The following is a 57,671-nucleotide window of genomic DNA, read 5'->3' as shown; positions in this document are numbered from 1 at the left end:
TGCACGAACGCGTCGGCGAGCTGTTCGCGGAGATCGAACAGCGGGTCCGGCCCCTGCTGTAGCAGACTGAACGCGTGCGCGTGGCGGTCCGGGTCGTCGGGGTGGTGCAGGGCGTGGGGTTCCGGCCCTTCGTCCACCAGCTGGCGGTGCGGCTCGGGCTCAGCGGGTTCGTCGGGAACGACGTGCGCGGTGTCTTCGCCGAGGTCGAAGGGACGCCATCGGGGATCGAACGCTTTGTCGGCGCGCTCGAGGCCGAAGCGCCGCCCTTGGCCGTGGTCGATGCCGTGCGGGTGCGGGAGATTCCCGTAGCGGGCGGGGCCGGGTTCAGGATCGTCGGGAGTCCGGAGGGCGGCGGTCCCGACACGTTGATCTCCGCCGACTCCGCCACCTGTGACGACTGCCTCCGCGAACTCGCCGATCCCGCGGACCGGCGGTTCCGGTACCCCTTCGTGAACTGCACGAACTGCGGCCCGCGGTTCACCATCGTCCGGGGCGTGCCCTACGACCGGCCGCTCACCACCATGGCCGCCTTCGCGATGTGCGCCGAGTGCGAGCAGGAGTACGAGGACCCGGCCGACCGGCGGTTCCACGCCCAGCCCGTCTGCTGTCCCGCCTGCGGGCCCACGCTGCGGTTCGAGCCCGGTGACGGGGAGCCGATCCCGGCGGCCGCCGATGCCCTGCGCGAGGGCGCGATCGTGGCCGTGAAAGGACTGGGTGGCTACCACCTCGCCGCCGGGGCGAGGCACGAGGAAGCCGCGCGACGGCTCCGGCGGCGCAAGCACCGCGAGGACAAGCCGTTCGCCGTCATGGTCGCCGACCTGGCGCAGGCCCGGGAACTGGCCGAAGTGGACACGGCGGCCGAAGAAGCGCTCACGAGCCGGCGACGGCCCATCGTGCTGCTGCCGAAGAAAGCCGGCCTCGCGGACGCCGTCGCACCCGGGAACCGGCGGATCGGGCTCATGCTGCCCTACACCCCGCTGCACCACCTGCTGCTGGAGCGCACCGGGCCGATCGTGTTGACCAGCGCGAACATCTCCGATGAGCCCATCGTGTACCGCGACGAAGACCTCGGCCGCCTCGCCGGCATCGCCGACGCCTTCCTCGTGCACGACCGGCCGATCCACGTCCGGACCGACGACTCGGTGGTGCGCATCGTCGGGAAGAAACCCCAGCTCCAACGGCGTTCGCGGGGCTACGCGCCCGAGCCCGTCACCCTGAAACACCCGGCGCGAAAACACCTTCTGGGCTGCGGCGCCGAACTGAAGAACACCTTCTGCCTCGCCAAGGGCCGCCACGCGTTCGTCTCGCACCACATCGGCGACCTCGAGAACTACGAGACACTGAAGGCCTTCACCGAAGGCATCGAGCACTTCAAGCACCTCTTCGCCGTCGACCCCGTGCTGATCGCGCACGACCTGCACCCCGAGTACCTGTCGACGAAGTACGCGCTCGATCAGGAAGTGGAACTGCTGGGCGTCCAGCACCACCACGCCCACATCGCCGCGTGCCTGGCCGACAACGGCGAGGACGGCCCGGTCCTCGGCGTCGCCTTCGACGGCACCGGCTTCGGCCCCGACGGCACCGTCTGGGGCGGCGAGTTCCTCCTCGCCGACCTCACGAGCTATGAACGTCTCACCCACCTCCGGCCGGTCGCCATGCCCGGAGGTGTCATGGCCATCCGGCAGCCGTGGCGGATGGCGGCGTCCTATGTGGACGAACTCGGGCGGCCGGCGCGCGAAGACATCGTCAAGCTCAAGCGCAGCGGCCTCAACTCACCGTTGACGTCCAGTGCCGGACGGCTCTTCGACGCCGCCGCCGCGCTGCTCGGCGTCCGGGACACCATCACCTACGAAGGCCAGGCCGCCATCGAGCTGGAGCAGCTGGCCGACCCGGCCGAGCGATCCGCCTACCGGGCCCGCATCGACGACGTCGTCCACGGCGAGGACCTCATCGCCGCTCTCCTGGACGACGCCGGCCCGAGGGAGAAGAGAGCCGCGCGGTTCCACAACGGCGTCGCCGACGCGATCGCGGCGACCTGCGACCGCTTCCGGGACCACAGCACCACGGTCGCGCTGTCGGGCGGGGTGTTCCAGAACGTCCTGCTGCTCGACCGGACCGTCGAAGTCCTCGAAGAGGCCGGTTTCACCGTCCTCACCCACCGGAGGGTGCCCACCAACGACGGGGGGATCAGCTTCGGTCAGGTCGCCGTAGCCAGTCGTACCACTCGGTGAGGCCGTCCCCGCGCGTCGCGCTGACCTGGAGCAGCGCGGCCGACGGGTTCACGCGGCGGACGTCCCGCGCGAACTCCTCGACGTCGAAGTCGACGTAGGGCAGCAGGTCGACCTTGTTCAGCAGCACCAGGTCCGTGGCGGCGAACATGTGCGGGTACTTCAGCGGTTTCCCGGGCCCCTCGGTCACCGACAGGACCACGACCCGCGCCGCCTCGCCGAGGTCGAACAACGCCGGGCAGACCAGGTTGCCGACGTTCTCGATGAACAACGTCGAGCCGGGCGCGGGCGACAGCGCATGCAGCGCCCGGTGCAGCATCGACGCGTCGAGGTGACAGCCCGCGCCGGTGTTGATCTGCACGACCGGTGCGCCCGTGGCCTTGATCCGCTCGGCGTCCAGCAGCGTCTCCTGGTCGCCCTCGATCACCGCGCAGGGCGCGCCGAGGTCCCGGATGGTCCGCTCCAGCAGCGTCGTCTTGCCGGCGCCGGGCGAACTCATCAGGTTGACGGCGAAGACACCCCCCTCACGCAGGTGCGCGCGGTTGTGCGACGCGAGTTCGTCGTTCTTCGCCAGGATGTCCTGCTCCAGGACCACCGTGTGGGCGTGGTCGGTGATCCGGACGTCCGAATCCGAGCAGCCGCAGGTGTCACACATGGCCGACCTCCACCGAGGTGATGCGTAATTCCCGCCCCGCGAGCACCGACACGTCGGCACTGCCGCAGGGACACAGCAGGATGAAGTCGTCGAGGGCGAACTCCTCGCCGCAGTCGCGGCAACGGGCCCGGCCCGCCGGCTCGGCGATGTCCAGCCGGGCGCCTTCGAGGGACGTCCCCGTGCACAGCACGTCGAAGCAGAAGCGGACGCTGTCCGGCACCACCCCGGACAGCCGCCCGATCTCCAGCTGCACGCTCGTCACGATCGCCTCGCCGAAACGCGAGACGATCGCGTCGACGACCGACTGCGTGACCGCCATTTCGTGCACTAGCAGATCCTCGGCAGCGGATCCCCGACCAGCAGGTCCACGATCCGGGTGCCGCCGAACGCGGTGTTCAGCAGCACGATCCCCGGCGGGTCGTCCGCGATCCGCCCGATCACGGCGGCGTCCGCGCCGAGCGGGTGGGCGCGCAACGCGGCCAGCGCGTCCGAAGCCTGCGAGCCGTCGACGACGACCACGATCCGGCCTTCGCAGGCGACGTACAGCGGGTCGATGCCCAGCAGCTCCGACGCGCCGCGGACCTCCTCCCGGACCGGGACGGCGTTCTCGTCGACGACCACGGCGACCTCCGCGGCCTTCGCGATCTCGTTGAGGATCGTCGCGACGCCGCCGCGGGTCGCGTCGCGCATCGCGCGCACGCCGGGCACCGCGGCCAGCAGCCCGGCCACCAGGTCGTGCACCGGCGCGGTGTCGGACTCGAGGTCGGCGTCGATGTCCAGCTCGCCGCGGGCCAGCATGATCGTGACGCCGTGGTCGCCGATCGGCCCGGAGACGAGGACGGCGTCTCCGGGCTTCACAGTGGCCACGCCGAGCCCGGTGCGGGTGAGCACCCCGACCCCGGCGGTGTTGACGTAGACGCCGTCGGCCTTGCCGCGCTGCACGACCTTCGTGTCCCCGGTGACGATCTGCACGCCCGCCTCGACAGCGGCGTCCTTCATCGATTCGACGATCTTGAGCAGGTCTTCGACGGGAAAGCCCTCCTCGAGGATGAACCCGGCGGTCAGGTACAGCGGCCGCGCGCCGGAGACGGCGAGGTCGTTCACCGTGCCGTTGACCGCCAGGTCGCCGATGTTCCCGCCGGGGAAGAACAGCGGCGAGACGACGTACGAGTCCGTCGTCAGGGCCAGCCGCGCGTCACCGATGGTCAGCGACGCCGAATCCTCCAGCGGTTCCAGCAGCGGGTTGCGGAACGCGTCGAGGAACACGGCCTCGATGAGCGTGTGCGTGGCCTTGCCGCCGGCGCCGTGGGACAGCGTGATGCGCTCTTCGCGCACCTTCGCACGCCGGCGCCGGGCTCGTTCGATGCGGTCGAGGACCTGCTGTTCGCGCTCGGAGGTGGTGGTCATGCGCGGCTCGCCTCCCGGACGCGCTGCCGGGTGAACCGGCCGAAGTTGTAGTACGCCGCGCAGGCGCCTTCGGGCGAGACCATGCACGTCCCGATCGGCGTCTCCGGGGTGCACGCGGTGCCGAACACCTTGCACTCCCACGGTTTCAGCACGCCCTTGAGCACCTCGCCGCACTGGCACGCCTTCGGGTCGGCGACGCGCAGGCCGGGGAGCTCGAAGAGCCGTTCGGCGTCGAAGGCGGCGTACTTCTCGCGGATCGCCATCGCCGAGTGCGTGATGAACCCGAGGCCGCGCCACTCGAAGTACGGCCGCAGCCGCATCACCTCGTTGATCACCTTCAACGCGACGAGGTTGCCGTTCCACGGCACCACCCGCGAGTACTGGTTCTCGACCTCCGACCTTCCCGTCGACAGTTGCAGCATCAGCATGTAGATCGACTGCAGGATGTCCAGGGGCTCGAACCCGGCGACGACGACGGGCTTGCCGTAGTCGCGGGCGATGAACTCGTACGGACGGCAGCCGATCACCGTGGAGACGTGGCCCGGCCCGATGAAGCCGTCGAGCCGCAGGTCGGGGGAGTCGAGGATGGCCTTGATCGCCGGGATGATCGTGACGTGGTTGCCGAACACCGAGAAGTTCTCGATGCCTTCGGCGGCCGCGCGCAGCAGGGTCATCGCGGTGGACGGCGTGGTCGTCTCGAACCCGATGGCCATGAACACCACGCGCAGGTCCGGGTTCTGCCGCGCGATCTTCAGCGAGTCCAGCGGCGAGTACACCATGCGGATGTTGGTGCCCTCGGCGTTGGAGTCGAAGAAGTTCCCGCCGGAGCCGGGCACGCGCATCATGTCGCCGAAGGACGTCATGAGCACCCCGGGCTGCCGGGCGATGTGGATGGCGTCGTCGATGCGGCCCATCGGGATCACGCAGACCGGGCAGCCCGGCCCGTGCACCAGCGTGATGCTCTCGGGCAGGTAGTCCTCGAGGCCGTGCTTGTAGATGGTGTGCGTGTGCCCGCCGCAGACCTCCATGAACTTGTAGTGGCGGCCCGGCTCGCACAGCGACGCGATCTTCGCGGACAGCGCCCGCGCCTTCTCGGCGTCGCGGAACTCGTCGACGAAACGCATGACGACTCCTCTTATTCGATCCGGGATTCGAGCAGGGCGGCCATCTCGTCCTCGTAGGCCTTGCCGATGCTTTCGAGGAACTCCAGCGCGGCCGCCGCCTCCGCTTCGTCTATTTTGGACAGGGCGAAGCCGACGTGGATGAGGACCCAGTCGCCCGGCACCGGCGGGTCGTCTTCGAGCAGCGCGATGTTGATCTGCCGCTTGACCCCGCTGACCGAGACCTTCGCGAGGTCCGGGCGCTCCTCGCTGATTTCGATGATCTCGCCCGGTATGCCGAGGCACATGGCTCAGACCTCCGTCTTTTCCTGGGCCGGCAGCCGGGGGCAGGTGCCCCAGGCGAGTTCGGTGACGGCGCGGACCGCGGCCGGAACGGTCGCGGTCACCTCGGGCGACAGCCCGATCCCTTCGTCGAGGCAGGCCGGTTCGCAGCCGACGACCAGCACCCGGCCGGCGTCCCCGCCGAGCAGCCGGAGCAGCCGGAACACCGCGTCCGGCTGCATGCCGTGCGCGTCGATCGAGGCCGGGGCGGCCAGGGCTTCGGTGTCGGCGGTGTCCGCTTCGATGAGCGAGAGCGTACCGGGCGGGCGGCCGTGCGGGGTCGCGTCGAGCAGGATCGTCGTGTCGTAGCCGCCCATCAGGTCGTAGGCGAGGTGCAGGCCGGCGATGCCGTAGTCGGCGATCCGCACCCACGGCGGCAGGCCGGTGCCTTCCAGTTCCTTGATGACCTCGACGCCGAAACCGTCATCGCCCAGGAAGATGTTGCCGATCCCGGCGACCAGGACCCGTGGCCTCATTCCGCGACCTCCAGGGGCTCGACCTCGTCGGGGGAGAAGTAGCGGTACCGGCCGTGGGTGTGCTGCAGGTCGGCGCCGGGGTCGTCGTCGAGGGTCACCGCGAGGTACGCGACACCGTCCACATCGGACAGCACGACCCGCACGGTGGCGGTCTTGCCGGCCAGGAACATGTCCTGGGCATCGGTCCCGCGCAGGTTCGGCCGCAGCCGGACCCGTGAACCTTCGGCGACGCGGACCCCGGCGACGGTCACCGAAGGCTTGACCGGCCGGACGGACCGGACCGCGCCGTGCAGCCGCTCGAGCAGCTCGGGCGGCATCGAGTCGACGCGGTCGACGAGCGCCGCCGCGCGCGGGTCGGTGGCCCGGGCCTCGCGCTTCTCCTCGTCGGTCAGCGTCATCGTGCGCAGGGTCAGGATCTCGTCGATCTCGGTGCCGTCGAAGAGGTCACCCGGGCTTTCCGGCGCGATCGACGGGTCGTCGTAGAGGATGATCGGCGACGCGAGTACCACCGTGCTGCGCGAGGTGTCGCCGATCAGCACCGGCCACAGCCGTTCCTGCCGGCAGGCTTCGACGGCCGGTTTCGCCCACTCCGGCGGGTCCAGCATCGACAGGAAGTGCCCGGAGTCGACGCTGAGTACCAGGTGCGCGGCGAGCAGCGAGTGCCGCAGAGCGTGTTCGCGGATGCCGTCGGAGTGCCACGACGTCGTGTTGTGCACTTCGACGCGCAGCCGGGCGCCGCCGAACGGCCCGTCGAGCGGGTCGACCCGGGCGGTGAGGACGCCGGACAGTCCGTGCCCCACCTGGAACGGTCTCTCGACCGGGAGTTCCGCAAGCGGCAGCTCGAAGTCGATCTCCTGCTCGTCGGCTTCGTCCCACGTCGTGCCGGGCTGCGTCCGGGCCTGCAGGAACCGCAGCTTGACGTGCAGGATCGTGCGGTCCGCCGGTTCGACGAGACACTCGACTCCCGCCGAAGCGTGCTCGCCGATCTCGGCCGACGCGTACGACGGCGGTACCAGCACCCCCCACTGCCAGCGCACCCGGTTCTTCGGCGCGGACGCCCGGTACGGGTAGAGGAGATAGCCCTCGTAGAGCACGGCGTCACCGACCGCGCGGGCCTGGTCCATGACGTTCACGACTCACCGGCCAGTAGTTGCTCGATCGCGGCCTCCCAAGTCGGGATCGCGTGCTCCGCCTTGTACTTGAGCAGCGCGTCGAGCGTCTCGTGCGGCAGCTTGATCCACCCGGCGTTCGGGAAGTACCGGGCCATCAGCTCGTCCCAGACCGCCACCGGCATCCGGCACTCGGCCTGCGTGTGCCACGGCACCTGCTCGACCCAGAACCCCGGTCCGCCCTTGCCGAACACCGTCCCGCTGAACAGCAGCACCATCGGCACGACGCCGTCGGACAGCGCGTGGAAGTACTTGCCGGCCGCGACTTCCAGGTCGTAGGTGCACGGCACCTCGGCGTCCACCTCGGTGGCGCCGGTGAACGCCGGCACGGTCACCGAGACCGTCGTGAACTGGAACGGCTTCAGCGTCTCGCCCCACCGGGACCGGTCGCCGAAGAGGTGGGTGAGCAGCTCCGACTCGTCGTCGGCGTACCGGCGGCGCTGCGGCTCGATGCGGATCTGGACGCGCAGCACCATCGCGTGCACGGGCTGCCCGGTCAGCTCGGAGATCCGCAGCTTGAACGCCAGCGTCGGCGACGCGGCGTACTTCAGCGGCCGGACGTCGATGCAGTCGAAGGTCAGCTCAGCCATCCGTCACGACCTCGCTGCGTTCCCTCAGGCGCGCGAAGAACCCGTCGATCGCCTCGTGCGCCTCGGTGCCGCCGTCGAAGCCCCGCCACGTCGTCCGGACGAGCCCGACCAGCTCGTAGCAGACGTCGATCGGCACCAGGAAGCACTCGAAACCCAGGTCGAGCCGGTTCAGCAGCAGGGCTTCGACGTCGTCGGCGACACCGGCCGAGGCCAGCAGGTCGTCGCCCGTGCCCAGCGGGAGCAGGGACTCCGTCGCGCCCGCCGGGCTCGGGTAGAACGCGACCGTGCGGTCCTGCACGGAGTTCCGGAACAGGAACGCCGTCTTGACCGGGATCCCGGCGGACTCCCACAAGGCCGGGCCCGGGCCGAAGCGGGGCATGTGCCGGAACCGCTGCGGCACCGCCCGGTGGCGCTTGCCGCCCGCTCCGCGGTGGGTGAAGAGCAGGTAGCAGCCCCGGCAGGTGCACAGGATCGTCCGGGACTCGAGGTCGATGACGTGCCCGTGCTCGCTGCCGATCGGTTCCGCGCACATCTCGCACCGCTCGCCGGGGGTGGCGCGCGGCGGGGGAGTGCGGAACCTGCGCAGGCCGCCGGTCACGGGAGCTCCACGGGACACGGCACCAGCGGAAGCAGCGGACGGCCGCCGGGGCCGGCGTCCACCACACCCTCGACGACGATGTCCGAAATCTCCGGCGCCACCTCCCGGACCACGCGCTCGATCGCGTGCTTCGCGGTGACCGTCGAGGACGGGCAGCCGTCGCAGGAGCCTTGCAGCCGCAGCCGCAGGACGCCGTCGTCGATCCCGACGAACTCTACGTCGCCGGCGTGCGAACCCAGGTACGGCCGGATCTTGTCGAGCGCCTCGGTGACGCGCTCGTGCGTCGACCGGGGGTGCAGGTCGTGCAGCACCAGCAGGCCGCGGATGAGCTCGTCTTCGGCGAGGCGGTCCAGCACGGGCTCGCCGACGATCTCGACGATCCGCGCGAGACCGGCGCCGTAGAACTCGATCAGCGTGTGGACGAGGTCCTCGGCGAGCTCGGCGTCGGCACCGTCGAACTCGCCCAGCAGCTGCTCGATGCGCTCGCCGACGCGGTCGACCTCCGTCATCCGAGCTCCCCGCCGAACGCGTGCGGGGTGTGCAGCCGCTCGATCACCTTGCCCTTGCCGGTGTACATGTGGACGCCGCACGGCAGGCAGGGGTCGAAGCTGCGGACCGCGCGCATGATGTCGATGCCCTTGAAGTTCTCCTGGGTGTTCTCCTCGAAGATCGGCGTGTTCTGCACGGCGTCTTCGTACGGCCCCGGCGTGCCGAAGCTGTCGCGGACGCTGCCGTTCCACGGCGTCGGCGGGTACGGGTGGTAGTTCGCGATCTTGCCGCCCTTGATGACCATGTGGTGCGACAGCACCCCCCGGACGGCTTCGGTGAAGCCGCAGCTGACGCCTTCCTCCGGGACCTTGAACGGCTCCCACGTCTTCGTGTTGCCCTTGCGGACCTCACCGAGGGCCTGCTCGCCGAAGTGCAGGGCCATCGCGGCCGAGTACGCCTGGAAGTACGTCCGGGCGCGGTTGCGCTCGAGCGCGTTGCTCCACTGCGGGATCTTCCACTCGAAGGCGACCTCGGGCTTGGTCGCCGTGCGCGGCAGGGTGATCGTGACGCTGTGCCCGGTCGACTTGACGTACGGCGTGTCGACGAGCCCGGCGAGCGCCGTGACCCACAGGCGCGCGAGCGGGCCGCCCCCGGTGTCGAGGGCAAGGTGGTCGGTGCCGTCGAACCAGCGCGGCGACATCGTCCACGAGTACTTGCCGTCGAAGTCGCGCTTGGCCGGGCGCGGGATGGTGTGCTGGTTCCACGGGTGGCGCTGGTCGACCGGGTTGCCGAGCGGGTCCTGGGTGACGAACATCGGCTGGTCGGCCCAGTCTTCGTAGAACGAGCTGCCGAGCAGGATCCGGATGCCGAGGTTGATGTCGACGAGGCTGGTGGTGACGAGCTTGCCGTCGACGACCACCCCGGGCGTCACGAACATCTTGCGGCCCCAGGCCTCCATGTTCTCGTAGGTGAAGTCGCAGTGCTCGGGGTCGTTGAGGCTGCCCCAGCAGCCGAGCAGGATCCGCCGCCGGCCGACCTCTTCGTAGCCGGGCAGGGCTTCGTAGAAGAAGTCGAACAGGTCGTCGTGCATCGGCAGGCAGCGCTTCATGAACTCGACGTAGCGCATCAGCCGGGTCAGGTAGTCGGTGAACAGCTGCACGGTGGCGACCGTGCCGACCCCGCCGGGGTACAAAGTGGACGGATGGACGTGCCTGCCCTCCATGAGGCAGAACATCTCGCGGGTGCTGCGGCTGACCTGCAGGGCCTCGCGGTAGAACTCGCCTTCCAGGGGGTTGAGCGAGCGCATGATGTCGCCGATGGTCCGGTACCCGTGGTCACGCGCGTGCGGTGCCTCGGTGCGGTTGGCCAGCTCGAGGACGCCCGGGTTGGTCTCGGCGACCATCTTCTCGCAGTAGTCGACCCCGACCAGGTTCTCCTGGAAGATGTTGTGGTCGAACATGTACTCGGCGGCCTCGCCGAGGTTGAGGATCCACTCGCCGAGGTGCGGCGGGCGGACGCCGTAGGCCATGTTCTGGGCGTACACCGAGCACGTCGCGTGGTTGTCGCCGCAGATCCCGCAGATCCGGCTGGTGATGAAGTGCGCGTCGCGCGGGTCCTTGCCCTTCATGAAGATGCTGTAGCCGCGGAACACCGACGACGTGCTGTGGCACTCGACGACCCGCTTGGCCGCCCAGTCGATCTTCGTGTAGATCCCGAGGCTGCCGACGATCCGGGTGATCGGGTCCCACGCCATCTCGACGAGGTCGGTCTTCTCTTTCATCTCGGTCATGACCGCACCCCTGACTGGTAGCCGGTGTCGAGCTTGGTGCCCTTGTGCCGCCACTTCGGTTCCTTGTCGGCCCTGCGCTCGGTGATCTTCCGGAGGCGCCGGATCACCGACCCGTACGCGCTGCTGGCGAACGACGACACCTGCGCGCCGGGCGGCTCGTCCATGAACGGCATGAACTTGTCGGGGAAGCCGGGCATCGTGCAGCCGATGCAGATCCCGCCGACGTTCGGGCAGCCGCCGACGCCGTTGATCCAGCCGCGCTTGGGCACGTTGCACTTGACGACGGGGCCCCAGCAGCCCAGCTTGACCAGGCACTTGGGGGAGTCGTAGGCGTCGGCGAACTGGCCCTGTTCGTAGTAGCCGCCGCGGTCGCAGCCCTCGTGCACGGTCGCGCCGAAGAGCCACTGCGGCCGCAGGTGGTCGTCGAGCGGGATCATCGGCGCCTGCCCGGCGGCCTGGTAGAGCAGGTAGGTGATGGTCTCGGACAGGTTGTCCGGGTGGGTCGGGCAGCCGGGCACGCAGACGATCGGGATGCCGGCGCCGGAGCGCCAGTCCCAGCCCAGGTAGTCGGGCACCCCCATGGCGCCGGTCGGGTTGCCCTCCATCGCGTGGATGCCGCCGTAGGTGGCGCACGTGCCGACCGCCAGCACGGCCAGTGCCTTGGGCGCCAGGCGGTCCAGCCACTCGCTGGTGGTCATCGGCTGGCCGGTCTCGGGGTTGTTGCCGAACCCGCACCAGTAGCCCTCGTCCTTGATCGCCTCGTTCGGGATCGAGCCCTCGACGACCAGCACGAACGGTTCCAGCTCGCCGCGGTCGGCCTTGTGGAACCACTCGATGAACGTGTCGGCCCCCTTGTCGGGGCCGCACTCGAAGTCGATCAGCGGCCAGTGGACCGCGATCTTGGGCAGGCCCGGCAAAGCGCCGAGGACGATTTCCTCGATGCTCGGTTGCGTGGCGGCCGTCAGCGCGACGGAGTCGCCGTCGCAGGACAGGCCGGCGTTGATCCAGAGGATGTGGATGGGCTGCTCTTCCGTCTCTTGGGCATGCGTCACGGCTGATCACCCTTGGCGAGGTCGTCGAGTGCGCCGAGGGTCAGCTCCCACAGCGCGTGGTAAAGGGTCGTCTGGGCTTCCTGGATGCGGTGCACGGACGGGGACGGGACGACGAAGAGGTGGTCGATGCTGTCCAGCTCGGCCATCTTCCCGCCGTCGTAGCCGGCGATGCCGACGGTCACCATGCCGAGCCGGGCGGCTTCGTCGAAGGCGCGCACCAGGTTCGCGGAGTTCCCGCTGGTGGACAGGCCCACCGCGATGTCGCCGGCCCGCCCGAACGCGCCGATCTGCCGGGCGAACACGACGTCGAACCCGATGTCGTTGGACAGCGCGGTCACCACGGCGATGTCGTTCGTCAAGCCGAACGCGGGCAACGGCCGGGCATCAACCGCCGCCGGGCTCAGGAACAGGCTGGCCAGGTCCTGTGCGTCGGTCGAGCTGCCCCCGTTGCCGAACACGAGCAGCCGGCCGCCGCCGGCGAACGCGCGCGCGACGTCCTGCGCGCAGGCGAACAGGCGCTTCCCGTCGGCCGCGAGCACCTCGGCCCGCAGGGCGACGATCTCGCGGACCTTGTCCACAGTGGACTGCCGAACCTGCTCGAGGACGGCGTCGAGGTCGCTTTCACCCGAGTAGAGGAACGGGTACAGCGCTTCGAGACCGTCCGCGCCCACGGGGGACTGTTCCCGTGTCATCGCGAGTCAACTCCTCGGCTGGGGGTTCTCCAGGCGGGCGATGGCTTCCCCGGCGTGCACCAGGACCCGGTCGCCGACGCCGGCCGAGACCAGCGCCACGCTCACCTCTTCCCGGCCCGAGCCGGTGTCCACGACGGCGAACCCGAGGTCCAGGAGTTCGACCACGGTCACTTCGACCGCGGTGTCGGAGCAGGTGATGCACACCCCGTCGTGACAGACGGGGCCGGCCGCTCTGTCGGCGTCACTGGCGCTCACGACGCCACCTCCGCGGTCAGCGCACCGGGGTGTTCGAAGAAGACGTGCACCAGCTCCCACAGCACGTGGTAGGTGGTCACGTGCACCTCCTTGACGATCCGCGGGTCGGCCGAGCGGGCGATGAAGACGTGATTCAGCCCAGTAGTCGCGGCGATCGCGCCGCCGTTACGACCGGTCAGCGCGACGGTGAGCATTCCCAGGTCACGGGCCGTTTCGAGAGCCCGGCGGACATTGGCGCACTCGCCGTCGGCGGAGATGCCCAAAGCGATGTCGGCCGGTTCGCCGATGATCCGCAGCTGGTGGGCGAAGACGTCGTCGAGGCCGGCTCGGGTGGCGACGCCGGTGACGGTCGCGACGTCGGCGGTCAGCGAAATCGCCGGCAGCGCGCGCTTGCCGACGATCACCGGGTGGACGAACTCCACCGCCACGTGCTGGGCGTCGGTGCTGGGCCCGCCGTTGCCGAACACCACGAGCTTGCCGCCGCGCTGGAAGCGGCGGGCCATGGCGTGGCACGCTTCGGCGACCGTGTGCGCGTCGTCGGCCAGGGCGAGCACCGGCGCCTTCCGGCGCTCGAAGAGGGCGTCGACGGAGTCCGGGTGGTTCGGTGACCACGGCATCGCGGTACTTCCTCCCGGCTGTTCGGCGGTGGGAGCCGGTCTCAGGCTAGAGTTGTGAATTGGATCACACAATAGAGCGAACGGGGTCGGAAGCGACGGTTGGTCGATTGCGTCCCGGTAATCCTTCACTTGCGATACTTGCACTTGTTGTCAATCCGCCACGGCCCTAGCGTCGTCGGCATGAACCTCACCATCCTCGCCGCGTCCGGCCGCACCGGAATTGCCCTTGTGCGGCAAGCACTCCGGCGCGGTCACACCGTCACGGCGCTCGCCCGCGACCCCGGGCGCATCGACCTCCCCGACGCCGCCGGGCTGCGCCTGGTCCGGCCGACGTCGACGATCCGGCGAGCGTCGCCGCCGCTGCCGGGGCCGGCTCCGTGGTGCTTTCCGGGCTGGGCACCGACCGGGCGGGCGTGCTGCTCGCCGGGGCGAAGGCCGTCGTCGCCGCCGGCCCGCGGCGGATCATCTGGCTCGGTGCCTACGGGACCGGCCCGTCAGCCGGCGTCGCCGGGGAAGGTGCCGGTGTCCTCGCGGCGGCGCTGGGCGACCGGCTCGGCGACAAGGTCGCGGCCGACACCACCGTCCTCGCGGCGGGCGGCACGGTGTTCCACGCCGGCCGGCTCGTCGACGGGCCGGAAAGCACACACCGGCGCACCGTCGGACTGGCGGACGCGCCGCCGTTCGACCTGTCCGCGACGGTCAGCCGCGAGACGGTGGCCGCGGCGATGCTGGACGAAGCCGAGGCGCCCCGGTTCGCCGGTGCGGTCGCGGTGCCCCTCGGTTAGTCCGCGACGGTCAGCCGGGAGTCGGTGGCCGAGGTGCCCCGGTTCGCCGGTGCGGTGGCGGTGCCGCTCGGTTAATCCGCGGTAGCCACCTCGAGGGAGGTACGCACCTGCTCACGGAGCCAGGCGTGGGCGGGGTCGGAGTCGTAACGCTGGTGCCACGTGCAGCTGATCGGCGCCGCCGGAGAGGCGGCGGGCAGGGGCCGGGTGACCAGCCCGAACGCCTCGACGAGCGGGCGGCTGAGCAGCGCCGTGCAGGTGACCAGCGCGTCGCCGCGGGCCACCGTCTGCAGCGCCATCGCGAGCGTGGCCACGGCCGCGATCACCCGGCGGTGAAGACCTTCCGCGGCCAGCAGCTCGTCGATCGGCGCGGTGAGCCGGCCACGCCGGGACACCAGCACGTGCGGGTGCGCGGCGTAGGACCGCAGGTCCAGGCGGCGGGCGCAAGGATGGTCCGGTCGCATCGCCACGACCAGCGGATCCTCCCCGAAGGTCTCGGTCCGGAACTCCGGCAGCGGCGGCCGTCCTCCGCCGAGTTCCAGGTCGACCCGGCCGAGCCGCAGGTCGTCGGTGTCGGCGGAGTTCTCGGCCAGCACCCGCAGCCGGGCCCGGGGCGCCAGCTCCTGGAGGCGGCCGATCAGCACCGGGACCACCGACGCGGCGAGGGCGTCGTGGCATTGGATCGTGAAGGTGCGGTCCAGCTCGCCGAGATCGAGCTCGCGGGCCGGGGACAGCACGTCGTGGGCCTGCCGGACCAGGTGGTGCACCTCTTCCCGCACGGCCAGCGCGTACGGCGTGGGCGTCATCGCGTGGCCCGTGCGCACCAGGATGTCGTCGCCGGTCACCTTGCGCAGCCTGCCGAGCGTGCGGCTCACGGCGGGCGAGGACAGGTGCAGCCGCTCGGCCGCGCCCATCACGCTGCCTTCCTCGAGCAGCGCGTCGAACACGGTCAGCAAGTTCAAGTCGAGTTGCACGATCGTCAGACAACCACAGGAGAAACCCGTGAACCACGAACTGCTCGCCGCCACCACCGCCGCCGTCGGAAAGGCGGCCGCGCGGATGCTGGAGCGCTACTCCACCGAGTCCCGCCAGGCCGGGCTCGCCGAACTGCTGGCGAGCCTGCACGACAACGACGCGGCCGTCGCCGGCGTGCTGCGTCCGGCGCTGGCGGAGGTCCGGCCGGAAGCGGCCTGGCTCGACGACGAACACGGCACCGGGCCGTTGGCGGCGGGCGAGTGGTGGCTCGTCGACCCCGTCGGCGGGAACGTCAACGCGGTGCACGGCATGCCCGGCTGGAACATCGGCGTGAGCCTGGTCCGGGACGGGCGCCCGGTCCTGTCGGTCGTGCACTTCCCGGTCCTCGGCGAGGTGTTCACCGCGATCGAGGGCGGCGGGGCGTTCCTCGACGGCGTGCGCCTGCGGGTCTCCGCCAAGACGTCGCTGGACGGCGCGCTGGCCGGAACCGGGCAGGCGCGGCCCGGTCAGGACGCGGACCTGGTGGCCCGCACGGGGAGTTCGTTCACGGCGATGTCGAGGGCCGCCCTGCAGGTGCGCGTTTCCGTGCCGGTGACCGAGCAGCTCGCCCAGGTCGCGGCCGGCCGCATGGACCTGCACTGGCAGCTCGACAACGTGCGCTCCCACGCGGCCGGCGTGCTGCTCGTCCAGGAGGCGGGCGGGATCGTCACCGACCTCGACGGCAGGCCGTGGGACCTCACGAGCGAGAGCTACCTCGCCGCCGCGCCCGGGGTGCACGCGGCGGCCCTGGAGATCCTCACGCGCTGATCGCGCGGGCGTAGTTTCGAAGCATGAGGATCGGCGAGCTGTCCCGGCGCACCGGCGTGAGTGCGCGCTCACTGCGGTACTACGAGGCACAGGGCCTGTTGACCAGCGTTCGCTCCGAGGCCGGCCAGCGGCACTATTCCGACGCCGAGGTCCAGCGCGTGTCGCTGATCCGGCAGCTGTTCGGCGCGGGCCTGTCGAGCCGCGTGATCGCGACGGTGCTGCCCTGCGTCGAGACCCCCGGCGACCTGGGCGTCGTCGAGTTCGCGTTCGCGACGATGAAGCGCGAGCGCGACCGGATCGACGCCGAAATCGCGCGCTTGATCGAGAGCAGGGACGCGCTCGACGTGGTGCTCGCCGCCAACAGCCGGCACCGCGAGCAACTGGCCTGACGCTGTGACCCGCGCCTCAGCCCGTTGCCCCTGACACCGGTGTGAGCGGTCAGGCTGGCCGCAGGGCCCGGAACCACCGGGCCGAGCATCCGGAAGGCGGCGGAAAATGGGACAGGCATGGGGTTTCGGCAGGCACGGCGGGCCGGAGGTGCAGGAGTTCTTCGATCGGCCCGATTCCGTCCCCGGGCGTGGTGAGGTGCTGATCCGGGTCGATGTCGCCGGCGTGAACCCCCTCGACCACCTCGTGCGCGCGGGCGTGGTCCCCGGGCTCGACGGCGGGCGTCCGTTCCCGCGCGTGCTGGGCATGGAGGCCGCGGGAACCGTGCTCGCGCTGGGGGAGGACGTCGACGGGCTCGAGGTGGGGGACGCGGTCTTCGGCTTCGCGCTCACCGGCGGCGGCACCTACGCCGAGACGACGGTGCTGTCCGCGCCGAACACCGCGCGCGTCCCGGCGGGCCTGTCCGCGACCGCGGCGGCGACGCTGCCGGTGGCCGGGACGACCGCGGTCGACGCGCTCGACCAGCTCGGCCTCCCCGCCGGCGCCACCATCCTGGTCAACGGGGTGGGCGGCGGGGTCGGCCTCGCGGTCGCCCGGCTGGCCGCGGCCCGCGGGCTGAACGTGGTCGGTACCGGCAGTGCCGCCAAGCGCGCGCCGGCCGAGGCCGCCGGGGCGCGGTTCGTCGACTACACCGCCGAGGACGTCGTCGCCGCGGCCCGCGAGCTGGTCCCGGCCGGCTTCGACGGGATCGTCGACCTGGTCGGCGGTCCCTCGCTGCGGACGGTGGCCCCGCTGGCGCGCGACCCTCGCGGCGTCATCGCCGTGGGCGACCAGTCCGTGGCCGAGATCGGCGGCCGGTTCGTCGAGCGCCGCCTCGACCGCGAGAACCTCGAGCGCGCCGCCCGGCTGGCGCTCGACGGAGACCTCGCCCCGGCGATCACGGCGGTCCACCCGCTGTCCGACGCCCCGGCCGCCCTCGCGGCCGTCGAGAACGGGCACGCCGCGGGCAAGGTCGTCATCAAGGTGGCTTGAACGACCCGCCGCCGGTCACGTTCCCTTCGCCAGGTCGAACGCCAGGCCGCTCGAGCGTTCTCCGCGGCCGACGTCGCGGCGGACGCTCAGCCAGAGGGCCACCCGGCCGGTCTTCGTCCTGGTCCGGTTGTACGAGACCGTCAACCGGGTGCCCGACCTCGGGACTTCCTCCTCGTTGACGAAGTACGAGTCGCCGCGGTCGAAACCTTCGCGCAGCAACGCCGTTCTCGGGCGGATCAGGCTCGCGTCCACCTCGCTCGGCATCGCCGCGCGCTGCAGCTGGATCGCCCGGCTGTCGCCCGGTACGTGGACCGGGATGAACGGGATCCAGTTCTCCGGCACCGAGCTCATCGCCTCGTACGCGATCGGCGCGCGCGGGGCGTCCGGCGCCGGGTCCGGGTGACGCCGGCGGCGGAACGCCAGCGATTCGGCCGCCATCTCGTCGCCTGAGCGGCCTTCGCCGGTCGTCGTGCGGACCGTCTGCTCGATACCCCACACCAGGTTGGCGCTCTCGTCGCGGACCAGGGCCACGTCCTCGAGCGCCGGGCCCGTCGCCACCTTCGGCGTGCCGGGCGGGAGCAGCAGGCCGGGGCCGTCGCCGAGGGTGTACATCGACCAGTGCTCGGCGGCGCCGGCCGGGGTGATCCAGCGGCGCTCGCCGAACACGTCGGTCACGCACAGGCCCTGGACCGTCGCGAGCGTGCCGGCCGGCAGGTCGCACGGCAGCTGGTACCAGTCGTTGCTGAACACCAGCGCGAACTCGAGGAAGATCAGCCGGGCCAGGTCGGTGCTGTCCGGGGTGACCGCGGCGAAGTTCGTCTTGCCGTCCTCGACCGCCCACCAGCGGGGCAGCGGCATGCCCGAATAGCGCACGGGCGAGGGGAACACGGTCCGGTTGAGCGTGACCGGTGCGGGAGTACCGCCCAGCGACCCCGATGCCGAGGAGAACGCGTGCCAGTCCAGCTCGCCGCCGGGGTACTCCGGCGCGGACAGCACCCGGTCGCCGGCCCCGATGGAGAAGCGGTGCTCCAGCCGGCGCGGGTCCCACGCCGAGTCGCCCGCGGGCCGGTCGGGGGTGATCCCGCCGGGCTGGTCGATGAGGTCGTCGAACCAGCCGGTCAGCCGCGGGCCGAGCGCGTCCAGCTGGGTCCGGCGCTGGCGCGACAGGTCCCGGATCCCGTCGGAGGCCTTCCCGCCCCCCTTGAGGTGCTGGTAGAGCAGATAGCCGTCCAGCCGGCGGCCGGCCACCGCCTGCGTCGCCGCCCAGACCTCGGGGTGGGCGAGCTGCGCGGCGTCGTCCGGGCCGGGCAGCGTGATCGGGTACAGCCGGACGAACTGCCCGGCGGCGTCCCGGAACCCCGACGCCCGGGCCAGCAGCCGCAGCCACCGGCGGCCCAGCGTCAGGCGCAGGTCGAACGAGATCGGCTCGGTGCCGAACGCGAACGGCAACGGCCGCCGCTCGGCGACCGTCTCGAGCGGACGGTCCGGCGGCAGCGGGCCCGGAGTGCCGAGCGGCTCGACGTCGGACCGGAACCGGCCCGGCGCGCTCGCCGTGACCGAGTAGGTGGCGGTCACCGGCGAACCGGCGTCGCTGCCGCGGAACTCGCCCAGTTGCCACTGCCGCGCCAGCAGCCACAGCGGGTCCCGGACTTCGGCCCGCAACGCCCGGGAGAAGTCGGTCGTGCGCGGCCGGCCTTCGAGGCGGTTCCAGACCCCGACCGTCGGGTTTTCGCGGCGGGTCAGCGCGCCGGCGAGGTCGGCGATGCGGGGCTCACTCATGGTCTGCCTTCCAGCGGGTGTTGGCGATCGCCAGGTCGGTGCTGATCGTGATCGGCTGCCGGGTGGCCGACAGCACGGTGGCCGGCAGGAGCTGCGCGTAGCCGGTGTCGTCCAGGTGCACCGGTTCGACGAGCCGCGTCTTGGCCAGGTCGAAGGTTTCGTTGACGGCGGCGACGAGGTCGTCGGCGGCCCACGTCCCGGTCTTCACCGGCGGGGTCACCAGCAGCATCGCCTGCGGCGGCTCGGAGTCCGGGCTGTCCGCGTGGACGGCGATGCTCGTGGTCTCCCGCTCGGCGGGGATCACCTCGGTCCACTCGTCGAACAGCAGGCCGCACTCGCTGTCGGCGTTGCGCGACGGCTGGGTCGCGTAGTGCGCCGTGAACAGCAGCCGGTCTTCGGTGAGGTCGGCGCCGGCCGCGAACTCCATGCCGAGCCAGTGGTCGCCCGGCCGCAGCGGCAGCTGGATCGGCTGCAGCCGCGTGTCGCCGTCGTCCTCGGCGTCCCCGTCGCCGCTGCTGATCAGCCCGCCGTCGCCGCGCAGCGCGTCGCTGAGCAGGACGACGCGTTCCCAGAGCCGGGGCATGTCGCGGACGCGGGCGATGCCGTGCAGCCAGTCGTCGACCGGGAAGTCCCGGTTCAGCGGTGCCTGCGTCAGGTGCCGCACCAGGTCGTCGCTGCCGTCCAGGGCGTCGTGCAGGTCCTTGGCCAATTGGTCGGGGACCGGGTACTCGGGCACCACGAGGACGTCGGTGCCGAGCATCGCCTGCAGGGCTTCGAGGGCGGCCTTGGTGCGGTCCGGCGGCGTCACGGCCTGGTCGAAGCCGGTGAGCGCGGTGACCGCCGCCGCCAGCCGGCCGGTGACCTCGGTCTGCAGTGCCCGGGCCCGGGTCAGCAGCTCGCGGCCGAAGTCCACGACCTGGTCCTGCGTGGGGGTCAGGTCGAGGCCGGTGGGGTCGAAGGCGGTCAGCGGCAGCAGGCGCCCGACCTCGTCCAGCAGGTCGCTGAGCTTCGAGGTGTCGATGTCCGCGATGTCCTGGAGGTCGTGGAGCCGGTCGGCGAAGTCGTCCCGCTTGTGGCGGACCGCCGAGCGGAACTCGTTCGGCGTCTTCGGATCGACGGCCGGCGTCGTGACGACCAGCCGTTCCACCTGCCGCAGCAACCGGATGCGCTCGGCGTCCGGAGTGGACCTCGGCAGCGCGTCGTACGCGGTCAGCAGGGTGTTGGCGGTGGCGAGCGCGCCGGCCATCCGGTCGGCGACGGTGGCCACGGCGGCCAGCACGGCCGAGAAGACCCCGCGCCGCCACGCCATCAGCTCCCCCCAGCCGCTGCGGACCACGCCGAAGCCGGCCGCGGTGGTGACCAGCCCGGCGTACCGCGTCAGCAGCGAGTCGATGCGGTCGAGCACGTCGGCTCGCTTCGGCGGCGCCGGCGAGGCCGGGTAGAGCCGGGCCACGTCGGCGATGTAGCCGGCCACGTCGTCGGCGAGGTCGTGCAGGGCGTCCCGCACCGCTTCCGGCCGCCGCCTCGTGACCGTGACGGCGTCGTCGAGACTCCGGTCCACCGCGGCGGAGCCGGCCGCGGGGACCAGGTCGGTCGGCCGCAGCGGCCGTCCGGTCGTCAGCAGCGTCCGCAGGGCGATGATCAGCGGGGACAGCTCGAAGAACGTGATCTTGCCGTCGATCCGCTCGGTGTAGCGGATGGTCAGCTCGGCGTCCGGGCGCGGGTGGTCGTGCTCGACGACGACCCCGATGATCCGGTCGTCGAGCTCGGCCATGGCCGGGTCGCCGGTCGGCCGCACGGCCCAGAGCAGGTCGATCGGCGACAGGTCCAGCTCCTCCTGGGTGACGTCGTGGTGCCGCGGGTGCCCGTTCTCGTCGGTCCAGGTGACGTGGGCCGCGACGGACCTCGGCGGTGGCAGCAGGCTGGGCAGCCAGTCGTCGACCGCGGGCTCGGCCTTGGCGCGGGGCGAATCGCCGCCGCCCGGGTTCAGCCCGGTCCGCAGCCGCAGGCCGAACCGGTGGGTGAGCGTGGTGCCGCTGCGCGGCGTCTCGATCACGGTGGGCTCGGGCGGCAGGCCGTCCTTGGCGTAGGCGTCGAGCGTCGCCGAGGCCCGCTCGACGTTGCCGGCGAGGGCCTGGTGGGCGGACTCGGCGACGGCGAGGTCGGCGACGGCGTCGTTGGCGTCGAGCAGCAGGGCCGCCTCGTCGCTGATCGCCTGCTTCTGGCCGTCGTCGGCCTCGGGCAGCCCGGCGAGGCCGAACGGGTAGGTCTGCGGCACCCCGGCGCCGTTCAGGTGGCGGACCAGCGCGAGCCCGTCGACGACGTTCCCGGCTTCGACCTGCGTGATCTTGTCCGGCTCGGCCGCGGTCTCGGTGATCTTCCCGGCGCGCAGCGGGAACTTCAGCCGCAGCCCGGCGATGAACTTGTCCACCTCGGCCTCGGCGTGGCGGTCGTGCAGCCCGCGTTCGAACCGGTAGCCGAGCAGCGCGCCCAGCGACTGGCCCTGCCGCATCCCGGCGAGGATGCCGAGGGCGACCCGCACGCGTCCGGAGCCGAGGTTCACCGCGAACGTGCCGGGGTTTTCCGGCGTGCGGTTGGCGGCGTAGCCGGCGCGCAGCACCGCCGCGGTCCGGGCGTGCGCCGGTGACGGCGTGTGCACGAAGCCTTCGTTCTTTTCGTCGTGCAGCAACGGTTTTCCGCCGGCGAACACGGTGGCGAGCGGGCCGGTGAGGGTGACGGGGGTGAGCGGGTCCGTGCTGGGGCGGACGTCTTCCAGCCAGCCGTACGCGCCGAGGTGCAGCCCCGGCTTCGCGGTGCCGGTGCCGCCGGGCCCGAACCGCAGCTCGGCCAGCCGTTCGGTGGCCAGCCCCAGCCGCCAGGCGTCGAGCCGGTAGGAGGCCAGGTCGAGGTGCTCGGCGAGTACCCGCTCCAGCTTGGCCGTGGGCAGGCCGGCCAGCAGCCCGAGCGCCGTGACCTGCTCGGCCAGCGCCGCGGTCGGTCCCGGCCGGCGCAGGACGCCCGGGATGAAGTCGACGAGCAGCTGCTCCGGGTTCCCGGTGACGGCGGGCGCGGGGGAGTACAGCAGCCGGAACCGGCTCTCGCTGAGCGCCTGTTCGCCCGCGCCCGGAATCCGCACGTGCACGAACGGCGAGTCCGCTGTGGACAGTCCGGTCATGCCGGCGGCGCTCGCGAGGGCCCGGGCCGCGTCGTCCCAGCCGAGCAGGACCGCGTGCCGCAGCAGCAGGTACAGCAACGCCGACGGCGGGGTGTCGTCGGTGAAGCCGAGTTCCAGCCGGATCGCGTCGAGGTCGGTGACCGCCGGGTCGCCGCCGGCCAGGTCGGCCAGCCAGCGCACGTAGTTGCGGTGGTCGGGGGTGTAGTCCCGGATCGGGTCGGTCTCCGACAGCGGGCGGTCGTCGACGAGCGGGGCCAGGATCGGCTGCTGGAAGTCGGTGAACAGCCGGCGCAGCAGGTCCGGGTCCTTGCCGGGGCCGGTGTCCGCGCCGAACCGGGCGAGCAGCGCCCGCACCGGTCCCGGCAGGCCCAGCGCGTCGAGCGCCGGCAGCACGGTCGAGCCCAGCCCGCCGAGGTTCTCCCGGTTGAAGAGGTCCTCGACGCTTTGGGCGTACCGCTGGTGGTATTCGGCCGAGGTCGGGTGCAGCGCCAGGAGGTCCAGCAGCCGCTGGTGCGGGTCGGGTGCGCCGGGGTCGAGGCGTGGCACCCGGGCGACGGCCGCCGCCCAGTCCACGCCCGCCGCGGTCAATACCTTGTTGAGCGCGCGGCGGTGCGGGGCCGAGGCCGAGTCCGGGTAGGCGAGCTTGGAGAACACCGTCGTCGGCAGGATGCCGTAGGGCTGCCGCCCGATCTTGACCGCCGGCAGCGGGCCGCGGCCGGACACGTACTTCAGGAAGAAGTCGCGCGTGGCGGCGACCGCGGCCGGGCCGAGCAGCGGGTTCAGCGCGGTCTGCAGGAAGTAGCCCCAGGTCGCCGGCCACAGCGCCGTGTTGGCGGCGCGCGCGTCGCGCTGGTCGGTGCCGTCCGCGTTCGGCATCCCGGTCAGCACGGCCCGGTCGAGGCCGAGCAGGTCGGCGAACACCTGGCCGTCGGTCCGCCCGGTCCAGTCCGCCGCGGCGGCGGTGGCGGCTCCGGTGATGCTGCGCAGCGCCGCGGCGGCCTCGTCTTCCGGGTCCTGCCCCGCGGGGCGCACGTCGGTGTTGTTCGTCGGGGTGCCCTGCGGCAGCAGGCTGAAGCCGTCGGGGCTGCGCAGCTGCCGGGTGATGAGGTCGGCGAGGTCGGTAGCGGTCTTCGCCGGTGCGGACTGCTCGCGCAGCCCGAACGCGACGAGCCGGTCGAGCCCGCCGCGGATCTCGTCGGTCAGCGGGATCCGCACGCCCATCCCGGTCGCGACGGCGCGGTCGAAGTCGGTCAGCCAGCGCAGCTCGTCCGGGACGTGCAGGGCACCGGTCTGCTCGTTGACGCTGATCTGGTCGACGGCGTTGGGGTCCGGGCTGACCGGCAGCGTCGCCGGCACCGCCGTGCCGGTGACCGACACGACCTGACGGCCGCCGAGGTACCCGCGGACCTGGAAGCGGTCCGGCAGCAGCCGCGCCCGCGCCGACTGCGTCCACGACTCCGCCGCGGTGCTGTTCGCGGCGGGCGCGGGGAGCACGAGGAACGCGACCGCGACGTCGTCGCCCGGGGCCACCGGCGCACTGTCCACTCCGGACGGACGGCGGGCGCGGATGGCGTTCGCCCGCGTGTCGTTGTTGCCGACCGCGGCGCGCAGGGCGGCGTCGGCCTGCCGCAGCAGCAGCCGGTCGCCGTGGGCGCGCCACACCGCGGTCCAGTACGCGACGGTCGGTGCCTTGTCGTTCGCGGCCACCGCGGCGGTGGTCCGGACGACGAGCACGACGGTGCTGCCGGGCACCGCGGCCGGCTCGTCGGCGGGGTTAGCCGGGAGGCGGGTGGTGAGCAGCCAGGCGGCGCGTCCCGGGGCGACCCGCCCGGTCAGCTCCTGCCACGCGGCCGCGAGCGGGCCGGGCCGTTTCGCGGCGGCCCATCGGGCGGTCCAGTAGGCGTCGACCGCGCCGATTTCGGCCACCGTCGGCTTCGTTTCGGACTTTTCCACCGACCACTCGTCCGGGAACACCCGGACGAGCAGCTCCGTCGGCGTGAACCGGGTTTCGAGCCGGACCGGGCCGAGCAGCACCGGGAAGTCGTCACTCAAGGCGGTCATCGCGGCAACATCTCCTGTGCGTGCACGGCCACCATGACGGGGACCTGGAAAAGGATGTAGGCGAGGTCGGCCGAGCCGAGGCCCGAGAACCAGAGCGGCAGGTTCTCGTCTTCGGCGCGCTGGTCCTTCTTCTCGCGGTCGTCGTCGGAGTGGTCGAAGTCGCCCAGGGCGACCTGGACGGCCGGGTCCAGCTCGAGGAACCCGGTCCGGTGCGGATCGACGTCGTCCCAGGTGAGGTCGTTCCACACCTCGACGTGGGTGGGCGGTCCGTCGTCGACGCCGAAGCGCGGGTCGCCGGGACGTTCCTTCAGCACGAAGAACCAGCCGGGGTCGACCCCCGGCGTACCGAGGGCCTCGTCGGCGTCGAGGTCGAAGCCGAGCAGGTAGATGTCCGGCTCGACCTTCGCCTCGTACCGGGGCAGCCGGATCTGCTCGGGTGACGGCAGGCCGTCGGTGGGCAGGTCGGCGAGTTCGCGGGGCTGCGTCGGGTCGTTCCCGGGGAACTGCGCGCGCTGGGCGTAGATCGCGGCCGTCGGGTACTTCTTGAGCAGCTCGCCGCGGACGACCAGGACGAGGTCGTCGCGTTGCGGGCCACCGGGGCGCGGGTCGTCCGGCTGCCGGTTTTCGTTGTCCCCCAGCCGGGTCGTGGCCGGCCATTCGTGGATCGGCGGGATGTCGTAGCCCCGCTCACGCCGCAGGCCGGCGGTCTCGTTCGGCACCGGCAGCGTCGCGACCGGGTCCCAGAACTGCCGGAACGGCGTCCCGCGCTGGTCGGTGGGGTACTCCCGCCACAGCAGTTCGCGGGCCATCTCGTGGTTGAGGCCGACGAGGAAGGATTCGATGAACTCGCGGTTGTTCGCCAGCAGCGTGATCGAGTTCGGCGGCAGCAGGCTCAGGTTCGGGACGAGGCTGTCGACCGAGATGTCCAGCAGCGTCCGGTAGGCCGGTACGTCGAACACGGGATAGGCCATGGCCTCGATGAACCCCGCGGCGAAGGGCCGCAGCCGTTCGGGCAGGCTGACGGATCCTTCGAGCAGGGCACGCGGCACGGTCTCTTCGGCGTTCAGCCCGGTGAGCACCGAGGCGGCCGTCCCCACGACGTCCAGCGGTGGCGCGGGTTTGACGTGCCCGACCGCGACCCCCGCGTCGAAGCCCTGGTGCAGCTCGCGCAGCGCGGCCTTGAACCGCTGCGCCTCGGCGCTGTCGGAGGTACCGGGGTGCGGCGCGACCGGGTCGCCGAGGGCACGCAGCACGAAGTCCGGGCTGCGCGGCAGGGAACCGACGGGGTCCGCGCCGGGCGGCTGGGCCGGGTGCAGGGTGGCGGCCAGGTCCCGGGGCGTGACGAGCGCACCCGGGGTGACCTTCACGGGCGCCGCGACGACCGGGTCGACCGGAGCGTCCATCCGGGACAGCAGAGCGGCCGCGGACTGCCCGGGGAAGGGCAGCGTCCGCATCAGCCGCGACCCGGGACGGGTGATGCGGCGCATGGCGGGCGACACGGGCGCGGCCGCGACCCGGCTGCTCGCCACCCGGAACTCGGCGGCGACCTGGCCGGCGGGATCGGCGACGAGGCCGACGGCGCCACCCGCAGCGGCAATGCGGCTGCCAGCGCCACCACTCGCGCCGACGCCCGCGCCCAGGGCGGCGGGTCCGGCGGCGAGGCCGGCAGTGGAGTCGCGGCCGGTGGCGCCGCCTGCGGCGGTGGGGCTGCCGCTGTCGCCGCCTGCGGTGGGACTGCCTGCGGTGGTGGGACTGCCGTCGCCTGCGGCGGCGGGGCTGCCGCTGTCGCCGCCAGCGGTGCGGCTGCCGGCGGCGGTGGGGCTGCCGGTGCCGTCGGCTGTGGCAGCGGGGCTGCCTGCGGCGGGCCTGCCGCTGCCGCCGCCCGCGTCGGCGGTGCCGTCGCCTGCGGCGAAACTGCTGCTGCTCGCCGCGGTCGTGACCCGCGAGTGCGCCGGCGCGGTGAGCGTCAGGGACCGGCCCGGCGCCGACGCCGGCGCGGCCGCCAGTGCGGCGGGCGCGCTGCCCGTCGGTGGGTCGATGTGCTTGGCCTGCAACACGTTCCCGACCTCGCGGGCCAGCTGGGCGGCCCGGATCCGGCCGTTCGCGACCAGGACGTCGCCGACCTGGGCCCAGGCCGCGGCCATCAGCTCCTCGTCGTGGGCGCGGACGACCTGGGTGCCGAGGCCCGCCGCGATGCGGAAGCGCGGGTCGAGGTTGAGCCGGTGCAGCCAGCCGCGCAGGACCTCCGGGGACACCGGGGTGCCGTTCTCGTCGTTCAGCAGCCTGGTCGTCAGCGCGTGCCAGCGTCCGTACAGCGGCGGCGTGATCACCGGGTCCGGGCCCGCGGTCGCCGCCGGGCTCGCGGCGTGCGCTGCCGCGGGTTCGTGGCGCTGGTAGTCGTCGGCCAGGTTGAGCAGGCCGGCCATCGCCTGCTCGAACGGATGCGGGTAGGGCGGGGCCGCGCCGGTGTCGACGAAGTGGTCCCAGTTCTCCGCCGGGTCGATCGGGTCGCCGGCGCGTTCGGGCACTTTCAGCGCACCCCGCAGCGGCAGCACGCCACCCTGGTCCGTGATGGGCGGCAGGTCCAGGCCGGGCTTCCCGTGGACGTCGAGGGGCCGCCGGCCGATCCGCGGGTCCGGGGCCTGCGGGCGGAGCAGCCGGACCAGGAACTCGAAGTCGCCCGCCGTGCCGGTCGCGAAGGCCCAGCGGTGGTAGTACGGCAGGACGCCCTCGGCCGGGCGGTTCGCGTAGTGCGGGCCCCAGCTGGAATACAGCGCGTTCGGCGCCACCGCCGGGTCCAGCCCGAGTCCCGCGAGCCGGCCGGATTCGAACGTCGGCACGAGGAACGCCTCGTACGCGGTGCCCGGTCGCAGGTGGCGCGGGCAGATCAGCCGGGAGCAGGCGTTGTCGGCGTTGGTGCGCACCACTTCGGTGAGCGCGGCCAGCGCGGCGGCCGTGCCGTCGGTGGCGACCGGGTCGGCCAGCGAGCCGTTGACGTGCACGTGCGCCCAGGCCCCGAGCTGGTCCGGCGGCGGCAGGGTGCCGGCCGGGTCCGCGACGCTGATCGCCGGCAGCGGGCCGGCCCCCTTCGGGACCTCGGTGAACTCGCTGCCGGTGGCGAGCACGACCAGCGCCAGCCACGGCGTGAGCCGGGCGGTGTGCCCATCCGCGGCGCCCGGGCTGTAGCGCCAGAGGAAGTCCTCCTCGGAGAACTCGATGTGCGCCAGGTAGTTCGGCTCGAAGTTGGTGACGCCCGCCCGCGGTTCGGTGCGCGAGATCGCCCGCGGGTCGACGCCGACGACGTCGCCGGGCCCGTACAGCTGGACGTCCCGGTTCACCGGCTGGGTCAGGGTTTCGTGGCCGGTGATCGGCTCGCCGGAGACGAGCAGCTGGACCTTGACGGTCGCCCGCACGCCGGCCTGCGGCGGGGTCGTCACCTTGGTGCTGATCCCCGTGCGCAGCCAGGGCAGGAAGGTGTAGGCGTTCGGGCTCACGCGGCACCGCCGGCGAACAGCTCGGTGGCCGGGGTCAGCTCGGTGACGGCCGGGTCCGCGGCGGCCAGCCCGGAGCGGACCACGCCGCCGGCGATCGCCGCCCCGCCGTCGGCGAGTGGCGCGGCCGCGAACGACCACCGCCCGGTCGTGAGCCCGGCGGCCGGCGTCCACTCGTCGTGGCCGGCGTCGTAGACGAACGCGCTGCGGTAGCCGGCTTCGTCGCGGTCGCTCGCGGCCCCGCCGGCGACCAGCACCCGGCCCGGCCCGAGCGGGACCGCCCGGTGGAACGCCCGCCCGGCCGGCATCGGGGCCTTCTCCGTCCAGGTTCCGCTGCCCAGCTCGAACACCTCGACCGCGCGCTGGCTGAACGGGTCGTACGGCGCGGTGCCCGGCGAACCCGGCGCGGTCCCGCCGGTGACGAGCACGGTCGTGCCGGAGAGCCGGGTCGCTTGGTGGTGGCGGCGGGCGCGCAGCAGGGCACCGGTCGGTGCCCATTGCTTCTTGTCCGAGTCGTAGAGCTCGCAGAAGGCGAGCGCGGGGTCGTCGGGGACGCCCACCGGCACGACGCCGCCGACGACCAGGACCATCCCGTCGTCGAGCGCGACGGCGGTGTGGCCGGTGCGGGCGTCGGTCATCGCCGGTGCCTCGTGCCACTTCCCGTCGCTCGGGGTGTAGCGCTCCGCCGACCGCAGGGCGGTGGTGCTCCCGCCGGGGCGGGCCGCGCTGCCGCCGGCGACGAGCACCGAGCCGTCGGGCAGCAGGACCGCGCTGTGGCCCCAGCGGGGCGTGATCATCGGGACGGTGGTGAACGTCCACTGGTTGCTGTCCGGGTGGTAGATCTCGGCGGTGCCGAGCCCCGGCCCGGTGGGGGACGAGCCGCCGAGACCGCCGGCGGCGAGGACGGTCCCGTCCGGCAGGCGGGTGAGGGTGTGCAGCCGGCGCGGTGAGCGCATGGTGCCGGTCGGGGTCCAGGTGCCGTCCGTGCCGAGCGTCGCGGCCGTGCTGAGCGCGGCGCCGCCGGCGTCCGCGCCGCCCGCCACCAGGACGATCCCGTGGTCGAGCGCGACCGCGCCGTCGTGCTGGCCGTACCAGGCGGCGGGGGTGGGCAGGTCGTGCGCGCTGGTCCAGGTGCCGAGCGCCGCGGTGAGAGTGGTCATCGTGGTTTCCTTCGCAGACGTCATGGGATGAGCACCTCGCCGGTGCCGGCGGGGTCGGGGCCGGAGACACCGGCGGCGACGAGCACCCGGTCGTCGGGCAGCTCGGCGACGGCGTGGGCGGAACGGCCGGTGAGCAGCCCCGAAACCGTCGTCCAGGTGTCCTTGTCCGGGTCGTAGAGCAGCGCGGAGCGGTAGCCCGCCGCCCGTTCCGGGGTGCCGGTACCGCCGGTCACCAGGACGACGCCGGAGCTCAGCAGCAGTGCCCGGTGTCCGGTGCGCCCGCCGCCCGGCATCGGAGCCGCCGCGTGCCACGTGCCGTGCTTCGGGTCGTACCGCTCGGTGGTGGCGAGGCTGTGCGGGTCGAGCGTGCCGTCGGGCGCGACGACCGCGTCGCCGCCGGTGACCAGGACCGTGCCGTCCGGCAGCAGCGTCGCCTGGTGCCCGGTGCGGGCCTGGGCGAGGCTGCCGGTGACGACCCAGTCCTCCCGCGCCCGGTCGAACACCTCGCAGTAGGCGAGCTGCCCGCTCCGGCCGCTCCCGCACGGGACAGCGCCCCCGACGACCAGGACGTCGCCGTCCAGCAGCAGGACGGCCTGGTGGTCGGTGCGGGCGTCGGTCATCGGCGGCAGCGCCGTCCAGGTGCCGGTGCCGGGGTCGAACGCTTCGCACGACGTGAGGGCGCCGTCGTCCTGCCCGGTCCGCACGCCGGTGCCGCCGGCGACCAGCACCCGGCCGCCGCGCAGCTTGGTCGCGGAGTGGCCGTGCCGGGCGACGCGCAGGTCCGCCACCGGCGTCCACGCGCTCGCGCCCGGGTCGGCCACCTCGGCCGTCGCCAGCACGGCGCCGGTGCCCCGGCCGCCGGCCGTGAGCACCCGGCCGTCGTCGAGCCGGGTGGTGGTGTGCCGGCGGCGGGCGGTGCCCAGTGCCGGGCCGGTGGCCCAGGAGTCGGCGGTCGGGTCGAACAGGGTGGTCGTGGCGATGGCGGCGCCGTCCTGGCCGGTCCCGCCGGCGAGCAGCACGCGGCCGGTGGCCAGCGGCACGGCGTCCACAGTGGACACCGGAGCCGGCAGGACACCCGCGCCCGCCCAGGTGCCCGGCACGCCGGGGGAGCCCACCGCCTCGGCCGCGGGGATCACGTGCAGCAGACCGTCCAGGGTGCGGTCCGCCGCGACGAAGTCGGTGAGTGCGTCTTCGGCGGTCGCCCGGCTCCGGAACGTCGTCACGGTGGTCCGGCCCGGCCGGGCGATCGCGCCGGGCGGGAACGCCTGCCGGTTGCTCTTGCGGTAGGCGACGACGAACCGTTGTTCGGTGACGCGGACGGTGTCTTGCGTGGCGAACGGTTGTTTTTGCGTGGCTTGGCGGGTGGACAGGGCGGCCTGGCTGGTGCTGCTGCCCTTGGTGAGTTCGTCGAAGACCGGTCCGCTGACGCTGTGGAACCGCTTCCGCGGCCCGGCCAGCTTGGTCGCCCGCGGGGTGGCGGCACTGTCGATCAGGTGCAGTTCGTAGCGCGCGCTGCGGCGCACGACCCGTGCCGTGGCGAGGGCGGTGTCGGCGGTCAGTTCCAGGCCGGCGTCCTGGGTCTCGTAGGAGGGCCGGGACAGCGCGGCGGCGTCGGACAGGGTCTGGAACTGCCCCATCGCGAACCGGTCGCCGGTGAACGACACCCGCTTCAGCCCGCCGCCGTCCACCGGGTCGACGGTGAACCGCTTGCCGTCACCGGCCTTCTGCCCGCCGACGCGGTCGAGCCGGACGCCCAGCGGCAGCGCGCGCTGCCGGACGAACAGGGTGCCGAGCGGGTGCAGCACGATCTCGCCGGTCTCGGGCAGCTGCCGGAGGTTGACCAGCGTCCGGTTGTCCCCGGACGGCAGCCGGGCGTCCCAGCCTTCGGTCTTGCCGATTTCGTTGGCCAGTAAGGGAAGGACGGCCACCGGCGGCAGCGTGGTGTCGCGGTTCTCGCCCCAGGTGATGTCGAAGTTCGCCGAGATCGAGAAGAACAGGAACCCGATCGACCCCCGGCCGTGCGCCCGCCACGGCGCCGGGCCTTCGAGCTGGAAGTCCAGGTCGATGCCGAACGCGCCGACCCCGAACGCCTTCAACGTCACGTGGGCGTTGATGTGGATGGCGAACCGGAACGGGGACAGCTGGAAGAGGGCGTCGAACCCGAGGTGGCCTTCGACGCGGAAGGCGCTGAAGCCCAGTCGTAGTTCGGCTTTGGCGCCGAATTGGACGGTGTTGCTGGTGATGGCGAAGTACCCGGCGACGCGGATGAGCTGGTTGCTGCGGTTGAGGATGTCGACCGACAGCCGGTCGGGGATCGGGAACGGCAGGGGTGGTGGCCGGTAGGCGGGGTGGAACCCGCCCACAGTCAGGACCAGGTCGGGGTTGTCGCCCCAGGCGACCAGCACACCCATCCCGCCGTCGATGGGCATGGTGAGGACCCGCGAGTCGAACAGCTTCGCGAAGAACCACAGCCGGGACTTGTCCAGTTCGAGGGCGCCGACGAACTGGGCCTGGATCACCAGCAGGGGATCGTCCTCGGTGGGCAGCGCGGCCTTGAGGACGCCGAGCACCGCGATGGTGCCCGGGATCTCGATGATCACGCCGAGCGAGATGCTCACGAGGGTCGGTGTGCCCCAGCCGATCTTGGCCATCGGCCCGATCAGGAACGTGCCCTGTTCGGGCGGGAAGAACCGCGCCAGGTCGGAGAGGATTCGGGGTGCGTTGGCGACGACGTCCTTCGGGAAGGCGACGGATTCGATCGCGCCGGTGCGGACGCCTTCGACCAGGGCTGCGAGGTTCATCCCGCGGTTGAGCCCGACCAGCCCGCCGACCGCCAGGAGCCGGAAGCCGTATCCCAGCTGGATGCCGCTGCCGAACTCGGCGGTGAGGACCATCAGGAGGGAGAAGCCCGGTGAGCCGTCCGGCTGCCGGGTCGTGATCAGCCCGATCGCCTTCAGCGCGAGGAAGTCCGCGAACTCCAGTTCCAGCGCGCCGGCGTACTCCCCGCGCCCGGCGTCGAAGGAGAGGAAACCGCCACCGGAGATTCCGCCCGCGTCGATCGCCAGGCCGACTCCGGTGGGCGGTTTGAACCCGACGGAGAAGTCGGCGAGGCCCAGGCTGCCGTCGGTCTGCGGCTGCGTCACGCGCAGGACGGCACCGAGCCGATCGACCGCCGCGAAGACCGGACCGAGCTGGGCGGTGATCGACCCCGACGCTTCGAACGTGATGCCACTGGAAGCCAGCAACAGGGCCAGGTGCAGGCTGGTCAGGGTCACCGGCCCGGCGCCGATGTCGACCGGCACGTCCACCTCGGCGCCGCCGGATCCCTTGAAGCGCAATCCGGTGGCGGACGACCACGTCAGCGTGAAGTCGACGTCGAGCTCGATCTTGCCGGCGGGCAGGAGCGTGCCGATGAAGCCGTCCGCGTCCGACAGGTCCAGCACGATCTTGCCGCCCTCGACGGCGGCTTCGAACACCAGCGCGCCATCGGCCCGCCGCTCGGTCGGGTTCCACACGAGATCTCCGCCGACCGTGGTGCGCAGCCGCCGCGCCTCGATCCGCGAACCGCCCGCCGTACCGAGGACGACGATCGGCGGTGCCCCGTCGGCGTACGGTGCCTGCAGGCCCAGCCGTACCCCGCCGCGGACCTCGGCCGTCGGCGGCACGACCCGGAGCTGCGCCGGCGGCAGCAGTTCGACGGCGGTCTTCTCCTCCAGCGCCGCGTCGGACGTCACGACCAGCGCGACCGTGTCCCCGATCGGGATGGTCAGGTCCACCTTCTCGTCGGTGGCGAGGCGCAGCTCGGCGGCGACGCCGGGGACGGGATCGCCGGTGACCCCGACGTCGACCGCGGCGATGCGCAGGAACGGCGGCGGCCCGGCCTGCACGAAGGCGAAGTCCGTGACCGCGACGAGGAAGATCGAGAGCCGCCGCAGCAGCAGGTCCCAGTCGAACTCCGGGCTGCCCCACGCGTAGAGGTCGGCGAGCACGCCGACCGGGTCGCGCAGCAGCGCGGTCACCCGGTCCACCCGCAGCACGCGGCGCACGTGCGCGGGCGCCGCGGGGGTCGCCGCCAGCGGGGTCGACTCGAGGATCCCGAGGATCCCGAGCAGGTACCCGGCGACCGGCTTCTGTTCTTCGAGGTAGGTGATGAGCGCGAAGCCGAACAGCCGTTGCGCCAGCTCGGCGGCGAACGCCTCGACCTCGGCCCGGTTCGGTCCCGCCGTCCGCGCCGCCGCGGTGATCGCGGTGGAGACGACGTCGACGGCCGCGGCGACGGACTTGACGATCGGTGCCGCGGCGGCCACCGCCGCGGTGATCCGCGTGGTGTCGTGGGCGTCGATCGCCGCGGCCAGGTCCGTCACCACTCGCGGCAGCGAGCTCAGCGCGGTCGCGGCGCCGCCGACGGCGTTCTGCACGGCCTGCGTGCCGAGCACCACGTCGGGCGCGGGCAGGCCGATCTCGGCGAACAGGAGCGGGATCTCGGCGCCGCGCAGGCGCTGTTCGAGCGGGGCGAACGCGCGGCCGATCTCGAGCATCAGGGTTTCGACGGTCAGTGCCATCCGGTGCCTCCGCCGGGCTCGGTGCTGGTGTCGTTCATGTCATGCGCCCGTGACGACAAGGGCGTAGCCCTGATTGCCGAAGACGACGGTTCCGCTGACGGTGATGATCCACGGGCCCTTGAACGGCCGGTCCACGACGATCATCTGGACGGTGTTGAGCCGGTCCTCCGGGCCCGTGCCGCCTTCGCGGGACTCCCCGGCCGTGGTGTCGAAGTCGTTGCCCAGGAAGGTGATCCCCCGCGGGTCCCGCGCGGTCAGCTTGAGGACGTTCCTCGTCGGCCGGGTCGCCGACTCCGCCGCGGGCGGATCCGTCCACACGAGCGTGATCTTGAGCTGTTCGTGGTCGTCGCCGGCGATGAAGAGCCGTGAGGCGCTTGTTCCCTGCTCCAGCCCGGCGTTGTTGCGGATGTCGTTCACCAGGAGCCGGCGCCGGCGGCCGTCCTTGAAGACGAGGGTGCGGTCGAGCTGGATCTGCCCCCAGCCTTCGACGTCGGACGGATAGCCCGCGACGCCGGTCATGTTCGTCGTCGAGTTGAGCAGCACCGCCCGGATCAACGCGCCGGTCGGATCGATCCGGCGATCGTCTCGTTTCTCGCCGAGGGGGTACCACCCCTCCTTGAAGTACTGGCGCACGAGGGCGGCGGCGGCCGCCGCGTTGGGCGTCGCCCAGCTCGTCGCCGCCAGGTCGGGGTTCTTGAAGTAGGGACCGGTGTCGCAGTAGAGCGCGGTCGAGTCCCGCTTCAGGGACGCGGACTGGATGCCGTTGCCCACCGCCATCAGATCGGGTTTGCGCCGCCCGTCGGTGGTCGGCCCCGGCTTTCCGCTGCCGGACTTCATCTGGTCGGGCGGACCCTGCGACGCGGCCACGCACAACACGTTCTTCGCGATCCCGGGCGCGCCGTTGCCGGTGCCGCGGTCGGTGGTGTTCGCCGCGGCGGCGATCACCACGTGCTCCTCGTTGTCGAAGCTGAACTTGTCCGCGCCGACGGCGTCGGTGTTGTACCGCGGGATGACGCCGCCCCAGCTGTTGGTGTGGATGGCGGCCCCGAGTTCCTTCCCCCGTTGGAGGATGCCCTCCATCTTGAGCCCGATCGGCGGGAACAGGTCGTCGAGACTGCGGCAGACGAGCTTCGCCGCCCACGCGCCGCCGCGGTGCTCGTGCGTGCCGTTCTGGGCGAGCGAGTTGCCGGCGACGATGCCCGCGACGAACATGAAGTGCTCGGTGACGTCCGGCGTGTTCTGGTCGAACATGGCGAGCACCTTGCGGTGGTCCTTGCCGGCCTTGGCTTCGTCGGGGTCGTTGAAGAAGCAGTGGTTCAGGTCGAGGTGGCCCTTGTCGATGAGCCCGATGACCTGGCCCTCGCCGTGCAGGTCGTGGTCCCAGATCGGGGTGGTGTTCAGGCCGGCCACGCCCGACTGGAGGACCTGGGCCGCGGGGACGTCGGTGACCTCGCGCTCCGGGACCGGCTCGACCAGGACCAGCTCGTCGATGGCCGCGACCAGCGGCAGCTTGGCCCGGTCGTCGAGGGTGAAGTCGGCGTACTGGCTGCCGCCGAAGGCCCGGTTGTCGGTGAGCACGACGTTGCGCGCGCCGAGCGCGCCCAGCGCGGCTGCGACGGCGGCGGAGTCCGCGTCGTCGAACAGGGTCGCGATCAGGTCGAGCGGGGTGACGCCGGCGGGGATCCAGGAGGCGAGCCGCAACGCCGGGTCGAGCGGGACGCACGCGCGCACCAGGAAGTCGGCGCGCAGCCTCGCGGCCGTGTCGTCGTCGACCCGTTCGAGGAAGGAGAAGTTCGGGACGAACCGGTCGAGGCGGACTCCGTACGCGGCCTTCACCCGGGCGGCGTCGGGCTCGTTCAGGGACGCCCGGAACTGGACGAGCACCGCCTTCTTGGCCGGCGCCAGTGCTGCGGCGGCCGCCGGCGACTCGGCGGGGTCGAACGGTTCCGGGCCGATCCACACGCGGAAGTCGGTCATTTCAAGCCTCCTGACACCACGAGTGCGTAGCCCTGGGTGCCGAAGACGGCGGAGCCGCGGACGCTGATGGTCCAGTCGCCGATGGCCGGCTCGTCGACGATGACCATCTGGACGTTGTTGGCGATGTCCGGCGAACCGGTCCCGTTCGGCTTCGAAAGGCCCGTCGGCACGTCGATGTCGTTGCCGAAGTACCTGGTTCCCTGCGGGTCCAGCACTTCCAGCCGGAGCACGTTCCACGCCGGGCGCTGGAAGGAGCTCTCGGCGGGTGGCCGGTCCGTCCACACCAGCGTGATCTTGAGTTGCTCGGCCAGGCGTTCGACCCGCACCTTCTTCGACTGCACCTGGGCGAGCGCCACGCCGGCCAGGTGCCGTACGTCGTTCACGAACAGCCGGCGCGGACTACCGGGGAAGAAGAGGGTGCGATCGAGCCGGATGAGTCCCCAGCCCTCGGCGTTCGTCGGGTAGCCCTTGACACTGACGTTGGGGAGGTCGGAGCTGGTCACGTCGACCGTCGAGTTGAGCAGCACGGCCCGGATCAGCGCACCGGTCGGGAAGAACGGCCGGTTGCCCAGCCGCTCACCGCGGGGGTAGTACCCCTCGGTGAAGTACTGGCGCACGAGCGCGGCCGCGGCCGCGACGTTCGGGGCCGCCCAGCTCGTCGCCGCCGCGTGGAACACCTTCGGCGGACCGGTCTCGCAGTAGGGACCCGGGGTCGGCGAGGAGCGCGGCAGCGCCGAACTGATCCCGGCCCCCACGGCCATGATCTCGGGCTTGCGGCGCCGGTCGGGACGCGTCGGTCCGGGAACCCCTTCGGTCAGGTGCAGCTCGAGGGGGAAGGCGTCGGTCGCCGCGACGCAGAGCACGTTCTTGGCGATGCCCGGCGGTGTGTTGTCGTTGTCGTGGAAATCGGCGCCGGCGCCGACGACCACGTGCTCTTCGTTGCGGAAGCTGAAGTCGTCGGCGTCCCGTGCGGTCTTGTCGTAGTCCGGGTTTTCGACTCCCCAGCTGGTGTTGTGGATGGTGGCGCCGGCCTCCTTCCCGTCTTCCAGCATGTTCACGAGGTGGTCGTCCCGGGTGCGGAAGACGATCTTGGCCGCCCACGCCCCGCCCCGGTGCGGGTGCGCGCCCTGGTTGGTGAGGGCGTTGCCCGCCGCGATCCCCGCGACGAACATGCAGTGCTCGCTGACCTCGGTGCCGGGCTTCGAGGTGAGCTTGAGGACCTTCCGGTGCAGCGGGCCGGGGATGTTCACCGGTTCGTCGGCGAAGAAGCAGTGGCTCAGGTCGATCGTCCCGTCCTTCTCGATGATGTCGATCACTTGGCCCTCGCCGTGTATTTCCCGGTCCCAGATCGTGCCCGCGTGCTCGCCGACCCTGCCGGACTGGATCGTCTCCGCCGCTTCGACGTTGAAGGCCACGGCGGCCTGCTCCGGCTCCACCCAGACGACGTCGTCGACGGCCGCGACCAGCGGCAGCGCCGCCCGGTCGTCGATCGCGCACCGCGCGACGGGGTGGCTGCCGATCTCCCGGTTGTCGAGGACCTCGACATCCCGGGCGCCGGCCGCGGTCAGCGACGTCCGGGCGGCGGGGAGGTCCGTGTCGTCGAACAGGGTCACGATCAGCTCGAGCGGGGTGCCGGTGGCGGGGATCCATGGGGCGAGCTTCAGCGCCGGGTCCAGCGCGACGCACGACCGGACGAGGAAGTCGGCGCGCACCCGCGCGGCCGTGGCGTCGTCGAGACGTTCGAGGTAGGCCAGGTTCGGGATGAACCGGTCGAGGACCAGGCCGTACGCGGTCTTCAGGCGGACGACGTCGGGCTCGGTCAACGCGGCGGTGAACTGGACGACCGTCGCCTTCTTGCCCGGCGCGGGCGCGGCGGGTGCCACGTCGATGGGGTCGAACGGCTCCGGGCCGATCAGCAGGCGGAAGTCCTGGGGCTGCGTCATGGGATGAGCACCTCGCTGCGCTGGGCCGGCGTGCCGGCTTCCGGGTTTTCGGCGGCCGCGCCCGCGCTCGCGACCCCGCCGGCGACCAGGACCCGGTCGTCCGCCAGCTCCACGGAGCCGAAGCCGGACCGGCCGGTACCCAGTCCGTCCACTGTGGACCAAGACCCGTCGGTGTGGTCGTAGGCGAGGACGGACCGGAAGCCCGCCGTCGCTTCCGGCGCTCCGGTCCCGCCGAGCACGAGGACGAGCTCCGAGCGCAGGCGCAGGTGCCGGTGGCGGGCGCGGCCGCCGCCGGGCATGTCCGCCGCCGCGGACCACCTCTGCGTGGCGGGGTCGAACAGCTCGGCGGTGGCCAGGCTGTGCGGGTCGAGGGTGCCGTCGCCGGCGACGACCGGGTCGCCGCCGGTGACGAGCACCCGCCCGGTGGGCAGCACGGTCGCCTGGTGGCCTTTCCGGGCCTGGGACAGGGTTCCGGTGGGAGTCCACTCGTCCTTGTCCGGGTCGTACAGCTCGCAGTGGGCCAGCGCCTCGTCGCGGCCGTTCCCCGTGGGCACGGCGCCGCCGACGACGAGAACCCGGCCGTCGTCGAGGACGACCGCTTGGTGGCCGGTGCGCGCGTCGCCCATCGGAGCGGCCGCGGTCCAGGTCCCGGTGGCCGGCTGGAACAGCTCGGCCGACGCGAGTGCGCCGTCCTCCTGGCCGGTCCGGACCCCGCTGCCGCCGGTGACGAGGATCCGCCCGTCGGGCAGGGCGGTGGCCGTGTGGCCGTGGCGGGCCGTGCTCATCGCGGCCGCGGCGGCCCAGGCACCGGCGGCGGGGTCGAAGATCTCCGCCGAGGCGAGCACGCCGGCGCGGGACCGCCCGCCGAGGGCGAGCACGCGGCCGTTGCCGAGTCGGGTCGTGGTGTGCCCCCGGCGTCCGGTCGCCAGGGACGGCCCGGCCGACCACGCGTCGGCGGTCGGGTCGAACAACGCCGTGGCGGCGAGTGGTGCCCCGTCCGGGCCGGTGCCGCCGGCCAGCAGCACGCGGCCGTCGGCGAGCGTGGCCAGGTCGGTCCAGGACGCGGGCACCGGCAACGGCCCGGCGTCGGACCACGTCCCGGACGCGGCCGGCGGCGCCGCCGCCTCGGCCACCGGGATCACGTGCAGGAGACCGTCCAGGGTCCGGTCCGCGGTGACGAAGTCGGCGAGCGCGTCCTCCGCCGTGGCCCGGCTGCGGAAGGTGGCCGCCGCGGCGCGGGCCCGCCGTCCCGGCCTGGCGGGCGGGAACGCCTGCCGGTTGCTCTTGCGGTAGGCGACGACGAACCGTTGTTCGGTGACGCGGACGGTGTCTTGCGTGGCGAACGGTTGTTTTTGCGTGGCTTGGCGGGCGGACAGAGCGGCCCGGCTGGTGCTGCTGCCCTTGGTGAGTTCGTCGAAGACCGGTCCGCTGACGCTGTGGAACCGCTTTTGCGGCCCGGCCAGGGTGGCCGCACGGGGGCTCGCTGCCGTGGCCGTGCTGTCGATGACGTGCAGTTCGTAGCGCGCGCTGCGGCGGACCACGCGTGCCGTGGCGAGGGCGGTGTCGGCGGTCAGTTCGAGGCCGGCGTCCTGCGTTTCGTAGGAGGGCCGGGAAAGGGCATCGGCGTCGGACAGGGTCTGGAACTGTCCCATGGCGAAGCGGTCGCCGGTGTCCGAGACTCGTTTGAGGCCGGTGTTGTCGACGGGCGCCACGGTGAACCGCTTGCCGTCACCGGCTTTCCGGCCGCCGACGCGGTCGAGCCGGACGTTCAGCGGCAGCGCGCGCTGCCGGACGAACAGGGTGCCGAGCGGGTGCAGCACGATTTCGCCGGTCTCGGGCAGGTCCCGGAGGTTGACCAGCGCCCGGTTCCCGCCCGAGGGAAGCCGGGTCTCCCAGCCTTCGGTCTTGCCGATTTCGTTGGCCAGCAAGGGAAGCACGGCCACCGATGGCAGGGTGGTGTCGCGGTCTTCGCCCCAGGTGATGTCGAAGTTGGCGGAGATGGAGAAGAAGAGGAACCCGATGGTTCCCCGGCCGTGGGCGCGCCAGGGTGCCGGGCCTTCGAGCTGGAAGTCGAGGTCGATGCCGAAGGCGCCGACGCCGAAGGCTTTGAGGGTGACGTGGGCGTGGATGTGGATGGCGAACCGGAACGGGGACAGCTGGAAGAGGGCGTCGAACCCGAGGTGGCCTTCGACGCGGAAGGCGCTGAACCCCAGCCGTAGTTCGGCTTTGGCGCCGAACTGGACGGTGTTGCTGGTGATGGCGAAGTAGCCGGCGACGCGGATGAGCTGGTTGCTGCGGTTGAGGATGTCGACCGACAAGCGGTCGGGGATCGGGAACGGCAGGGGTGGTGGCCGGTAGGCGGGGTGGAATCCGCCGACGGTGAGGACGAGGTCGGGGTTGTCGCCCCAGGCGACCAGCACGCCCATGCCGCCGTCGATGGGCATGGTGAGGATGCGGGAGTCGAAGAGTTTCGCGAAGAACCACAACCGGGACTTGTCGAGTTCGAGGGCGCCGACGAACTGGGCCTGCACGACCAGCAGCGGCTTGTCGGCGTTCGGGAGCGCGGCCTTGAGGACACCGAGGACGGCGATGGTGCCCGGGATTTCGATGATCACGCCGAGCGAGACGGTCACCAGGGTGGGCGTGCCCCAGCCGATCTTGGCCATCGGCCCGATCAGGAAGGTGCCTTGTTCGGGTGGGAAGTACTTGGCCAGGTCGGAGAGGATTCGTGGTGCGTTGGCGACGACGTCCTTCGGGAAGGCGACGGATTCGATCGCGCCGGTGCGGACGCCTTCGACCAGGGCCGCCAGGTTCATCCCGCGGTTGAGCCCGACCAGCCCGCCGACGGCCAGCAGCGTGAAACCCGCCCCCAGCTGCAGGCCGGTGCCGAACTCGGCGGTCAGCACGATCAGCAGCGAGAACCCCCGCGACCCGTCGGCCTGGCGCGTGGAGATCACCCCGATCGCCTTGACCGCCACGAAGTCCGCCAGCTCCAGCTCCAGCGCGCCGGCGTACTCCCCGCGCCCGGCGTCGAAGGAGAGGAAACCGCCACCGGAGATCACCCCCGCGTCCACCGCCAGCCCGACCCCGGTCGGCGGCGTGACGCGCAGTCCGACGTCGAACGGGCCGGCGTTGCCGTCGGCGAAGGCGACCGGGAGCTCGACACCGAACCCGTCGACCACGTAGGAGAACGGGCCGAAGGTGCCCGAGAACGCCGCTTGCGCGCGCGTCGCCAGGGCCGTCCCGTCGGCTTTCACGGCCAGGGTGACGCGGTCGACGTGCGTGAACCCGAGGTCGAGGTCGGGGTTCGCGGTCACTTCGAGCCCGGCCTGGGTGGCGAACCGCAGCCCCGAGCGGCTCGACCAGGCGAGCTCGGCGGGGATCGCCACCCGCAGTTCGGTGTCGCCCAGCAGGGTGGCGAGGAACCCGTCCGCCCCGGCGGTCGCGATCACCAGCGCAAGGCCGTCGACGATGGCGCGGAACCCCAGCTCGGGTTCGCCGCCACGCACGTCGACGGCTGCTTCGAGCTTCGCCCCGGTCAGTTCGAGACGCGTCTGCCCGGGCTGGCCGAACAACCGGACGGCGGTGTCCGGGGCGAACACGAGCGACACCCCGAACCCGGCACTCGGCAGCGGCTGCCCCGGCGCGCCCGGGTAACGCACGCCGACGTCGCCCGGCCGCGCGAACACGGCGAGCTGCCGGGCCAGGTCCGTGCCGGCACGCACGACGAGGGACCAGTGGCCGCCGAGCGGCACGGCCGCGTCGACGCCGTCCGGCACCTGCGGCAGCAGGATCACGCCGGGCAGCGCGGCGCCGTCGGCCGGCAGCCCGGTGAGCTGGAGCCCGATCGGCGCCACCGTCCCGTCGGGCAGGGCGATCTCGCCGACCGTCAGGGTCAGGCCCTGGCCGGCGGTTTCGTCCGGGGGCTGGGTCGCCTCCGCGTGCAGGGGAGCGATTTCGTCGTCGGACAGCTGGTCGAACGTGACCGGCAGGCCGAGGCCCGCGACGAGCCCGGCGAGCAGTTCGGCGAGCTTGCCGAAGGCCAGGTTCGGGGTGCCCCAGCCGTAGACCGCGGCCGGCACCGGCGACGGATCCGCCAAGAGCGCGGGGATCCGGTCCCAGTCGAAGCGGACCCGCACGTGGTCGGCGCGGCCGGCGGCGGCCGGCTGGAACTCGGGCGCGATGATCCCCAGCGCCTCGAGCCCGGCGTACCAGTCGGGCGCCTCGGCCAGGAGCTGCCTGCCGAGCAGGTATTCGAAGAGCCGGCGGGCCAGCCCGGGGAGGAACACCGCGGGGTCGATCCCGGCCGGCGCCTGGGTCAGCGCCGAGATCGCCCGGTAGACGTCCCCGGCTTTGCCGACGACGGCGAGGATCTCTTCGGCTCCGGCGTCGCCGGCGAGCAGTTCGAGCGCGTTGACGGCCTGGGTGACCGCCGCCGCGACGGCGGGGTAGGACGGCGGCAGGCCGGGCACCCGCCAGCCGAGCTGGCGCATCAGCGTCGTGAAGGCGGCCGGGTCCGAGAAGGCGTCCTCGAGGGGCCGGAGGGCTTCGACGAGGTGGTGGGCGATCAGGCCCAGGGTGCCGCGGTCGCCGGTGGGGTCGGTCATCTCGCCCATCGCTTCCCGTAGCGCTCGCGGAAGTCCGCCTCCACTTCGCCGTGCAACGTCGGATCGGCGTTGTCGACGAAGGCGTAGCGGCAGACGATGCAGAAGTCGGACAGCTTCACGGTGTTCGTCCTCGGCTCCACGAAGAACTGGCGGTTCATCACGCAGGTGCCGGTCGGGCGGTAGATCCCGCAGTTGTGCTCGCTGCCGTTCTCGTAGATCCCGAGCGTCCAGAACGAGTGGTCGGGTGGCCTCGGCGCCGTGCCGTGGGGGAAGTTGGTCGCGAACGTCGGCACCGGCAGCTTGACGTTGCCGCACGCCCGGCCCTGGTTGTCGCCCGGTGCGGCGTTCAGCGGGTTCTGCGTGTCGGTGATGCGCTGGAGCACGTCCGGGTCGGAGAGGGTCAGCAGGCCGCCGAACTTGCCGTTCTTGAAGTCGGGGTCGGGCTTGCGGACGTAGGCCAGCAGGATGCTCCCGGCCGGGAAGGCGGCGATGGTCGCGCCGAACAACGGCTCGACGGTCACCCGGTTGGCCGCCGCGTCCACCGCGGTGACCTTGCAGATCGAGGACGGTGCCCCGGCCGTGGCCAGCGGGCGGCGGCGGAACATGACGATGTCGTCGGTCCGCAGCCTGCTCGCCTTGACGTCGGCGAGGTCGACGGTGAACGGGACGGCGGCCGGTGCCGTCATGCCGTTCTTCAGCACCCCGGCCTTGGCGATCCGCGGCCACTCGGCCCACTTGATCTTCCCGACGTCGATCGGCCCGCCGGGGGTCCCGTCGGCGGAGAGCGAGGCGCGGTCCTGGACGTTGGGGGTGGCCCGCACCTGGCGGATCTTGAGCGGTGTCGGCGCGGTGGTCCGCCCGCCGTACTCGTCGCCAAGGCCGAAGGAGTGCCCGAGCTCGTGGGCGACGGTCAGCCACACCGCGTAGAAGACGTCGGTGGGGATGTCGTCCGGCTTCAGGTCGAACCCGTTGCCCCCGTCGTTGAGCCGTACCTGGTGGAACTGGCGGGCGGCCAGGCTCACCCCGACGGTGATCCCGGTCGAGTCGTCGCTCACCTTGCGCCGGCTCGCGAGACCGCCGTGCCGGGAGGACCGGCAGAGCACGACCACCCGGTTCCGGTCCTTGCCGGTCGACCAGAGCCCGGCCGGGAGGACGTCGTCGTCCTCGCCCCGGAGCGCGTCGAGGAACTTGTTGAAGTCGTTGTCGGAGATCCGGCGGGGGTTCGGCGAGAGGTAGTGCTCGAGCAGGTTCACGTCGGCCGACGGCCGCTCGCTGAACGCCATGTGGAACGCGGTGTCGCGCTCGTTGAGCAGCAGCCGGTCGTTGAGGGCGACCCACTGGGCGAACCGCGGCCGCAGCAGGTCCGCGGTGATCAGGTCGCCGTAGACGCTCTGCAGGAAGCCGATCTTGCTCTCCACGGTGGTGCCGGCCGGGTAGTCGGCCGGGTTCGGCAGGCCGATGGCGTTGACGACGTCGGCGAGCGACCAGCCGGTGGCCGGGCGGGTCTCGCTCGGCAGGGGCAGGGGCAGCGCTGTCTTCGGCAGTTCTCCCGGAGCCGGGCTCGGGTCGAGCTCGTCGAGCACCGTGATCCCCGCCTCGGGTGAGGGCACCCAGCCCCGCCAGTAGTTGACGCGGCCGGTGAGGGCGGCGAACGGCCGCGTGTGGGGCCGGCTCTCGAGCCGGTCCTTGACGATGCCGACGAGCCGGTTGTACTGCGCCCGGTCGGCGGCGGTGTCCTGGAAGCCGTCGGGCAGGAAGAGGATGTTCGGCACGGTTTCGACCTGCTTCACGCCGGGGCCGCCGAGGTGCGCGAGCCGCACGTGGGTGGACCAGGACGGGCCGCAGACGGCCGTGCCGTCGGCGTGCAGCCCGGCGGCGGTCGCCGTCACCTTGGTGTCCGGGCCGGACTCGACCGGTGCGGTGAGCACCCCGGTCCGGGCGTCCACGGTGATCGGGCCGCCGGTGGCCGACCAGGTGAGCGCGGCGGTGGCCGTGTGCGCGAGGTGGACGTAGGTGAGCTCGTTCGCGTCCGGCGCCCGGAACGGCGACCAGTTGGTGATGTCGCCGATGACGCCCTCGCTGACGACCACGGTCCCGTCGAGCACCTGGTCGAACAGGCCGAGCACCGAGAACCGCGCCCGGCTGGACCCCTGTCGCACGGTCAAGCGCGCCGGGGTGAGCCACAGGGCGGAGACCTTCTCGTGCACGTGGATCCGGATGCGGGTGGTGATCGCCGGGTCGCGGTCCAGCGAGACCTTGAGGAGGAACGAATGCCCGCGCAGCGCGAGCGTCTTCACCGTGACCTCGCCGGCGGCCGTCAGCTCGAGACCGTGGTCGCCGGGCTTCAGCTGCGGCGTGAACGTCACCGTGGCACCCGCCGGCAAGGGCTGGTCCTGCGTGAGCGTCTCGTCGGTCAGGTCGTCGACGCGGAGCAGCCGGACGAGCTCCGGCGACGAGAGGCCGGGCGTCAGGTGCAGGTCGGTGGCGGCGGTGTCCGCCCACTTCAGCCGGACGATGGTCATGCGGTGTCCCCCCGGTTGCGCTGGCGTCTCCCACCGTCGCAGCGGCGGTCGACAGTTCGTCGACAACCCGTCGACAACTTGCCGAAAGTGCTCCGGCGTATCTGGCGGCGCGGCCGGTTCACCTGTACGGCGTGAGGGCGGATTCGGGGTACGAACCGGACGGCGACGCGGACGGGCCGCGGTTCCAGGTGCTCGGTCCCTTCGAGCTGCGGGTGCGCGACCGGGTCCTGGATCTCGGCGGCTTCCGCATCCGCACGCTTCTCGCGCTGCTCACGGCGAACGCCGGCCGCGTGACCTCGGTGGGAACGCTTGTCGACGCGCTGTGGGAAGCCGAGGCTCCGCGCGACGCGCACCGGACCGTGCGCAGCTACGTGTCACGGCTGCGCCACTCGCTGGTGCCGGCGGCCGAGCTGATCACCACCCATCCCGCCGGTTACCTGCTGCAGCCGCCGCCCGACGCGGTCGACGCCGCGCGGTTCGAGCGGCTGGTCGCGGCCGGGCGGCGAGCACTGGCGACCGAGCCGTCGACGGCGGCGGAACAGCTCACCGCCGCTCTCGGGGTGTGGCGCGGGGACGCCTACGCCGAGTTCCACGACGTCCCGCAGCTGCGCGCCGAAGCGACCCGGCTGCACGAACTGCGCCTCGGCGCGGTCGAGGGCCGCGTCGACGCGGAACTCGCCACCGGTGCGGGCACGGTCCTGGTGGAGGAGCTCACCGAGCTGACCCGGCGCCACCCCGGGCACGAGCGGCTGTGGGGACAGCTGATGATCGCGCTGTACCGGGCGGGCAGGCAGGCCGACGCACTCGACACGTTCGCCCGTGCCCGCACCGTGCTTGTCGAACGATTCGGCCTGGACCCCTCGCCGCGGCTCGTCGAGGTGCACCGGCGGGTACTGGCGAACGACAGCCGGCTCGACGCGCCCGCGGCCCCCGCCGCCGTGACCGTGCGCGCCGAGCCGGCCCGGCCGGTGCGCAGCGACCTGCCGGGCGACATCGCGGACTTCGCGGGCCGCCGGGCGGAGCTGGACCGGCTGCTCGGCAGCGGGCTCGACGCGCCAGGGCTGGCCCTGGTCATCGAGGCGCTGGACGGCATGGCGGGCGTCGGCAAGACGACCTTGGCGGTGCACGCCGCGCACCGGCTGGCCGAGCGTTATCCCGACGCCCAGCTGTTCATCGACCTGCACGGCCACACACCGGGCCAGCCGCCGATCGACCCGGCGGCCGCGTTGGACAGCCTGCTGCGGGCACTGGGCGTGCCGGGCGAGCGGATCCCCGCCGACCTGGACGCGCGCGCCGCGTTGTGGCGCGCGGAGCTGGCGGCGCGCTCGGTGCTCGTCCTGCTGGACAACGCCGCCGACGCCGCGCAGGTCCGCCCGCTGCTGCCCGGCACCGCGCGCAGCCTGACGCTGATCACCAGCAGGCGCAGGCTGGTCGACCTCGAGTCCGCGCGCACCCTGTCGCTGGACGTGCTGCCGGTGGCGGACGCGGTCGCGCTGTTCGCCGGTGTCGTCGGTGACGAGCGGGCGGCGGCCGAGGCCGGCGCGGTCCTCGACGTCGTCGAGCGGTGCGGCCACCTGCCGCTGGCGATCCGCATCGCCGCCGCGCGGCTGCGCTCGAGACCCGCTTGGACCGTGCGCTACCTGGCGGACCGGCTGGGGGAGGCCTGTTCCACGCTCGCCGAACTGTCGGTGGGGGACCGCAGTGTCGGGGCCGCGTTCGCGTTGTCCTACGAGCGGCTGGACGAGCCGGCACGCCGGATGTTCCGGCTGCTCGGCGTGCACCCCGGCCCGGAGATCGACGTGCCGGCGGCGGCCGCCCTCGCCGGGGTGTCGCGCACCGAGGCGAACGAGCTGCTGGAAGGCCTCGTCGACGACCACCTCGTGCAGCAGCCGGTCACCGGCCGGTACCGGCTCCACGACCTGGTCCGCCGGCACGCGTGCGCCGTCGCGCTGACCGAGGAGCCGGAGCCGGCCCGGGCCGAGGCCCTGCGCCGGGTCGTGGACTTCTACCTCCACACCGCCTACGCGGCCAGCCGCTTGCTCGACCAGCAGCACCCGCCCATCGACCTGGGCGAGCCGGCCGTGGGCTGCGTCCCGGTCGCCCTGCCCGACGACACCGCGGCGATGGCGTGGTTCGACACCAACCACCGGTGCGTCGTGGCCGCGCGGGTGGCGGCCGGGAACGCGGGCCGGGACACGGCCGTCTGGCAGCTGGCCTGGACGCTGGACAACTACCACTACCGGCGCGGCCACCTGCACGAGAACATCGCCGCCTGGCGCGCGGGCCTGGCGGCGGCCGAACGGCTGGAGAACGCCGGGGTCCAGGCCCGCGCGCACCGGCGGCTCGGCCTGGTCTACGCCCCGCTCGGCCGTCGGGAAGAGGCGATGCGCCACCTGAACCGGTCGTTGGCGCTGTCCGAGCGCATCGGCGACACGCTGGGGCAGGCCGGTGCCCACTTCGTGCTGGCGCTCGCCTGGACCCACCAGGACGACGACCGCCGGGCACTCGCCCACGTCACCAGCGCGCGGGACCTCTACCGCGAGGTCGGCGACGAGAAGTGGGAAACCAGGGCGCTCAGCATGATGGGTGCCTGTCACACCCGGCTGGGCCACCACGACCGGGCGCGCGCGTACTGCGAGTCCGCGCTGGCCCGCTGCCGCGAGCAGGGCGATGTCTACGGTCAGGCGGACAGCCTGGACAACCTCGGCGCGATCGCGGCCGGCACCGGCGACAGCGCGGGGGCCCTGCGCCACTACGAGCGGGCTCTGGGCCACTGGTACCGGTTGGACAACACCTACCGGCAGGCGGCCACCCTCACCGCGATGGGTGACGCGCACCAGGGCCTCCGGCGGTCCGGCCAGGCCCGGGCGGCCTGGCAGCGGGCTGCGGCCCTCTACCGGGCGCAGAATCTGGACGAAGCCGCGCGGGACGTCGAGGCGCGGCTGAGCCGTACCGGCCCGGCGGTGACCAGCCGGGCCTGACCACGGCCGAGTCCCCACCCGGCCGGGCCGTGCGCGTCGCTCGCGGTGCGGTCAGTCGCACCAGCCGGTGAACGAGTGATCCGCCTTGTAGCGGAGGTTCACCGTGCGGGTGTTGGCCGGGATCGTGATCGGGCCCGGCCGGTCCGGGTCGAACGCGAATCCGCCACCGACGAAGGTCACGCGCGACTCGGCCGGATCGGCGGGGCTGTCGCCGATGGCCCAGATCTCGATCGCGGTGACCTTGCGTCCGAAATGGGCGGCGACGAACAGCTTGCTCCGGCCGTTGCAGGGGATGGAGACGTAGTCGTCGTCGGCGGCGGGAGCCAGCATGGCAAGACCTTCTTCCGAGGTGGAGGGTTGGATGGAGTCGACCCCGGGCCAGTGGTCGGCGACCGACGAGATGTCGTAGCCGGGCGCGACGTTGCCGCGGTACTGCTTGGCGACCGCACCGGCGGGGATCGTGGGATCGCCGTCGAACTTCGCGATCCAGTAGTGGGGTTCGGCGACACCGGCGCTCCGGAACGCCGCCCGGACGGACGGCCAGGTCGAGGCGTTGCAGTAGACCGACGGGTCCGCCCCGGCCGCCCGGCGCAGCCGCACCCAGCCCGGTGCTTGCGCGGGCGTGGCGTCACCGGGCTCGACGTCGAGCACGTGCCCGGCGTTGGTCGAGGCCTTCTTGACGATGCGGACCTTCACCGCGTTCGGGAACCGCGCCCAGTCCGCATCGGTCCACGGCTCGAGCTTGATCTTGTCGATGTATCCGGCGACCATGGCCGCGGTGCGGGGGATGTTCGCCGCTGTCACAGCGTCGTACATGGTGCGCATGCCGCCTCCGTTCTTCGTTCCATGCCGGTTCGGTGGAACACACGGTGGCAAAGCGCGTCGACAAACCGTCGACAACGCAGGTCGGTCGGGGCGGCAGCCGTGACCCGAGGTGTGTCACGCTGGGAGCGACCGCCACCGAAAGGAACCCGATGCACCGGCTCACCGTGCTCTACCCGCCGCCCGCCGACGAAGCCCACTTCCGGGACTACTACGTCGGCACCCACCTGCCGCTGGCGGCGAAGCTGCCCGGTCTCCTGCGGTCGCAGTACTCGTTCGACGTGGCCTCGCTCGGCGGGAAGCCCCGGTACTTCGCCGTCTTCCACGCCGACTTCGAGTCGGCCGAAGCCATGGCCGCGGCGCTGGGGTCCGAAGAGGGCAAAGCGGTGGCCGCGGACGTGCCGAACTACGCCACCGGCGGGGTGGAGATGATCCACTACCCGCTCAGCTGAGTTTTCGGAGCGAACGGGGGGCAGTGTCCCGTTCGGACGGATCGGTCACGCGCTCAGCCGGGCGGGGTCGCTCCGCGTGGGCCGGCGGCGTGCGGGTGACGGTGCGCTGCCGGCCACCGCCGGCTCGGCAGGGCGTGGTGCTCACGGCCGTGGCGCGGTCGGTGAAACGGCTTTCGCCGGCCACCGCCGTCGTCCGCAGCGGTACTTCACGAGCCGGCGACGCCGCCGGCTCGTGAGCCTTTGGTCCTCCGGGCAAGGGACCTGTGGTCCTGGGTGAACCCGCGCGCGGCGAAGAATGATCAGGGCATGCAGATCCAGATCAGCACCGACAAGAACGTGCACGGCGGTGACGCCCTCCTGCGGCGCATCGAGCAGGAGCTCGAGTCCGCGTTGTCCCGGTCCGCCGACCGGATCACCCGCTTGGAAGTCCACCTCGGCGACGAAATCGCCGCGCGCGGTGCCGGGGTGGACCGGCGGTGTGTGCTCGAAGCCCGTCTCGCCGGTCACGGGGCCGTTTCGGTGACCCATCACGCCGGCTCGGTGACCGACGCGTGCCACGGCGCCGTCCGCAAGCTCGAGAGCGTGCTGGAGACCAAGTTCGGCCGGTGGTACGGGCACAAGGGCGGGGACTCCCTCCGGCACCAGGAGGTCCAGGCCGGCCCGGTCGAGGCCGCCGGCTCGCACTGAGAAACCCCCGGCGAGGACCAACAGCCCTCGCGAACGATGACTTACGGCACCCATCGGTGGACCGTTGTGCGGTGTCCGGCGCGGCCGCGGCTTGGTGCGATGGAGAAGACCGAGCGCGGCCCACCCCGGGGGAAGGCATCCCGCGCCGGCCGTCCGGCTGCCGGTCTTCCGACGACGGCGGCCGACGGCGAGGTCGAGCGCCGCAAGGTCTACTTCGGACCCCACTGGGAGATGACGATGCGCAAGTACGTGTACGACTTCGCCGAGGGCAACCGGTTCATGGCGGACCTGCTCGGCGGCAAGGGGGCCAACCTCGCCGAGATGACCGTGATGGGGCTGCCGGTGCCGCCGGGGTTCACCATCACCACCGAGGCGTGCCGGGCGTACCTGGCCGCGGGCGCGCCGCCCGAGGGGCTGGCCGATGAGGTGGGGGAGCACCTCCACGCGCTGGAGCGGGCGATGGGCCGCAAGCTCGGGCAGGTCGATCAGCCGCTGCTCGTCTCCGTCCGCTCCGGCGCGCGGTTCTCGATGCCGGGGATGATGGATACCGTCCTCGACATCGGGTTGACCGACGAATCGGTCGCCGGGCTCGCCGCGTGGTCGGGGGACGAGCGGCTGGCGTGGGACTCCTACCGGCGGCTGGTGCAGATGTTCGGCACGACGGTGCTGGGTGTCGAAGCCGCCCATTTCGCCGACGCGTTGCGGGCGGCGAAGCACGCCAAGGGCGTCACCGGTGATCTCGGCCTGGACGCGGCCGACCTGAAGGCACTGACCACCACGTTCAAGGACGTCGTCCGCGAGCAGGCGGGCCGGGAATTCCCGCAGGACCCGCGCGAGCAGCTGGACCTCGCGATCCGGTCGGTGTTCGAGTCGTGGAACACCGACCGGGCCCACGTGTACCGCCACGCCGAGCACATCCCCGAGAACCTCGGCACCGCGGTGAACGTGTGCGCGATGGTGTTCGGGAACCTGGGCGAGGACTCCGGGACGGGCGTCGCGTTCACCCGCGACCCGGCCACCGGCGCACCCGGCGTGTACGGCGACTACCTCGCCGACGCCCAGGGCGAGGACGTCGTGGCGGGCATCCGCAACACGCTGCCCCTGCACCGGCTCGCCGACCTGCACCCCGGACCCTACGAGCGGCTCCTGGGGATCATGCAGACGCTGGAGGAGCACTACCGCGACCTGTGCGACATCGAGTTCACCATCGAGCGGGGCAAGCTGTGGATGCTGCAGACCCGGGTCGGCAAGCGCACCGCGGCCGCCGCGTTCCGCATCGCCGAAGCCCTGCGCGAGGAAGGCGTGATCGACGCCGACGAGGCGCTGCGACGGGTCACCGGCGCGCAGCTGGCCCAGCTGATGTTCCCCCGCTTCGCCGGCACCGCCACCTCGCCCGTCGCCACCGGCGTCGCGGCGTCCCCGGGCGCGGCGGTCGGCGAGGCCGTGTTCGACTCCGCCACCGCGGTCCGCCGCGCCGAAGAAGGTGCCGCGGTCATCCTGGTGCGGAAGGAGACCAACCCCGACGACCTCGACGGGCTCATCCACGCCCGCGGGGTACTCACCAGCCGCGGCGGCAAGACGTCGCACGCCGCCGTCGTGGCGCGCGGGCTCGGGCGGACCTGCGTCTGCGGGGCCGAGTCCTTGGACGTCGACGTCGCGAACCGCCGGTTCACGACGGCGGACGGCACGGTGGTCGCCGAAGGCGACGTGATTTCGATCGACGGCACCGCCGGCGAGGTCCATCTCGGCGAACTCGCCGTGGTGCCCTCCCCGGTCGTCGACTACTTCGAAGGCCGCCGGGAGCCCGGGAGCGACGCCCTGTTGCAGGCGGTCGACCGGATCATCACCCACGCCGACGCCCGGCGGCGGCTCGAGGTGCGGGCGAACGCCGACACTCCGCAGGACACGCGACGGGCGCGTCGCCTCGGGGCGACCGGCGTCGGGCTCTGCCGCACGGAGCACATGTTCCTCGGGGAACGGCGGGTCCTGGTCGAACGGCTGATCGTCGCCGGGACCGACGCCGAACGCGACGCCGCGCTCGCGGCACTGCTCCCGCTGCAGCGCAAGGACTTCGGGCAGATCTTCGCGGAGATGGACGGGCTGCCGGTGACCATCCGGCTGCTGGATCCGCCCCTGCACGAGTTCCTGCCCGACCGCACCGCGCTGACCGCCGAGGTGGCGGTGGCCCGAGCGCTCGGCCGGCCGGACGCGCCGGAAGCCCTGCTGCGCGCGGTCGAGCGGCTGCACGAGGAGAACCCGATGCTGGGCACCCGCGGGGTGCGGCTGGGACTGGTCGTGCCGGGCCTCTACGAGATGCAGGTGCGCGCCATCGCCGAAGCGGCCGCGGACCGGGTTCGCGCGGGCGGGAACCCGCGGGTGGAGATCATGGTTCCGCTGGTCGGCGACGTGCGGGAGCTGGACATCATGGCCGGACGCGCCCGGCGCATCCTCGACGAGGTCGCCGCCGGGACCGCGTTCCCGTACGAGATCGGCACCATGATCGAGCTCCCCCGGGCCGCGGTGACCGCGGGCCGCATCGCCGGGTCGGCCGAGTTCTTCTCCTTCGGCACCAATGACCTGACCCAGACGGTGTGGGGTTTCTCCCGCGACGACGTCGAGGCGTCGTTCTTCCCCGCCTACCTCGCCGAGGGCATCTTCGCGGTGTCCCCGTTCGAGACGATCGACCGCGACGGCGTCGGCAAGCTCATCGCCGACGCGGTGACCGCGGGCCGGGCCACCCGCCCGGGCCTCGTCATGGGCGTGTGCGGCGAGCACGGCGGCGACCCCGCGTCGATCGGGTTCTTCCACGAGGTGGGCCTCGACTACGTCTCCTGCTCGCCCTTCCGCGTCCCCGTGGCCCGGCTCGAGGCCGGCCGCGCCGCCGTCGGTCAAGCCGACAGCGCTGTCGACAACCGCTAGTTGTCGCGCGTCCTTCGTTGACGGCGGCCCCGCTCAAACGCCCCAATGTGGCGTTGGGTGCGTTGGATGCACCGAATGCCGCGTTGGGTGCGTTGGATGCACCGAACGCCACGTTGGGTGCGTTGGACGCACCCAACGCCACATTGGGGCGCATCGAGGCGCCCGCGTCCCCAGGGAGCTTCGGGCCCTCCGGCGAGGACCAAGGTCACCACCGGAGTTCCGCCGATCGGACGGAAGCCGGGAGCCGGCCGGGTCATCCCCGAATGGCGCCGCGACAGGCCGGTACCCGGTGGCCGGCGGAATCCCCAGGTCACCGCGCGTCTTCGGGCCGGCGGGCCTGCTCGGCGGCGAACGGCGCCAGCATGTCGTACAGCTCCGCGGCGGACAGCTCGCCGTGTGGCCGGCGCTCCGGCGCTGCCGGTTCGGCGTGGTCCAGGCCGAGCATCGCGATCAGCTCGGCTTCGTCCCGGCTGTCGTGGGTGTGCCGCCGGACCACCCGGAGGGCACGGCTGCGCTCCGCGGGCGTCGGCTCGTCGAGCACGGCGGTACCCCTCAGCCGTCCGGCTCGGCGACGTCGAGCCGGTAGCCGGGGACGAGCCGGGCGTCCCCCGGGGTGAACTCGACCCAGACCGAGCCGGGGCGGAGGTCGGGTGCGCGGCCGATCACGACGCCGGTGCGCCCGGTGAACCGGCCGCCGTGCGCGCGTACCCGCAGGCCGTTGGGGAAGCCGCCCGCCCGGGCGGGTCCGGGGTTCCGATCCTGGTGGGCGACGCTCATCGCGGCCTCCTGTCCGCAGGGATGTACCGGGCGTTCTGCCCGTAGCACGAGGATTCCCCGAGGGAGGTGAACCCGGTCAGAGGCGGAAGCCCGGCCCGCGTGAGCACTTCCTCACGTTCCGCCGGGCCCTTGTGCCCACGACCGGCGCGCGCCGCCCGGGATCAGCGATCGGCGCCGCGCGGTGCCGGGGTCGCGCTGAACTGGCCCTGCCAGCTGGCCTGGGCGCCGGAGTCGCCGATGCGGTAGACGTCGTAGACCGCCGCGCCCGCGGCCACCACGGCGAGGACCGAGAGCACCACCGTCACCGCGGTCGACGCCGGGGCCAGGAACGTGCGGCGGCCGGCCGTCTCGGCCCGCACGCTCTCGCGGCGGCGCCACCAGACGAGGAGCGCCACCACGGCCACCGGGATCGCCACCCACAGCGCGGTGTCGCCGAGCTCGGTGTGGGCCCGCACGAGCGGCGTCGGGGCGACCCGCCGTTCCAGCCATTCGCCGGCTTCGGTGGTGATCGGCACCAGGACCACGACGAGGACGGACAGGATCGCGTTCGGCCCGGCGAGCTTGGCGCGCGCGGCCGGCCACAGGGCGGTGAGCACCAGGAGTAGCGCGGACAGGGGCAGCAGGACGACGATGGCGTGGACGAGCAGCACGTGGGCGGGCAGGCCGTTGACGGTGGTCATGATGTCCTTTGTGGAGGGTGAACGGATCGGGGGCGCCGGGTGCTCACGGAGCGCGGGCGAGTGCCGCGACGCGATAACCGGGTGCACGCGTCGAGACCCATTCGGCGACGTCTTCGCCGCCCCGGGCGAACGCCGCCGTGGCGAAGACGTCCGCCCACAGCAGGGTCGGCCCGACGACCGTCACGGCGAGCAGCTCGCGCGGATGAGTGCCGGTGTGCGGATCGACGATGTGCGCGCCGCGGGCGGCCGACCCGGACGTCGCGATGCCCCCGGCGCGCAGTTCGAGGATCGTCAGGAAGGCTCCGTCGGCCACCGGGTCTTCGACGGCGACCCGCCACGGCGGGGCACTCGTGACGCCGACCCGGCCGGTGATGTCGCCGCCGACGTTGAGGTAGTGGTCGAGCCCGCGCAGGCGGGCGAGGTGCGCGGCCGCGTTCCCGGTCGCCCAGCCCTTCACCAGGCCGGACGGGTCGAAACCGCCGGGCAGCCACGCGTCGAAGTAGCCGTCCGTGCGATCGCGCGCCTCTGCGCACAACGCCACCACTTCGGTGAGCCACGGGTGCCACTCGTCGCGGGGCAGCTCACCCCGGCGGAGCGCACTGACCTGGCTGTCGGGCCGGTAGGTGCTGAACAGCTCGTCGGCGGTGCGCAGGTGCCCGAACACGGCCGCCACGGCCGGTTCGACGGCGGGGTCGGAGTCGATGCGCGGGCCGCGCAGGTGGAGGCTGGCCGCCGTCCCCATGACCGGCCGCGTCCAGGACCGGCGGTACCGGTGCGTGGTCGTCACCGGTGGGCCTGGCCGGTCGCCGGCTGCGGGGACCGCGCGACGGCCGGGCGGGTGACGACGGTGGCGGACATCGGGCTCCTCGTGGCGGCGTGATGACTCCTGCGGAATCCACCCTTCCGGTGCCCGGTTAGCCGTCGACGTGACCCGGGTGAGAGTTCGGTAAGAGAAGAACGGGTGGTCGGGTCACGGTGGTCCCGACTCCGTCGCGTCGTCCGCCTCCGGCCGGAGGACCAGCCGACGGCCCTCGATCCGGTCGACGCCGATCCGGAGCAGCCGGTCGCGCGGTGGGGGAGCCCACGAGCGCAAGCCGGCCCCGAACTGCGCGGCCACGGTCTCGACGTCGGTCGTCAGGACGGCCACCCCGCTGACGATCACGCTCCAGCCGGTGTGGCCGCCGGGGTCGTAGGCGTCGGCTTCGAAGGTGACCGGCTGCCCGTCGAGCCGGTCGGCCCAGGAGTTCCGGCCCGCTCGCAGCCAGATCGCGTCGCCCGCCACGGTGAAGTTGACCGGCCGGATCGCCGGCCGCCCGTCGCGGACGAAAGCCAGCCGGCCGAGCGGCACGGAGGCGAGCAGCGCGTGGCAGCGAACCGGGCCCAGCACACGCAGTTCGGGGATGCTCATCGGTCCCGCACCGGGTCAGTCCGGCGCTTCGGCGCGGTACTTGAGCTTCGCCAGCCGCGTGGCGGCGAAGAGCGCCGCGACGGTGATCGCGCCCAGTGTCGCGAGGAGGCGGTTGACGTCGATCGCCGGTTCCCAGCGGAGCTTGCCGTCCTTGATGACGTAGGCTCCGACCGGTTTGGCCGACAGCCCGAACCCGCCGCCTTCGCCGGAACGGCCTTTTTCGTCACGGCTGTCGCCGCCGCCACCGCCGGTGCCGACACTGGACGCCACGATCACCGTGACACCGTCGGCCTCGTACGGCTCGCCGTAGACCATCTTGGTCTCCAGCCCGTCCTTCGCCTTCGCGAGCAGTTCGTCGACCTTCATGCGGCGAAGTGTCACCGCGCGGCGCGCCGGAACCACAGAGCCGATGGTCCCCTCGGCCGGTGACCGAGGGCCCCGGTGCCGGTGGCGTTCGCCAGCGGTGGCGGTCACCCCGCCGCGATTTGCTGGGTCCGTCACGCATTCAGCGACTCCGGAGGCCGTCATGGCGTACCGTCCCCCGCTGGCCGAGCTCGGGCTGAACACCGGCAAGAAGACCCGGCTGCACCGCATCCTGCACGAGCACGGCCTGCGCAACGGCACCGCGTTCTTCCTGCCCTACGACCAGGGCCTCGAGCACGGCCCGCGCGACTTCTTCGCCAACCCGGCCGCGAGCGACCCGAAGTACATCCTCAAGCTCGCCATCGAGGGCGGTTTCAACGGGATCGCGATCCAGATCGGGCTGGCCGAGAAGTTCTACTGGGACTACGCGGGCGAGTTGCCGCTGGTGCTGAAGCTCAACGGCAAGACCGAGATCCCGTCCGACGCCGAGGCGCTGTCCCCGCTGCACGGCAGTGTCGAGGACGCGGTCCGGCTGGGCGCGGACGCCGTCGGTTACACCCTCTACGTCGGGACTCCGGCGCAGGAGCAGGACTTCGCGCAGTTGCGGCAGGTCCGCGCCGACGCGCACCGCCTGGGCATGCCGCTCATCGTCTGGGCCTACCCGCGCGGCTCGGCCATCGACGCCAAGGGCGGCCGCGACTCCTTCTACGCCGTCGACTACGCCGCCCGGACCGCGTCCGAGCTCGGCGCCGACGTCGTGAAGGTGAACTTCCCGCACCCGGCGAAGATCGACAACGTTCCCGGTGGCTACGCCCAGGAAACGACCGGCCAGCAGGCGATCGACGCCGTCGTCCGGTCGGCCGGGCGGACGTTGCTGCTGGTTTCCGGCGGCGGCAAGGCCGGTGACGACGCGATGCTGGAGAAGGCGCGGGAGTCGATGGAGGCCGGGGCGACCGGGTTGATCTTCGGCCGCAACGTCTGGCAGCGCGAGCACGACGAGTCCCTGCGGTTCGTCGCCGCGCTGCGGGACATCCTCGCGAAATACCCGAGCGCATGAGTATCACCACATCTTTCGGGGGTCCGGGTGGCGGAGCCCCCGGCTCGGGGCGAAGCCCCGGCATTACCGAGGTTCGCATCCACGGCCGTGGCGGCCAGGGCGTGGTGACCGCGGCCGAGCTGCTGTCGGTCGCCGCGTTCACCGAAGGGCGGCACGCGCAGGCGTTCCCCAGCTTCGGCTCCGAACGCACCGGCGCGCCGGTGGTGTCGTTCTGCCGGATCTCCGACGCGGCGATCCGCACCCGGGAACCGATCGTCCGGCCCGGGGCGCTGATCATCCAGGACGCCACCCTGCTGCACCAGGTGAACGTCTTCGAGGGCCTGAAACCCGACGGCTACCTGCTCGTGAACTCCGCGCACGGCTTCGGCGAGCTGGGCCTGGGCGAGTTCGTCCGCGGGTTCCGGCGGGAGCGCCTGCTCGTCGTGCCCGCGACCGAGCTGGCGAAGAAGCACCTGGGCCGGGCGGTGCCCAATGCCGCGCTGCTCGGCGGGTTCGCCGCGTTGACCGGGGTGGTCCAGCTGCGGTCGGTGATCGCCGCGATCGCCGGCCGGTTCAGCGGGCCGAAGGCCGACGGCAACATCGCCGCCGCGACCGCGGCCTACGGGTTCGTCCGTGCCGAGCGGGAGGAGCTGGCCGGTGCTCAGGCAGATTGAGGGATCCCGGGCCGTCGCCGAAGCGGTCGCGCTGTGCCGTCCCGAGGTCGTCTGCGCGTACCCGATCTCGCCGCAGACCCACATCGTCGAGGGCCTCGCCGAGCTGGTGAAGTCCGGCGCCCTCACGCCGTGCGAGTTCGTCAACGTCGAGTC

General features: G+C 72.5%; 44 protein-coding genes and 1 pseudogene (1 of these 45 running past the window's edge). 13 read left to right on the top strand and 32 right to left on the bottom strand.

Going from position 1 to position 57,671, the window contains the following annotated elements:
* Together AB0G28_RS21895 and hypF are read left to right on the top strand one after the other, a co-directional pair.
* Window positions 1-62, top strand: partial view of a DUF5947 family protein gene (locus tag AB0G28_RS21895; protein WP_361091640.1) — the final stretch only. 541 nt of this gene lie to the left of the window's left edge; the window shows 62 of its 603 coding nt (coding positions 542-603); its start codon lies beyond the left edge, outside the window; the stop codon is at window positions 60-62.
* 12 nt (window positions 63-74) lie between these two features.
* A complete protein-coding gene (gene hypF, locus AB0G28_RS21890) occupies window positions 75-2,231 on the top strand; it encodes a carbamoyltransferase HypF (RefSeq protein ID WP_361091637.1) in 2,157 nt (718 codons plus the stop codon).
* On the opposite strand, the gene hypB is transcribed toward hypF, so the two are convergent.
* From hypB to AB0G28_RS21815, 15 genes are read right to left on the bottom strand one after another with little or no spacing between them, the layout of a single operon-like run.
* Window positions 2,188-2,883, bottom strand: coding sequence for a hydrogenase nickel incorporation protein HypB (hypB, locus tag AB0G28_RS21885; protein ID WP_361091634.1), 696 nt, complete (start codon window positions 2,881-2,883; stop codon window positions 2,188-2,190). The two genes, hypF and hypB, sit on opposite strands and share 44 nt — an antisense overlap.
* Complete coding sequence (locus tag AB0G28_RS21880) at window positions 2,876-3,211, bottom strand: hydrogenase maturation nickel metallochaperone HypA (RefSeq protein WP_361091631.1); 336 nt, start codon at window positions 3,209-3,211, stop codon at window positions 2,876-2,878. The genes hypB and AB0G28_RS21880 overlap by 8 nt, the downstream gene beginning before the upstream one ends.
* The gene (gene hypE / locus AB0G28_RS21875) at window positions 3,211-4,290 is read right to left on the bottom strand and encodes a hydrogenase expression/formation protein HypE (protein WP_361091628.1); all 1,080 of its coding nucleotides are present in this window, start codon (window positions 4,288-4,290) and stop codon (window positions 3,211-3,213) included. Before hypE ends, AB0G28_RS21880 begins: the two co-directional genes overlap by 1 nt.
* Window positions 4,287-5,414 (bottom strand): hydrogenase formation protein HypD, encoded by a 1,128-nt coding sequence (gene hypD, locus AB0G28_RS21870; protein WP_361091625.1) that lies wholly within the window; start codon window positions 5,412-5,414, stop codon window positions 4,287-4,289. Before hypD ends, hypE begins: the two co-directional genes overlap by 4 nt.
* An 11-nt stretch (window positions 5,415-5,425) precedes the next feature.
* On the bottom strand, window positions 5,426-5,698 hold the full coding sequence (locus AB0G28_RS21865) for a HypC/HybG/HupF family hydrogenase formation chaperone (RefSeq protein ID WP_361091622.1): 273 nt from the start codon (window positions 5,696-5,698) through the stop codon (window positions 5,426-5,428).
* 3 nt (window positions 5,699-5,701) lie between these two features.
* Window positions 5,702-6,208 carry a hydrogenase maturation protease gene (locus AB0G28_RS21860; RefSeq protein WP_361091619.1) on the bottom strand — a complete coding sequence of 169 codons (507 nt, stop codon included), beginning with the start codon at window positions 6,206-6,208 and terminating at the stop codon, window positions 5,702-5,704.
* Window positions 6,205-7,341 (bottom strand): hypothetical protein, encoded by a 1,137-nt coding sequence (locus AB0G28_RS21855; protein ID WP_361091616.1) that lies wholly within the window; start codon window positions 7,339-7,341, stop codon window positions 6,205-6,207. The genes AB0G28_RS21860 and AB0G28_RS21855 overlap by 4 nt, the downstream gene beginning before the upstream one ends.
* The gene (locus tag AB0G28_RS21850; RefSeq protein WP_361091613.1) at window positions 7,338-7,967 is read right to left on the bottom strand and encodes a DUF6084 family protein; all 630 of its coding nucleotides are present in this window, start codon (window positions 7,965-7,967) and stop codon (window positions 7,338-7,340) included. Before AB0G28_RS21850 ends, AB0G28_RS21855 begins: the two co-directional genes overlap by 4 nt.
* Window positions 7,960-8,565: a DUF5947 family protein gene (locus tag AB0G28_RS21845; protein ID WP_361091611.1), complete on the bottom strand. Its 606-nt coding sequence runs from the start codon at window positions 8,563-8,565 to the stop codon at window positions 7,960-7,962. Before AB0G28_RS21845 ends, AB0G28_RS21850 begins: the two co-directional genes overlap by 8 nt.
* Complete coding sequence (locus AB0G28_RS21840) at window positions 8,562-9,074, bottom strand: NifU family protein (RefSeq protein WP_361091608.1); 513 nt, start codon at window positions 9,072-9,074, stop codon at window positions 8,562-8,564. Before AB0G28_RS21840 ends, AB0G28_RS21845 begins: the two co-directional genes overlap by 4 nt.
* A complete protein-coding gene (locus AB0G28_RS21835) occupies window positions 9,071-10,843 on the bottom strand; it encodes a nickel-dependent hydrogenase large subunit (RefSeq protein WP_361091605.1) in 1,773 nt (590 codons plus the stop codon). The genes AB0G28_RS21840 and AB0G28_RS21835 overlap by 4 nt, the downstream gene beginning before the upstream one ends.
* The gene (locus AB0G28_RS21830) at window positions 10,840-11,895 is read right to left on the bottom strand and encodes a hydrogenase expression protein HypE (RefSeq protein ID WP_361091602.1); all 1,056 of its coding nucleotides are present in this window, start codon (window positions 11,893-11,895) and stop codon (window positions 10,840-10,842) included. Before AB0G28_RS21830 ends, AB0G28_RS21835 begins: the two co-directional genes overlap by 4 nt.
* Complete coding sequence (locus AB0G28_RS21825) at window positions 11,892-12,587, bottom strand: SIS domain-containing protein (protein WP_361091599.1); 696 nt, start codon at window positions 12,585-12,587, stop codon at window positions 11,892-11,894. The genes AB0G28_RS21830 and AB0G28_RS21825 overlap by 4 nt, the downstream gene beginning before the upstream one ends.
* 6 nt (window positions 12,588-12,593) lie before the next feature.
* Window positions 12,594-12,842, bottom strand: a complete 249-nt coding sequence (locus AB0G28_RS21820) for a HypC/HybG/HupF family hydrogenase formation chaperone (RefSeq protein WP_361091596.1) — start codon at window positions 12,840-12,842, stop codon at window positions 12,594-12,596.
* Complete coding sequence (locus AB0G28_RS21815; protein ID WP_361091593.1) at window positions 12,839-13,459, bottom strand: SIS domain-containing protein; 621 nt, start codon at window positions 13,457-13,459, stop codon at window positions 12,839-12,841. Before AB0G28_RS21815 ends, AB0G28_RS21820 begins: the two co-directional genes overlap by 4 nt.
* Window positions 13,460-13,639: 180 nt before the next feature.
* Between AB0G28_RS21815 and AB0G28_RS21810 the strand changes: the two are divergent.
* Window positions 13,640-14,244: pseudogene (locus AB0G28_RS21810) on the top strand (NAD(P)H-binding protein).
* 71 nt (window positions 14,245-14,315) lie between these two features.
* On the opposite strand, the gene AB0G28_RS21805 reads toward AB0G28_RS21810, so the two are convergent.
* Complete coding sequence (locus AB0G28_RS21805; RefSeq protein ID WP_361091590.1) at window positions 14,316-15,215, bottom strand: LysR family transcriptional regulator; 900 nt, start codon at window positions 15,213-15,215, stop codon at window positions 14,316-14,318.
* Between the two features lie 28 nt (window positions 15,216-15,243).
* Here AB0G28_RS21805 and AB0G28_RS21800 point away from each other — a divergent pair, with 28 nt between their 5' ends.
* From AB0G28_RS21800 to AB0G28_RS21790, 3 genes are all read left to right on the top strand, one after another.
* Window positions 15,244-16,023 (top strand): inositol monophosphatase family protein, encoded by a 780-nt coding sequence (locus AB0G28_RS21800; RefSeq protein WP_361091588.1) that lies wholly within the window; start codon window positions 15,244-15,246, stop codon window positions 16,021-16,023.
* Between the two features lie 23 nt (window positions 16,024-16,046).
* Window positions 16,047-16,412: a MerR family transcriptional regulator gene (locus tag AB0G28_RS21795; RefSeq protein ID WP_361091585.1), complete on the top strand. Its 366-nt coding sequence runs from the start codon at window positions 16,047-16,049 to the stop codon at window positions 16,410-16,412.
* 106 nt (window positions 16,413-16,518) lie between these two features.
* Window positions 16,519-17,442, top strand: a complete 924-nt coding sequence (locus AB0G28_RS21790) for an NADP-dependent oxidoreductase (protein WP_361091582.1) — start codon at window positions 16,519-16,521, stop codon at window positions 17,440-17,442.
* Between the two features lie 15 nt (window positions 17,443-17,457).
* Here AB0G28_RS21790 and AB0G28_RS21785 read toward each other — a convergent pair whose 3' ends face one another.
* The 9 genes from AB0G28_RS21785 to AB0G28_RS21745 are packed head-to-tail and all read right to left on the bottom strand — an operon-like array spanning window position 17,458 to window position 44,719.
* The gene (locus tag AB0G28_RS21785; protein ID WP_361091579.1) at window positions 17,458-19,221 is read right to left on the bottom strand and encodes a hypothetical protein; all 1,764 of its coding nucleotides are present in this window, start codon (window positions 19,219-19,221) and stop codon (window positions 17,458-17,460) included.
* Window positions 19,214-24,457 carry a hypothetical protein gene (locus AB0G28_RS21780; protein WP_361091576.1) on the bottom strand — a complete coding sequence of 1,748 codons (5,244 nt, stop codon included), beginning with the start codon at window positions 24,455-24,457 and terminating at the stop codon, window positions 19,214-19,216. Before AB0G28_RS21780 ends, AB0G28_RS21785 begins: the two co-directional genes overlap by 8 nt.
* Window positions 24,454-27,951: a hypothetical protein gene (locus AB0G28_RS21775; protein ID WP_361091573.1), complete on the bottom strand. Its 3,498-nt coding sequence runs from the start codon at window positions 27,949-27,951 to the stop codon at window positions 24,454-24,456. The genes AB0G28_RS21780 and AB0G28_RS21775 overlap by 4 nt, the downstream gene beginning before the upstream one ends.
* Window positions 27,948-29,108 carry a kelch repeat-containing protein gene (locus AB0G28_RS21770; RefSeq protein ID WP_361091570.1) on the bottom strand — a complete coding sequence of 387 codons (1,161 nt, stop codon included), beginning with the start codon at window positions 29,106-29,108 and terminating at the stop codon, window positions 27,948-27,950. Before AB0G28_RS21770 ends, AB0G28_RS21775 begins: the two co-directional genes overlap by 4 nt.
* A 20-nt stretch (window positions 29,109-29,128) precedes the next feature.
* Window positions 29,129-33,670 carry a DUF6603 domain-containing protein gene (locus tag AB0G28_RS21765; RefSeq protein WP_361091567.1) on the bottom strand — a complete coding sequence of 1,514 codons (4,542 nt, stop codon included), beginning with the start codon at window positions 33,668-33,670 and terminating at the stop codon, window positions 29,129-29,131.
* A gap of 39 nt (window positions 33,671-33,709) precedes the next feature.
* Window positions 33,710-35,647 carry a S8 family serine peptidase gene (locus AB0G28_RS21760; RefSeq protein WP_361091564.1) on the bottom strand — a complete coding sequence of 646 codons (1,938 nt, stop codon included), beginning with the start codon at window positions 35,645-35,647 and terminating at the stop codon, window positions 33,710-33,712.
* A complete protein-coding gene (locus AB0G28_RS21755; RefSeq protein WP_361091561.1) occupies window positions 35,644-37,590 on the bottom strand; it encodes a S8 family serine peptidase in 1,947 nt (648 codons plus the stop codon). The genes AB0G28_RS21760 and AB0G28_RS21755 overlap by 4 nt, the downstream gene beginning before the upstream one ends.
* Window positions 37,587-42,197, bottom strand: coding sequence for a kelch repeat-containing protein (locus AB0G28_RS21750; RefSeq protein WP_361091558.1), 4,611 nt, complete (start codon window positions 42,195-42,197; stop codon window positions 37,587-37,589). The genes AB0G28_RS21755 and AB0G28_RS21750 overlap by 4 nt, the downstream gene beginning before the upstream one ends.
* Window positions 42,194-44,719 carry a hypothetical protein gene (locus AB0G28_RS21745; protein WP_361091555.1) on the bottom strand — a complete coding sequence of 842 codons (2,526 nt, stop codon included), beginning with the start codon at window positions 44,717-44,719 and terminating at the stop codon, window positions 42,194-42,196. The genes AB0G28_RS21750 and AB0G28_RS21745 overlap by 4 nt, the downstream gene beginning before the upstream one ends.
* Window positions 44,720-44,850: 131 nt before the next feature.
* Here AB0G28_RS21745 and AB0G28_RS21740 point away from each other — a divergent pair, with 131 nt between their 5' ends.
* Window positions 44,851-47,700, top strand: a complete 2,850-nt coding sequence (locus tag AB0G28_RS21740; RefSeq protein WP_361091552.1) for a BTAD domain-containing putative transcriptional regulator — start codon at window positions 44,851-44,853, stop codon at window positions 47,698-47,700.
* Between the two features lie 51 nt (window positions 47,701-47,751).
* Here AB0G28_RS21740 and AB0G28_RS21735 read toward each other — a convergent pair whose 3' ends face one another.
* A complete protein-coding gene (locus tag AB0G28_RS21735) occupies window positions 47,752-48,525 on the bottom strand; it encodes a hypothetical protein (RefSeq protein ID WP_361091549.1) in 774 nt (257 codons plus the stop codon).
* A 149-nt stretch (window positions 48,526-48,674) separates the two neighbouring features.
* Here AB0G28_RS21735 and AB0G28_RS21730 point away from each other — a divergent pair, with 149 nt between their 5' ends.
* The 3 genes from AB0G28_RS21730 to ppdK all read left to right on the top strand — a co-directional run bounded on the left by AB0G28_RS21730 (window position 48,675) and on the right by ppdK (window position 52,580).
* Window positions 48,675-48,974 carry an EthD family reductase gene (locus AB0G28_RS21730; protein WP_361091546.1) on the top strand — a complete coding sequence of 100 codons (300 nt, stop codon included), beginning with the start codon at window positions 48,675-48,677 and terminating at the stop codon, window positions 48,972-48,974.
* Window positions 48,975-49,280: 306 nt separating this feature from the next.
* Window positions 49,281-49,661, top strand: coding sequence for an HPF/RaiA family ribosome-associated protein (locus tag AB0G28_RS21725; protein WP_361091543.1), 381 nt, complete (start codon window positions 49,281-49,283; stop codon window positions 49,659-49,661).
* 99 nt (window positions 49,662-49,760) lie between these two features.
* A complete protein-coding gene (gene ppdK / locus AB0G28_RS21720; RefSeq protein ID WP_361091540.1) occupies window positions 49,761-52,580 on the top strand; it encodes a pyruvate, phosphate dikinase in 2,820 nt (939 codons plus the stop codon).
* Window positions 52,581-52,890: 310 nt separating this feature from the next.
* Here ppdK and AB0G28_RS21715 read toward each other — a convergent pair whose 3' ends face one another.
* The 6 genes from AB0G28_RS21715 to AB0G28_RS21690 form a co-directional block, all read right to left on the bottom strand.
* A complete protein-coding gene (locus AB0G28_RS21715; protein ID WP_361091537.1) occupies window positions 52,891-53,121 on the bottom strand; it encodes a hypothetical protein in 231 nt (76 codons plus the stop codon).
* Between the two features lie 11 nt (window positions 53,122-53,132).
* Window positions 53,133-53,357 carry a hypothetical protein gene (locus AB0G28_RS21710; RefSeq protein ID WP_361091534.1) on the bottom strand — a complete coding sequence of 75 codons (225 nt, stop codon included), beginning with the start codon at window positions 53,355-53,357 and terminating at the stop codon, window positions 53,133-53,135.
* 161 nt (window positions 53,358-53,518) lie between these two features.
* Complete coding sequence (locus AB0G28_RS21705) at window positions 53,519-54,037, bottom strand: DUF2231 domain-containing protein (protein WP_361091531.1); 519 nt, start codon at window positions 54,035-54,037, stop codon at window positions 53,519-53,521.
* Window positions 54,038-54,080: 43 nt separating this feature from the next.
* Window positions 54,081-54,824 (bottom strand): FAD:protein FMN transferase, encoded by a 744-nt coding sequence (locus AB0G28_RS21700; protein WP_361091528.1) that lies wholly within the window; start codon window positions 54,822-54,824, stop codon window positions 54,081-54,083.
* 183 nt (window positions 54,825-55,007) lie between these two features.
* Window positions 55,008-55,445 (bottom strand): pyridoxamine 5'-phosphate oxidase family protein, encoded by a 438-nt coding sequence (locus tag AB0G28_RS21695; protein ID WP_361091525.1) that lies wholly within the window; start codon window positions 55,443-55,445, stop codon window positions 55,008-55,010.
* Between the two features lie 15 nt (window positions 55,446-55,460).
* Window positions 55,461-55,811, bottom strand: coding sequence for a spore germination protein GerW family protein (locus tag AB0G28_RS21690; RefSeq protein WP_361091522.1), 351 nt, complete (start codon window positions 55,809-55,811; stop codon window positions 55,461-55,463).
* Window positions 55,812-55,971: 160 nt separating this feature from the next.
* Here AB0G28_RS21690 and AB0G28_RS21685 point away from each other — a divergent pair, with 160 nt between their 5' ends.
* From AB0G28_RS21685 to AB0G28_RS21675, 3 genes are all read left to right on the top strand, one after another.
* A complete protein-coding gene (locus AB0G28_RS21685; RefSeq protein ID WP_361091519.1) occupies window positions 55,972-56,865 on the top strand; it encodes a fructose-bisphosphate aldolase in 894 nt (297 codons plus the stop codon).
* On the top strand, window positions 56,862-57,518 hold the full coding sequence (locus AB0G28_RS21680) for a 2-oxoacid:acceptor oxidoreductase family protein (RefSeq protein ID WP_361091517.1): 657 nt from the start codon (window positions 56,862-56,864) through the stop codon (window positions 57,516-57,518). Before AB0G28_RS21685 ends, AB0G28_RS21680 begins: the two co-directional genes overlap by 4 nt.
* Window positions 57,478-57,671 (top strand): hypothetical protein (locus tag AB0G28_RS21675; RefSeq protein ID WP_361091514.1); only part of this gene is annotated, 194 nt, incomplete at its 3' end. The genes AB0G28_RS21680 and AB0G28_RS21675, both read left to right, overlap by 41 nt.

This window comes from Amycolatopsis sp. NPDC021455 (assembly GCF_040640995.1).
Taxonomy (GTDB): domain Bacteria; phylum Actinomycetota; class Actinomycetes; order Mycobacteriales; family Pseudonocardiaceae; genus Amycolatopsis.
The sequence above is the reverse complement of the archived record's forward strand: the minus strand, read 5'-3'. Positions and strand labels throughout refer to the sequence as shown.

What these genes read in the sequence shown, in the direction of transcription:
- hypB (WP_361091634.1), bottom strand. Translation starts at nt 2,883, where the DNA reads ATGTGTGACACCTGCGGCTGCTCGGATTCGGACGTCCGGATCACCGAC.
- hypE (WP_361091628.1), bottom strand. Translation starts at nt 4,290, where the DNA reads ATGACCACCACCTCCGAGCGCGAACAGCAGGTCCTCGACCGCATCGAA.
- hypD (WP_361091625.1), bottom strand. Translation starts at nt 5,414, where the DNA reads ATGCGTTTCGTCGACGAGTTCCGCGACGCCGAGAAGGCGCGGGCGCTG.
- AB0G28_RS21865 (WP_361091622.1), bottom strand. Translation starts at nt 5,698, where the DNA reads ATGTGCCTCGGCATACCGGGCGAGATCATCGAAATCAGCGAGGAGCGC.
- AB0G28_RS21860 (WP_361091619.1), bottom strand. Translation starts at nt 6,208, where the DNA reads ATGAGGCCACGGGTCCTGGTCGCCGGGATCGGCAACATCTTCCTGGGC.
- AB0G28_RS21850 (WP_361091613.1), bottom strand. Translation starts at nt 7,967, where the DNA reads ATGGCTGAGCTGACCTTCGACTGCATCGACGTCCGGCCGCTGAAGTAC.
- AB0G28_RS21840 (WP_361091608.1), bottom strand. Translation starts at nt 9,074, where the DNA reads ATGACGGAGGTCGACCGCGTCGGCGAGCGCATCGAGCAGCTGCTGGGC.
- AB0G28_RS21835 (WP_361091605.1), bottom strand. Translation starts at nt 10,843, where the DNA reads ATGACCGAGATGAAAGAGAAGACCGACCTCGTCGAGATGGCGTGGGAC.
- AB0G28_RS21825 (WP_361091599.1), bottom strand. Translation starts at nt 12,587, where the DNA reads ATGACACGGGAACAGTCCCCCGTGGGCGCGGACGGTCTCGAAGCGCTG.
- AB0G28_RS21815 (WP_361091593.1), bottom strand. Translation starts at nt 13,459, where the DNA reads ATGCCGTGGTCACCGAACCACCCGGACTCCGTCGACGCCCTCTTCGAG.
- AB0G28_RS21795 (WP_361091585.1), top strand. Translation starts at nt 16,047, where the DNA reads ATGAGGATCGGCGAGCTGTCCCGGCGCACCGGCGTGAGTGCGCGCTCA.
- AB0G28_RS21790 (WP_361091582.1), top strand. Translation starts at nt 16,519, where the DNA reads ATGGGACAGGCATGGGGTTTCGGCAGGCACGGCGGGCCGGAGGTGCAG.
- AB0G28_RS21785 (WP_361091579.1), bottom strand. Translation starts at nt 19,221, where the DNA reads ATGAGTGAGCCCCGCATCGCCGACCTCGCCGGCGCGCTGACCCGCCGC.
- AB0G28_RS21780 (WP_361091576.1), bottom strand. Translation starts at nt 24,457, where the DNA reads ATGACCGCCTTGAGTGACGACTTCCCGGTGCTGCTCGGCCCGGTCCGG.
- AB0G28_RS21770 (WP_361091570.1), bottom strand. Translation starts at nt 29,108, where the DNA reads ATGACCACTCTCACCGCGGCGCTCGGCACCTGGACCAGCGCGCACGAC.
- AB0G28_RS21765 (WP_361091567.1), bottom strand. Translation starts at nt 33,670, where the DNA reads ATGGCACTGACCGTCGAAACCCTGATGCTCGAGATCGGCCGCGCGTTC.
- AB0G28_RS21760 (WP_361091564.1), bottom strand. Translation starts at nt 35,647, where the DNA reads ATGACCGACTTCCGCGTGTGGATCGGCCCGGAACCGTTCGACCCCGCC.
- AB0G28_RS21755 (WP_361091561.1), bottom strand. Translation starts at nt 37,590, where the DNA reads ATGACGCAGCCCCAGGACTTCCGCCTGCTGATCGGCCCGGAGCCGTTC.
- AB0G28_RS21750 (WP_361091558.1), bottom strand. Translation starts at nt 42,197, where the DNA reads ATGACCGACCCCACCGGCGACCGCGGCACCCTGGGCCTGATCGCCCAC.
- AB0G28_RS21745 (WP_361091555.1), bottom strand. Translation starts at nt 44,719, where the DNA reads ATGACCATCGTCCGGCTGAAGTGGGCGGACACCGCCGCCACCGACCTG.
- AB0G28_RS21735 (WP_361091549.1), bottom strand. Translation starts at nt 48,525, where the DNA reads ATGCGCACCATGTACGACGCTGTGACAGCGGCGAACATCCCCCGCACC.
- AB0G28_RS21730 (WP_361091546.1), top strand. Translation starts at nt 48,675, where the DNA reads ATGCACCGGCTCACCGTGCTCTACCCGCCGCCCGCCGACGAAGCCCAC.
- AB0G28_RS21725 (WP_361091543.1), top strand. Translation starts at nt 49,281, where the DNA reads ATGCAGATCCAGATCAGCACCGACAAGAACGTGCACGGCGGTGACGCC.
- ppdK (WP_361091540.1), top strand. Translation starts at nt 49,761, where the DNA reads ATGGAGAAGACCGAGCGCGGCCCACCCCGGGGGAAGGCATCCCGCGCC.
- AB0G28_RS21710 (WP_361091534.1), bottom strand. Translation starts at nt 53,357, where the DNA reads ATGAGCGTCGCCCACCAGGATCGGAACCCCGGACCCGCCCGGGCGGGC.
- AB0G28_RS21705 (WP_361091531.1), bottom strand. Translation starts at nt 54,037, where the DNA reads ATGACCACCGTCAACGGCCTGCCCGCCCACGTGCTGCTCGTCCACGCC.
- AB0G28_RS21695 (WP_361091525.1), bottom strand. Translation starts at nt 55,445, where the DNA reads ATGAGCATCCCCGAACTGCGTGTGCTGGGCCCGGTTCGCTGCCACGCG.
- AB0G28_RS21690 (WP_361091522.1), bottom strand. Translation starts at nt 55,811, where the DNA reads ATGAAGGTCGACGAACTGCTCGCGAAGGCGAAGGACGGGCTGGAGACC.
- AB0G28_RS21685 (WP_361091519.1), top strand. Translation starts at nt 55,972, where the DNA reads ATGGCGTACCGTCCCCCGCTGGCCGAGCTCGGGCTGAACACCGGCAAG.
- AB0G28_RS21680 (WP_361091517.1), top strand. Translation starts at nt 56,862, where the DNA reads ATGAGTATCACCACATCTTTCGGGGGTCCGGGTGGCGGAGCCCCCGGC.